48 protein-coding genes and 1 pseudogene are annotated in these 43,570 nt (G+C 67.8%); 19 read left to right on the top strand and 30 right to left on the bottom strand.

The window, feature by feature from the left end:
* The coding region (locus tag ACZ6YV_RS42640) for a hypothetical protein (RefSeq protein ID WP_465515093.1) at positions 1-634 on the top strand (634 nt) is incomplete at its 5' end.
* On the opposite strand, the gene ACZ6YV_RS42635 is transcribed toward ACZ6YV_RS42640, so the two are convergent.
* Positions 616-1,077, bottom strand: a complete 462-nt coding sequence (locus ACZ6YV_RS42635; protein WP_465515092.1) for a RapZ C-terminal domain-containing protein — start codon at positions 1,075-1,077, stop codon at positions 616-618. The two genes, ACZ6YV_RS42640 and ACZ6YV_RS42635, sit on opposite strands and share 19 nt — an antisense overlap.
* A 176-nt stretch (positions 1,078-1,253) precedes the next feature.
* On the opposite strand from ACZ6YV_RS42635, the gene ACZ6YV_RS42630 reads away from it, so the two are divergent.
* Complete coding sequence (locus tag ACZ6YV_RS42630; RefSeq protein WP_465515091.1) at positions 1,254-1,979, top strand: hypothetical protein; 726 nt, start codon at positions 1,254-1,256, stop codon at positions 1,977-1,979.
* A 9-nt stretch (positions 1,980-1,988) separates the two neighbouring features.
* Here ACZ6YV_RS42630 and mobF read toward each other — a convergent pair whose 3' ends face one another.
* The 3 genes from mobF to ACZ6YV_RS42615 form a co-directional block, all read right to left on the bottom strand.
* On the bottom strand, positions 1,989-6,947 hold the full coding sequence (mobF, locus tag ACZ6YV_RS42625) for a MobF family relaxase (protein WP_465515090.1): 4,959 nt from the start codon (positions 6,945-6,947) through the stop codon (positions 1,989-1,991).
* A gap of 554 nt (positions 6,948-7,501) precedes the next feature.
* Positions 7,502-7,999, bottom strand: coding sequence for a hypothetical protein (locus ACZ6YV_RS42620; RefSeq protein ID WP_465515089.1), 498 nt, complete (start codon positions 7,997-7,999; stop codon positions 7,502-7,504).
* 114 nt (positions 8,000-8,113) lie between these two features.
* Positions 8,114-10,042, bottom strand: coding sequence for a UvrD-helicase domain-containing protein (locus tag ACZ6YV_RS42615; RefSeq protein ID WP_465515088.1), 1,929 nt, complete (start codon positions 10,040-10,042; stop codon positions 8,114-8,116).
* Between the two features lie 217 nt (positions 10,043-10,259).
* Between ACZ6YV_RS42615 and ACZ6YV_RS42610 the strand changes: the two genes are divergently transcribed.
* Positions 10,260-10,844 carry a hypothetical protein gene (locus ACZ6YV_RS42610; RefSeq protein ID WP_465515087.1) on the top strand — a complete coding sequence of 195 codons (585 nt, stop codon included), beginning with the start codon at positions 10,260-10,262 and terminating at the stop codon, positions 10,842-10,844.
* 33 nt (positions 10,845-10,877) lie between these two features.
* Here ACZ6YV_RS42610 and ACZ6YV_RS42605 read toward each other — a convergent pair whose 3' ends face one another.
* The 3 genes from ACZ6YV_RS42605 to ACZ6YV_RS42595 all read right to left on the bottom strand — a co-directional run bounded on the left by ACZ6YV_RS42605 (position 10,878) and on the right by ACZ6YV_RS42595 (position 12,064).
* Positions 10,878-11,291, bottom strand: coding sequence for a hypothetical protein (locus ACZ6YV_RS42605; RefSeq protein ID WP_465515086.1), 414 nt, complete (start codon positions 11,289-11,291; stop codon positions 10,878-10,880).
* 73 nt (positions 11,292-11,364) lie between these two features.
* Complete coding sequence (locus ACZ6YV_RS42600) at positions 11,365-11,679, bottom strand: hypothetical protein (RefSeq protein WP_465515085.1); 315 nt, start codon at positions 11,677-11,679, stop codon at positions 11,365-11,367.
* 37 nt (positions 11,680-11,716) lie between these two features.
* The gene (locus ACZ6YV_RS42595) at positions 11,717-12,064 is read right to left on the bottom strand and encodes a permease (protein ID WP_465515084.1); all 348 of its coding nucleotides are present in this window, start codon (positions 12,062-12,064) and stop codon (positions 11,717-11,719) included.
* A 123-nt stretch (positions 12,065-12,187) separates the two neighbouring features.
* Between ACZ6YV_RS42595 and ACZ6YV_RS42590 the strand changes: the two genes are divergently transcribed.
* Positions 12,188-12,439 carry a hypothetical protein gene (locus ACZ6YV_RS42590; RefSeq protein ID WP_465515083.1) on the top strand — a complete coding sequence of 84 codons (252 nt, stop codon included), beginning with the start codon at positions 12,188-12,190 and terminating at the stop codon, positions 12,437-12,439.
* A 26-nt stretch (positions 12,440-12,465) separates the two neighbouring features.
* On the opposite strand, the gene ACZ6YV_RS42585 is transcribed toward ACZ6YV_RS42590, so the two are convergent.
* A complete protein-coding gene (locus ACZ6YV_RS42585; protein WP_465515082.1) occupies positions 12,466-13,248 on the bottom strand; it encodes a hypothetical protein in 783 nt (260 codons plus the stop codon).
* Positions 13,249-13,464: 216 nt separating this feature from the next.
* Here ACZ6YV_RS42585 and ACZ6YV_RS42580 point away from each other — a divergent pair, with 216 nt between their 5' ends.
* On the top strand, positions 13,465-14,412 hold the full coding sequence (locus ACZ6YV_RS42580) for a recombinase family protein (RefSeq protein ID WP_465515081.1): 948 nt from the start codon (positions 13,465-13,467) through the stop codon (positions 14,410-14,412).
* A 15-nt stretch (positions 14,413-14,427) separates the two neighbouring features.
* On the opposite strand, the gene ACZ6YV_RS42575 is transcribed toward ACZ6YV_RS42580, so the two are convergent.
* From ACZ6YV_RS42575 to ACZ6YV_RS42550, 6 genes are all read right to left on the bottom strand, one after another.
* The gene (locus ACZ6YV_RS42575) at positions 14,428-14,724 is read right to left on the bottom strand and encodes a hypothetical protein (RefSeq protein ID WP_465515080.1); all 297 of its coding nucleotides are present in this window, start codon (positions 14,722-14,724) and stop codon (positions 14,428-14,430) included.
* Between the two features lie 133 nt (positions 14,725-14,857).
* Positions 14,858-15,025 carry a hypothetical protein gene (locus tag ACZ6YV_RS42570; protein ID WP_465515079.1) on the bottom strand — a complete coding sequence of 56 codons (168 nt, stop codon included), beginning with the start codon at positions 15,023-15,025 and terminating at the stop codon, positions 14,858-14,860.
* A gap of 462 nt (positions 15,026-15,487) precedes the next feature.
* Positions 15,488-15,679 (bottom strand): hypothetical protein, encoded by a 192-nt coding sequence (locus tag ACZ6YV_RS42565; protein ID WP_465515078.1) that lies wholly within the window; start codon positions 15,677-15,679, stop codon positions 15,488-15,490.
* Positions 15,680-16,529: 850 nt separating this feature from the next.
* Positions 16,530-17,030 (bottom strand): hypothetical protein, encoded by a 501-nt coding sequence (locus ACZ6YV_RS42560; RefSeq protein WP_465515077.1) that lies wholly within the window; start codon positions 17,028-17,030, stop codon positions 16,530-16,532.
* Between the two features lie 78 nt (positions 17,031-17,108).
* On the bottom strand, positions 17,109-17,348 hold the full coding sequence (locus tag ACZ6YV_RS42555) for a DUF397 domain-containing protein (protein ID WP_465515076.1): 240 nt from the start codon (positions 17,346-17,348) through the stop codon (positions 17,109-17,111).
* Entirely contained in the window at positions 17,348-18,265 is a 918-nt protein-coding gene (locus ACZ6YV_RS42550) for a DUF5753 domain-containing protein (protein WP_465515075.1), read from the bottom strand. Before ACZ6YV_RS42550 ends, ACZ6YV_RS42555 begins: the two co-directional genes overlap by 1 nt.
* Positions 18,266-19,011: 746 nt before the next feature.
* On the opposite strand from ACZ6YV_RS42550, the gene ACZ6YV_RS42545 reads away from it, so the two are divergent.
* The 4 genes from ACZ6YV_RS42545 (at position 19,012) to ACZ6YV_RS42530 (ending at position 20,750) form a co-directional block, all read left to right on the top strand.
* Positions 19,012-19,188, top strand: a complete 177-nt coding sequence (locus ACZ6YV_RS42545) for a hypothetical protein (RefSeq protein WP_465515074.1) — start codon at positions 19,012-19,014, stop codon at positions 19,186-19,188.
* Positions 19,185-19,553, top strand: coding sequence for a hypothetical protein (locus tag ACZ6YV_RS42540; protein WP_465515073.1), 369 nt, complete (start codon positions 19,185-19,187; stop codon positions 19,551-19,553). The genes ACZ6YV_RS42545 and ACZ6YV_RS42540 overlap by 4 nt, the downstream gene beginning before the upstream one ends.
* On the top strand, positions 19,550-20,008 hold the full coding sequence (locus tag ACZ6YV_RS42535) for a helix-turn-helix domain-containing protein (protein ID WP_465515072.1): 459 nt from the start codon (positions 19,550-19,552) through the stop codon (positions 20,006-20,008). The genes ACZ6YV_RS42540 and ACZ6YV_RS42535 overlap by 4 nt, the downstream gene beginning before the upstream one ends.
* 124 nt (positions 20,009-20,132) lie before the next feature.
* Positions 20,133-20,750 carry a hypothetical protein gene (locus ACZ6YV_RS42530; protein WP_465515071.1) on the top strand — a complete coding sequence of 206 codons (618 nt, stop codon included), beginning with the start codon at positions 20,133-20,135 and terminating at the stop codon, positions 20,748-20,750.
* Positions 20,751-20,802: 52 nt separating this feature from the next.
* On the opposite strand, the gene ACZ6YV_RS42525 is transcribed toward ACZ6YV_RS42530, so the two are convergent.
* The 13 genes from ACZ6YV_RS42525 to ACZ6YV_RS42465 form a co-directional block, all read right to left on the bottom strand.
* Positions 20,803-21,309: a HEPN domain-containing protein gene (locus ACZ6YV_RS42525; RefSeq protein ID WP_465515070.1), complete on the bottom strand. Its 507-nt coding sequence runs from the start codon at positions 21,307-21,309 to the stop codon at positions 20,803-20,805.
* A 134-nt stretch (positions 21,310-21,443) separates the two neighbouring features.
* The gene (locus tag ACZ6YV_RS42520; protein WP_465515069.1) at positions 21,444-22,337 is read right to left on the bottom strand and encodes a hypothetical protein; all 894 of its coding nucleotides are present in this window, start codon (positions 22,335-22,337) and stop codon (positions 21,444-21,446) included.
* A gap of 97 nt (positions 22,338-22,434) precedes the next feature.
* Complete coding sequence (locus ACZ6YV_RS42515) at positions 22,435-23,544, bottom strand: hypothetical protein (RefSeq protein ID WP_465515068.1); 1,110 nt, start codon at positions 23,542-23,544, stop codon at positions 22,435-22,437.
* Positions 23,541-24,362, bottom strand: a complete 822-nt coding sequence (locus ACZ6YV_RS42510) for a hypothetical protein (RefSeq protein WP_465515067.1) — start codon at positions 24,360-24,362, stop codon at positions 23,541-23,543. The genes ACZ6YV_RS42515 and ACZ6YV_RS42510 overlap by 4 nt, the downstream gene beginning before the upstream one ends.
* Complete coding sequence (locus ACZ6YV_RS42505; protein WP_465515066.1) at positions 24,359-25,750, bottom strand: hypothetical protein; 1,392 nt, start codon at positions 25,748-25,750, stop codon at positions 24,359-24,361. Before ACZ6YV_RS42505 ends, ACZ6YV_RS42510 begins: the two co-directional genes overlap by 4 nt.
* A 336-nt stretch (positions 25,751-26,086) precedes the next feature.
* A complete protein-coding gene (locus ACZ6YV_RS42500) occupies positions 26,087-26,800 on the bottom strand; it encodes a hypothetical protein (protein WP_465515065.1) in 714 nt (237 codons plus the stop codon).
* 218 nt (positions 26,801-27,018) lie between these two features.
* On the bottom strand, positions 27,019-27,372 hold the full coding sequence (locus tag ACZ6YV_RS42495; RefSeq protein WP_465515064.1) for a hypothetical protein: 354 nt from the start codon (positions 27,370-27,372) through the stop codon (positions 27,019-27,021).
* Between the two features lie 58 nt (positions 27,373-27,430).
* Complete coding sequence (locus ACZ6YV_RS42490; protein WP_465515063.1) at positions 27,431-27,985, bottom strand: hypothetical protein; 555 nt, start codon at positions 27,983-27,985, stop codon at positions 27,431-27,433.
* 56 nt (positions 27,986-28,041) lie between these two features.
* Positions 28,042-28,287, bottom strand: coding sequence for a hypothetical protein (locus ACZ6YV_RS42485; protein WP_465515062.1), 246 nt, complete (start codon positions 28,285-28,287; stop codon positions 28,042-28,044).
* 111 nt (positions 28,288-28,398) lie between these two features.
* Positions 28,399-28,797, bottom strand: a complete 399-nt coding sequence (locus ACZ6YV_RS42480; protein ID WP_465515061.1) for a hypothetical protein — start codon at positions 28,795-28,797, stop codon at positions 28,399-28,401.
* A 712-nt stretch (positions 28,798-29,509) separates the two neighbouring features.
* Positions 29,510-29,785 carry a hypothetical protein gene (locus ACZ6YV_RS42475; protein ID WP_465515060.1) on the bottom strand — a complete coding sequence of 92 codons (276 nt, stop codon included), beginning with the start codon at positions 29,783-29,785 and terminating at the stop codon, positions 29,510-29,512.
* A 517-nt stretch (positions 29,786-30,302) separates the two neighbouring features.
* Positions 30,303-32,222 (bottom strand): helix-turn-helix domain-containing protein, encoded by a 1,920-nt coding sequence (locus tag ACZ6YV_RS42470; protein WP_465515059.1) that lies wholly within the window; start codon positions 32,220-32,222, stop codon positions 30,303-30,305.
* A gap of 1,005 nt (positions 32,223-33,227) precedes the next feature.
* On the bottom strand, positions 33,228-33,569 hold the full coding sequence (locus tag ACZ6YV_RS42465) for a hypothetical protein (RefSeq protein ID WP_465515058.1): 342 nt from the start codon (positions 33,567-33,569) through the stop codon (positions 33,228-33,230).
* Between the two features lie 194 nt (positions 33,570-33,763).
* On the opposite strand from ACZ6YV_RS42465, the gene ACZ6YV_RS42460 reads away from it, so the two are divergent.
* From ACZ6YV_RS42460 to ACZ6YV_RS42450, 3 genes are all read left to right on the top strand, one after another.
* Positions 33,764-34,597, top strand: coding sequence for a ParA family protein (locus ACZ6YV_RS42460; protein WP_465515057.1), 834 nt, complete (start codon positions 33,764-33,766; stop codon positions 34,595-34,597).
* A 284-nt stretch (positions 34,598-34,881) separates the two neighbouring features.
* Entirely contained in the window at positions 34,882-35,010 is a 129-nt protein-coding gene (locus tag ACZ6YV_RS42455) for a hypothetical protein (protein ID WP_465515056.1), read from the top strand.
* 307 nt (positions 35,011-35,317) lie between these two features.
* Entirely contained in the window at positions 35,318-36,409 is a 1,092-nt protein-coding gene (locus ACZ6YV_RS42450; protein WP_465515055.1) for a hypothetical protein, read from the top strand.
* A 61-nt stretch (positions 36,410-36,470) separates the two neighbouring features.
* On the opposite strand, the gene ACZ6YV_RS42445 is transcribed toward ACZ6YV_RS42450, so the two are convergent.
* Both ACZ6YV_RS42445 and ACZ6YV_RS42440 read right to left on the bottom strand, forming a co-directional pair.
* Complete coding sequence (locus tag ACZ6YV_RS42445; RefSeq protein WP_465515054.1) at positions 36,471-37,400, bottom strand: NAD(P)-dependent oxidoreductase; 930 nt, start codon at positions 37,398-37,400, stop codon at positions 36,471-36,473.
* A gap of 30 nt (positions 37,401-37,430) precedes the next feature.
* Complete coding sequence (locus ACZ6YV_RS42440) at positions 37,431-38,288, bottom strand: P-loop nucleotide/nucleoside kinase family protein (protein ID WP_465515053.1); 858 nt, start codon at positions 38,286-38,288, stop codon at positions 37,431-37,433.
* A 196-nt stretch (positions 38,289-38,484) separates the two neighbouring features.
* Between ACZ6YV_RS42440 and ACZ6YV_RS42435 the strand changes: the two genes are divergently transcribed.
* The 6 genes from ACZ6YV_RS42435 to ACZ6YV_RS42410 all read left to right on the top strand — a co-directional run bounded on the left by ACZ6YV_RS42435 (position 38,485) and on the right by ACZ6YV_RS42410 (position 42,489).
* Positions 38,485-38,676 carry a hypothetical protein gene (locus ACZ6YV_RS42435; protein WP_465515052.1) on the top strand — a complete coding sequence of 64 codons (192 nt, stop codon included), beginning with the start codon at positions 38,485-38,487 and terminating at the stop codon, positions 38,674-38,676.
* Positions 38,673-38,945: a hypothetical protein gene (locus tag ACZ6YV_RS42430; protein ID WP_465515051.1), complete on the top strand. Its 273-nt coding sequence runs from the start codon at positions 38,673-38,675 to the stop codon at positions 38,943-38,945. The genes ACZ6YV_RS42435 and ACZ6YV_RS42430 overlap by 4 nt, the downstream gene beginning before the upstream one ends.
* 68 nt (positions 38,946-39,013) lie before the next feature.
* Positions 39,014-40,708, top strand: coding sequence for a type IV secretory system conjugative DNA transfer family protein (locus ACZ6YV_RS42425; RefSeq protein WP_465515050.1), 1,695 nt, complete (start codon positions 39,014-39,016; stop codon positions 40,706-40,708).
* Complete coding sequence (locus ACZ6YV_RS42420; RefSeq protein WP_465515049.1) at positions 40,705-41,616, top strand: hypothetical protein; 912 nt, start codon at positions 40,705-40,707, stop codon at positions 41,614-41,616. The genes ACZ6YV_RS42425 and ACZ6YV_RS42420 overlap by 4 nt, the downstream gene beginning before the upstream one ends.
* A 166-nt stretch (positions 41,617-41,782) precedes the next feature.
* Entirely contained in the window at positions 41,783-42,088 is a 306-nt protein-coding gene (locus ACZ6YV_RS42415) for a hypothetical protein (protein WP_465515048.1), read from the top strand.
* 11 nt (positions 42,089-42,099) lie between these two features.
* A complete protein-coding gene (locus ACZ6YV_RS42410; protein ID WP_465515047.1) occupies positions 42,100-42,489 on the top strand; it encodes a hypothetical protein in 390 nt (129 codons plus the stop codon).
* 32 nt (positions 42,490-42,521) lie between these two features.
* Here ACZ6YV_RS42410 and ACZ6YV_RS42405 read toward each other — a convergent pair whose 3' ends face one another.
* Entirely contained in the window at positions 42,522-43,175 is a 654-nt protein-coding gene (locus tag ACZ6YV_RS42405; RefSeq protein WP_465515046.1) for a hypothetical protein, read from the bottom strand.
* A gap of 211 nt (positions 43,176-43,386) precedes the next feature.
* Here ACZ6YV_RS42405 and ACZ6YV_RS42400 point away from each other — a divergent pair.
* Positions 43,387-43,570, top strand: a pseudogene (locus ACZ6YV_RS42400) (hypothetical protein); the annotation flags it as partial.

Genomic DNA, 43,570 nt, shown 5'->3' with positions numbered 1-43,570 from the left:
GGCGGTGATCGCCGGCGGCGGGGGAGCGGCGGGCCTCGGCGCGTTCGGCGGCGCGGCGGGCGAAGCCGGTGCCAGTGCGGCGTCGGAAGCGCTCGCGGGCAACACCGGCGGCGTGGCGGACTCGCTGCCGGGCCGGAGCATGAAGACCCGACGCACGGAAAGCAGGGAGTCGGCGAAGCGTGGCCGGACCGATGAGGCGCTGAGCCGTCTTCGGCTCAAGAAGCTGTCGCGGAAGGTCGAGCGCGGCACGAACTGCGTCGCGGCGGCCTCGGACCGGGTGCGGGAGTTCCTGGTCCGGACGCCGTGCACGTCGATGGAGCGGATGCTGCTCGCCGTCGGCGACGGCCAGGGCAACGCCGCGGTCGTCTCCGTGGTGCGCGTCGGCTTCAAGACGGCGAAGGACGCGACCGCGTTCAAGAAGGTCGAGGACGTGCACGGCAGTGGCGACGTCCGGCCGCTCGACGTCGCCGCGGTCCTCGGCATCGCCGGAGTGAAGATGACCGGCCTGCACTACCACGCCCGGCCGGACCGCACCGCGATTGTCGTCGCCGAAGCCGACACCGCGCGCGGCCGCGTCGACCGGGAAACCCTCGACGCGCTCGCCGACATCGGCACCTACTTGCCAACCACCTGAGCAGAGTCGGCGGCGCGGGACGGACGGCGGCCAGTGAGCACCGGCTTGTCGACGTCCCGGTGGTGAACCTCGGCCGTCCACCCCGCCGAACGCGCGCGATAGAGCAGCTGGGAAGAGATCACTGCACTTCGGTGGCGGCCTCCGATGCAGCCTAAAGCTACGTTGACTGTGCCGATCCCGAGGTCGACCAGGGCGGCAATGGCGCCGAATATTCGGTCGAGGAAGCGGGCGACGCCCGGCGTGCTGAGGACGGCCGCGATCACCTGCGGGTCGCGGCCGGTCAGCTGGCGGAGCCCGGGGGAGACGTGCGGATCGCGGAACCACTCGCGCAGGTCCAGAACGAGGTCGGCTTCGGGCGCCGGGCCGTGCCCGAAGCCGAAGGACACGATCCGGAGCTGAGGCTCGTCGCCGCGGTGGTGAGTGCTGATCGAATCCGTCGCCATGACTCCACGATCGGGTCGGAAGTCGTTGCGGGACAGGCGTTTCCCGTTTCCTTCTCTATGGTCAACGGGAATCGGCAGCCGGTTGGTGTCACGCGGGAGACGCTGATCGGAGATGCGGGCCAGGAGATTGACCTTCGGCGGTGTCGGCGTGTGGCCGTACCATCGGTAACTGGCCCGTGACCCGCACGGGCCGTGCCAGGAGGTTCGTCCCGATGTTCGGCGACACTCGTGTGGATCCTGCGCCGTTGTTCGACCTGCAGACCGGCCGCCCGCCGGCTGACGCGTTCGACGTCTACTTCTCGGTGCCAACGAGCCTGTCGCTGTTCGGCGACGCCCTGGCACAGACGCCCTCGATGGAGCATCTGCTCCCGCAGCTGGCTGACGTGTATCACCAGGTCCTGGGGCAGGCGCTCACGACTCTGCAGCGGTTCGGCGGCTACGTCGAGCACCCGTTGAGCGGCTCGTCGACGCCGGCGCGCCTGGAGCTCACCGCGCGCAGCGAGAACCAGGTCCCGGGCGAGTCGATCATGCGGATTCACGGGCACGTCTACATCGGCCGGACCGCTGCGGCGCTCAGTGACGGCGCCCGTTACCCGGTGAACGTCCGGCGCCTGCGCCGCGCGGCCGACAACGCTTGGATGTCGTACCTGCAGCTTCTGCAGAGCACGACGTCGGACGAGTTCGGGTTGGTGTGGGAGGAACTGCCCGGACACCACCCGGCCGACAAGGAGATCGTCGAGCCGCCGTTCGCGCCGCACGTCCAGCAGCATCGTCCCCCTGACCAGGCGGTATGCCCTGGCATATACGGGCCGCTGGAACGGATCGCCGCGGACTACCAGTGGCGTTCGGGCATTGCGGCGTCCGACGAGCGGGTCGCCGCCGAACGTCGTCACGCGGGCTGACCCGCCGTGTCACCAGCCCCGGCCGGGCTGGTGACCAGGACCGTCGCGGCGGGCACGGTCGAGATACGAGCGCCCGGCGGCGGCGTCCCGATCCTTGATCTGGCGGTTGATCCGCTCAGCGGTCGCGCGCGGATCGCGCCGCGGCGTCCGCTCGATGACCGGCTCGTCCCGGTCCGGAACGGTCACCTTCTCCTGCTCGACGGCAGCGGACTTCTCCGGCTTCACCGGGTCGAGGCCCCGGTCGCGGCGCGTCCGCTCCGCGGTCTCCTTCTCGACGTCCTGCTCGGCGGCCGCCGTGCGCTCGGCACGAGCCAGGCGTGCAGCTTCGGCGGCTTCCCTGCGGATCCGCTGAGCCTCCGCCGCGCGAGCCTCGCGGCGTGCTTCGGCGAGCGTGACCCGCTCGTCGAAGTCCTTGGCAGGCTCGGCGGTGGCGGCCTCGACCTCGTGCTCGTCGACCGGCTCGGCGACCATGCCGCGCACGGGCTGCTGCTCCACACGGTGTTCGACGCGCGGTTCGAGATCGAACATCTGCAGCTGGTCCGGGTCGGGTTCGACCGGCAGTTCCCGCTCGTCCTCGATGACGTCGACGACAGGCTCGACCGTGGCCGCATCCCGCTCGGCCGACGGCTCGCGCTGCTGGTCAGCGGCGGGTTCCTCGGCTGTTTCACGCTCGATCGTCTCGGCGCGCTCGTCTTCGGCGACCCGCTCGACGTCGAACAACCTCAGCTGCGCCGGGTCCTCGACGTCGACCTGGTGCTCGTCGAGCTCGGCATCGGCGGTCGTCGGCAGGGTCTGCGGCGGTCCGGCGTCGAACAGCGGGATCTGGTTGCGGTCGACACCCTCGGGTAGCTCGGCGCCGGCGGCGGTGAGCTGGTCGGCCCAGCGCTGCCACCACAGCACGTGCTCGACCGGCTCGGCGGCGGCCGCGGGCTGGTTGGCCGGGTCGAGCTCCCAGGCGCGAGGTGCGGGCTCGACGTCCGGCTCCGGAGCGGCACCGACCTCCTGCTCGGTGACGATGTCGAACAGCGACGTCTGTTCCGGCTCCGGGGTCGGCTGCAGCCGGGCCGGGAGCCCGCGGCGCTCGAGTTCTTCGGCCGCGAGCTGGTCGGCCACCCTCGCCGGTTCGGTGCTGGCGTACCAGGCCTGGCGGGCGCGGTGGATCTCGTCGAGCTGGCGGGCTGCCTCGGCCCAGTCCTCGCTCATCCGCTCGGCGCGCTGGACTTCCAAGCGCGTCCGGTCGTATTCGGGCGTGCCCTCGGTCAGCGTGTGCAGGCGCGCGGCGAACAGCACCGCGTCCTGGTGGTAGTTCTGCGCGTGCTGGTTCGCCGCCTGCAGCTCGTCGGCGACGAACTGCGGTGCCCACAGCTGCTCACGCTGCCACCGGTCCCGGAGCTCGCGGAGTTCGCCTTCGGTGGCGCCCTCGTAGTCGAGGGTGTCGGCGGGGTTGCCGAGCGCCCGGTGCGCGGCTTTCCACAGCGCGCGGTGGAACTCGTTCTCCGGCGACGGAGCCGGGCCGATCGAAATCTGGTCGTCCCGAACGGCGTGCAGCTCTCGATACGCGGCAACGACGCCGGCGCGGTGCAGCCACTCCACCCGCTGCGCCGGATCCTCCGGCGGCGCGCCGAGATACTGCTGTGCCCATGCGGGCACGTCGGCCGCGGCCTCGGCGGCGAGAACGTTCTGCCGGTCGCTGGCCAGAACCGCCATCTCGTGCAGGAACTGCCCGACTGGGCCTTCGATCGGGGCCTGGAAGGTGGTCCAGTCCCGCGCGTCGACCCGCTGCTCGCGCGGGCGGCCGTCGATCTCCTTCAGCACCCGGTGACGCAGTACGGCGGACACGCTGTCGGCGCCGTCGAGGGCTCGCTTCGCCACGACCTCGGCGAGGACGGCGTCGACGTTGTGGCCGCCGAGTTCGGCGCTGCGGATGCTGCGCATGAGGGCCGGGAACGCCTCTTCCTTCTGGATCGCCGCGACCTTGTCCGCGCCGAGCAGCATGCCGAGGACCTGGGTGTAGCGGTCGGTGCTGTAGTCCTTGGCGACGAGGTCCCACTGCGTGCCGATCCAGGCGAGGCTGCGTCCCTCTTCCTGGCTCGCGCGGAACTGCAGTTCCGCGGCGGTGGCCGCGCCGGAGCGTTCGAGCACTCCGGCCATCAGCTCGGCCGGGGTGACGTCGAGTCCTTGTTCGTGGGAGTCGGCCGGTCGGCTGGTGGTCAGGTATGCGGTGTTGCGCAGCGCACCGCGCGTGAGCGCGACATAAGCGTCCTCGCGCTGGGACTCCTCGCTGAGCAGGGCGTGCGCGGTCTTCACCGTGCGGCCCTGGGCGGCGTGGACGGTCGAGGCGTAGGCGAGGGTGACATTCTCGCGCACGTAGGAATCGGGCAGGTGGGCCTCGACGCCGTTCTGGTCCTTGACGAGGAGGCGGCCCTGGTCGTCGCGGCCGACCACGGTGTAGGTGAGCCGGTTGGTGACAAGGCCCTCGCCGTCGACCTGGATCGTCCAGTCGTTCCGTCGAGCCTGGATGACGTCGCCGACGCTGACCCGGGTTCCGTCCTGCAGCGACGCAATCGTCTCTTCGTGCACGCGGCCGAGCTCGATCAGCTCGTCGCGAATCGCGCGGGACAGCTCCGCGGCCTGCTTGTTGTCACCGACGATCAGCAGCGACTCCATCCCGGCGATCGTGTCGGCGAGGTAGGCCCGCATGGCGGCTTCCTGCATCTCGTCGACCGTGCCGCCGGCCAAGCGGCCGCGCGTGTCGTACTCGCCGATGACCGACTGGTCACCGGCGCGCAGCCGCAGGCTCGCGGGACCCTCCCACGGAGACACGACGTTCTTGAAGCCGCTCGGCTCACGCCAGTCAGGCTCAAGAATCCGGAAGCGGTGGACCTCTTCGAGCTCGAATGCACCGTTGTCGGTGGCCAGAAGGTGCAGCATGCCGCCCGCGCCGATCGCCGACAGCTGGCCGTGGTCGCCGGTGTAGACGAGCTTCCCACCTCCGGCCTCGACGATGGAGCTGATCTTCGCCAGCTCGTCGCGGTTGGACATGCCCGCCTCGTCGACGACGAACATGTCGCCCTTGCGGACGAAGTCGTTCACGGTGCCGTGCTCGTCCGGGGTGAAGCGCGCGAGGAACTGGGTGGTGTTGATGGCCTCCAGGCCCTCGTCCGACAGCACCTGTGTGGCGCGCTGCGAGGTCGCCAGGCCCATGACACGACCGCCGAACCGCTCCTCCCACACCTTCGACACCACGCCGATGACGGTCGACTTCCCGGCCCCCGCCGGGCCGATCAAGGTGTCACCGGCACGCCCGGACGAGACGATTCCGAGGATCGCCTCGACCTGGTCGGCGCCGATCGGCTTGTCACCGATCTTGATCGCGGACACCTCGACGCGCAGCACCTCCAGGTCCGGCCCTTCGATCTTCGGCGCGGTCAGCTGCGCGGCACCGGCGACGATCCGGCGCTCGGTCGACAGGGCCGCTTCGGTCACATAGACCTCGTCGATGTGCGGCCGGTAGAGGCTGCGACCGTCCTCCTTGCGGCACAGCTCCTTGGGCACCTGCACCAGGTCCGGCGCGGTGAGGGTGAGCACCCCGAACTGGTTACCGGGCGCGAGGACTTCCCGCGCCATCGCCTCGACGACCTGCGGCCGGCTCTCGGCCGGTCCATCGACTCGCAGGAGCCGCTTGTCGATGGCCGCGGTGAGGTTCCCGATCGTCCAGGTCGGGTACTGTCGCTCGACATCGCGCAGCGCTGCGCGTTGGATTGCTGCCCGGTCGGTCTGGTCCGGAAGGAACTGCAGGTCGGGGTGCTGCCCGTTGCGGATCTGGAACGCGGCCTCGGCAACGCTCTCCAGCTGCGCCGCGAGTGCGTCGGCGTGGCGCTCGCCCCACGAGGCCACAGCGCCCGGTCCCTGTTCGCCGGACTTGTGATCGCGGGTCTCGAGTGTCGCGGCCTGGTAGATCTTCTTCTCGGCCGCGGCGGACGGGGCGTAGCCGTGGCGGTCGACGTAGGCCTCGATCAGTTCCTCTGCGCGCTCGACAACCTGTTCGCGGCGGCTGCCAGCCGTCTTCGCGAGGTCCACGTCGGCGCCGGCGATCTCGCGCGATTTGCCGTCCGGGCGAGTGACCCACTCGAAGCCCAGATACTCCCGCGAAAGGTCCTCGACCGCCCGCTCATACGTCGAAGCGACTGCCTCCTTGATGGGTCGAGACGCTTTGCTGTCGACGGTGCGGATCTTGCCGTCGGAGCTGGTAACCATGCGGTTCAGGACGGCGACGTGGGTGTGGACCTGCGGGTCGCCGTTGCGGTTCGTCGAGTGCGGCCACACGGTCATGATGAACCCATCGGCCTTCTCAAACTTGCCGACGCTGCGACCGTTGACGGTGCGGCCGTGGTACCCGGTGCGGGTGTAGGCGGCGTGCTTCTCGGCGTGGCTCATGGCCATCGCGACGGCTTCGCGCTGGACACGCAGCATCGTCTCCGCCTCCTGAAGGCGGCCAGCCGCGAGGTACGCGGCGTACTGCGTGCTGAAAGTCTTCGGCGGGCTGAACGTCCAGTCGTAGTAGGCGACCGCCTTCGTCTTCACCGCACGGACCTCGTCGGCGATCTCCTGCTGACGGTCCGGTGTCGCGTCTGGCTCCTTCTCCAGCGCAGCGGCCAGGCGCTCCTCGAACGTCTTGAAATTCATCGGCTTGCGACCCAGGAACTCGTCGCTCTCCGGATCCTTCAGCTCGCCGAAGATCTTGCGGACCATGTCCTCGTCGACCCGCTCACCCTCCTTGACCCCGAACAGGCTCAAGCCCTTGCCCATCCACCGGCCCGGCGCCTCACCGTGCGCCGAAGCGGACAGGTAGTAGTCGGTCGAATCGTGCTCGATCCCGGCCTCTGGAGAGTGCTCGTGCTCAGCACAACCGGACCCCTTGACGAGGTAGTCCACGGCGTTGGCGCCGACCGGCGTGATACGGAGCACGAGAACGATCTTACCCCAGAACCGACCATGATCATTAATAATGCCTAGGTGTGTGGGCTGAAGGGCAGTGGGCAGTGCAGTGGTGAGGTAGGAGCGGGTGAGCGGGCAGGAAGGAAAAGGGAGGTAGAGAAGGTGATGAGGCTGGGAGTGAAGAGGTGAGGAACGAGGGAAGGTGAGAGGTGATGGGTTGGTGACGACGTGGGATCTGTGAACCGTCAGGAAAGTGGGCGAGGTGTCGCACCGTCAGGTCACGAACTCGCGGCTGTGTCCCGGTGAGCTCGGCCATCCAACGGGACCAGCACGATAGAGGGGGTCTGGGGGAGATGGGCTCCCCCAGAAGGTTCCGGCGACCCAACCGCCAGGAGCCGAACAGCGGGGAGAGCGCGCACGCGCTGACCACATCTTCACGCACTATGAGGGACGTCAGACCGCGGCCCAACCACGGAAGACATCATCGATGCCTACGGCACCGGGCGAATTCCGGCCACCACAAGACAGCAAAACCCGGCGCCGCAAACCGACACCGGGTTTTTGCATCACACTGCCATCACACCTCACGTACTCGCGGACGGCTTGCCCTCCGCAGACGGCGACGAAACGACGTCACGCCCCGGCTTACTCGGACCTCGCTCCGCGCCCTGCGGCGTCGCTGACCCGTCAGCATCGCGCGCCGCTCGAACCATCGCCCGGACCTTCTTCACGGGAACCTCGGTCATCTGCGCGACCTGATCAGCGTTCCGGCCCAGCTCGGTCAGCTTCAGCAGCAGCGCGCCAGTCCGAGCGTCGATCTCGTCGAGCTTCGGCACCGCCTGCTCGGTGACCTCGGCCTTCCGCTTCTCCAGCTTGGCCAGCTGAGCATCACGATTTTTGATGACCGTCTCGCGTTCGAGCTTGACCCGCACGAAGTCCGCAAGCACCGCTTCCTCCTGCTCGCGCAGGCTGACCATTTCCGCATCGACTTTGTCGCGCGCCTCAAGCAGTTTGTTCAGCGCCGCTCGGTTCGTGGCCGCGTAGTGCTTGTGCACTGGCGCGGTCTTCTGTGCTTCTGCCATCCCCCGGGATCCCTTCTCGCTCTGTGCCTTCGTGCTGGTCAGGATAGCTGAGTAGCCGGGTACGACCTCGTGACCGGATTGCGTCACCGATCGTCGTGTGAAGCAACGGGTCGGTCAGGCCCAGAAGGCGGCAGCGTCGTCGGTCATACGCGTCGGTCGGCGATGGGACGACGGCGCCGGAACGCCGGCGAGGTGGTCGTCGATCCATGCCAGGCCCCCGCGGTCGAGGATGTGCTGGGCGCGGGTCACCGACACGTAGGCGAGCATCGCCTCGGATCGGGACAGCTTCCCGGGCTCGCCGTTCTCGTCGGCCTTCGGCTGACGGAAGTCGTCGGCCACCTGGACACGATGCCACTCGCGTCCTTTGGCCTTGTGTGCCGTCGAAATCGTCAGCTGAGCTGTGTCCTCGTTGACCAGGCGGTTCGTTGCACGGATCAGCTCCCCGGGGCCGTGCTCGTCGACCAGGCGGACGAAGACTCCCAGATCGGCCCCGGCTTCGTCGTGCTCGACGTAGTCCTGGACCTCGCCCCAAGTCGTGAAAGCGCACAGCTCGGGGTCGGACGTGGTTCGCCCGGCTTGCAGGTCCTGGGCAGCTTCGGCGAGGCTCTTGATCCGGCCGCCGCCACCGACGAGCGCGACCCTGCTGCCGTTGTCCATCGCCGCCATAGCTCGGCCCATCGCCGTGGCGTTGGTCCGGCACAGCACGGCGTCCGGCGAGGTCAGCAGGGCGAGGGACGAGGTCACGGACTCGGTGCCGCTGAGCCGGAGATCAGATTCGAGTGCAGTGAGCCACTTGTTCGCCTCGTCGGCGACTGCCGGGCCGAATCGCCAGGACTGAGACAGCCGGAGCCGCGCATCAGCGGGCCAGTGCTTCAGCGCGTCGATGGCACCGCGCCATCCGTAGATGGCCTGGTTGCTGTCGCCGACGGCGACGAGCTGGGCCTGCTGCGCCTGTACGACCTTGGCCATCGCGGGGTTGGCATCCTGCGCCTCGTCGAAGAACACGACGTCGGTCCCGAGATTCGGGTTCGTCAGGGCCCACATCTTGAGGTAGTGGTCGTGGGCGAACCTGAGCTTGCCGCTCTTCTGGTGCAGCTCCGCCCACATCTCCACGGCCTTGGGCACGATGTACTCGCGCAAGGTGAGCTCGGCGTAGCTGTCGACCCCGTTCACCGGCGGAACGTGGTGAGCGGCGATCTCGAGGTCGGCGGACTGGCAAAACCGGTCGACGGTGTTCGCGGCGATCCGCGCGAGCGCGGCCGGGTCGAGGATCCGGGCGCCGGCGCTGGTCCTCACTTCCAGCCCACGGGTGATCTTCATGATCTTCGCGGCCGTCTTGGCAGGGACCCGCGGACCGTTCAGTCGCGCCTTGTACGCGTAGCCCAGGGCCCGGTAGGCGAGCGAGTGGGCGGTGGTACAGACGACGCTGCTGGGGAACTTCGCCTTGGCCTCGCTGGCGACGGTCTTGTTGAACGCCACATAGATGCCTCGGCGGCCGCGGGGCAGCGAGAGCGCAGCCATCCGCAGCGTGGAGGTCTTGCCGGTTCCGGCCCCGGCTTCGATCACCAGGTTCCGGCCGGAGACGCAGGCCTCGATGATGTCGGCCTGCTCGGCGGTCGGACGGATGCCCCCGACAAGCGCGGCCGGAACCGGAGCGACGGTCTTGGGTGCTGCTGCCGTCACGGATGAGTTCGTGACGATTCCGGGCTCGTCGCTGTCCGCAGCCGACGGCGAATCGATGACCGTGGCTACCTTCTCGCGGTCACGAGAGGACGGCGCTACGGCCCGTGGCTCGGTCACAGGCACGACAGTCGAGGCAGCGGTTTCCAGCGCTGTGGCTTCGGGCAGGAGGTCGAGTAGAGCGCACACGTGACGGAAGATGGTGGACAGCTGTTCGGCGTCGATATCGCTCGCTCCAAGGGCACCGATCCGTGACCCGAGTGTGCGCATCGCGACGTCGGCTTTGCGCCGGAGCTCGTCGATCGGCTCGGCGTTTCGCTGGCGGTAGCTGGCCTGCTGGCAGGCACGGGAGCAGTACTTCATCGTCCGTCCAGGACCGGACGGACGCACATGGAAGTCTTTCCCGCACTGGCTGCACTGCCGCTTGATCGGGGCACCGGCGGCTACTGTCGCTCTTTCCGTCACATAGGCGAGTGTGACGAAAACTTTCGAGGGCGGCAAGGTTCATTCGAGTGACCTCGTGACCAACATCGCGGGAACGGACTGGTGACCGCAGTGCGGCCTGTGCGAACCGTCAGGAATGCTCACCTGGTCGGTGTCCGGGGTTACCGTGGTGGACATGACGGGAACTGCGATGGCGGCCTTGACGGTCGATCGGGAGTTGCACGCTCGCGAGATCGAGCGGTTCCTGCGAAGGGTCGTGCGACGGCCGGACACCTCAGTCGATGACCCGATCGCGATGACGTGCGCGATTTGGACGGGGGCAATCGCCGATGACGGGTACGGCCGATTTTCGGTCACGCGCGACGGCCGGGAGTACACGGTGAAGCCGCACCGGTTTGCCGTCGCCCTCGCGCTGGGCGTGCCGGTGCGGGCGGGCGAGGTGATCGAGCACAAAGTGTGCGACAACCCGGTCTGCGTTCACGCGCACCCGGATCCGATGATCGGTCACCTCTGGCCGTCTACGCAGGGCGATAACCTTCGCCGGATGCAGGCGAAAGGCCGCGGGCAACGCTGGTGGGTGCGGCGATGGTCCGGGCTCGCCCGCGCCGAGCGGGCCGAGCGCTCGCGACAGCTGGCGGCCGCCGTCCGGGGCGGCTGGAACGACGAGGCTGTGCGTCAGGTGCTGCTTCGAATCGACCCGGCGCAGATTCCGCTGTTCTAGCCGTTTACCTCACTCAGGGATCCGTGACGTTATTCATAGCCGCTGGAAGTCCGGGCGCTGACCGCTGACGAGGACCTGGCGTGTCCCCATCGCGCCGTAGATCGTGAATGTGGCCTCGATCTTGCCCCAGCCGATGGCCGTGACAACGCCCTTGCTGCCACGGGGTACGAGTTCGGTGAGCCCGCCACCGCCGAGATCGCGGAGTGTGACCACCGGGTGGCCGGGCTTGAGCGGGGGCAGCGCCGGCGGGCGGAGAGCGCGTCCGGCCGGGCCGGTTGAGGATCGTCGGCCACGAATTCCGGCGACGACGAACGCGGCCGCCAGGGCGCCGAGAAACAGCGAGAGGAAGAATCCCCACCCCAGGTCGATGCCGACGAGCAGGATCGCGAGGCCGCAGGCGCCGGCGAAGAGGACTTGCCAGGAGGGGAGCGCGCGGCGTCGTGACATGGGGAAATAGTGCCACGCGGACGTGGTTCGGTGTGGTCGAACTGCAGGAGGCGAGACTGTCGGAACGGCCCGGTTAAGGCACTGGCCGGATGGCACCGTGCTCGACGAGCTGTCGAACGCGCACGCTGGTCCGGCCGTTGGACGAGACCAGGGTGAGGTCGACCAGTCCCCACCAGTCGCCGGTGGAGGACATCACCCAGCCGAGCAGGGTGCCGCGGGCCGTGCGACCACCGACACCGTAGGCGCGGCACCAGATCGGGGTCTGCTTTCCCCAGCGGATCCGTTGAGCGGGAAGTACGCGGCTCATGTCGACCTCGACGTCGACGGGCGGCGTCTTCGGGCGCAACGCTGAGCGCTCGTCTTGCCCCCTCCGCCGATCGTCGAACATGGGTTCGATACTAGGCGGCCCGTTTCGGGGCGGCGAATCATCGGTCCTGGTCGTCGTCCTCGCCGAGGATCCGGGTGAGAAGCCCGACGATCTGTTCGTGCCCGCTCGCGGCCGCGTCGAGCTTGCCCCGAACCTCGGTGAATCCGGTGTTGACGGCTGTACGGAGCTGGGTCAGGTCCTCGCGCATGGCGTTGAGGACGCGGTTGTTCTGCTCGCGGAACTGTCGGATGTCGCGGCTGAACTGGGTGACGTCGCGGTCAGCGCCACCGGCGAGGACCCGCGCGGCGGCCGCGTCCTGCTCGCTGCCGCGCACGCGTTCGTCGAGCTCGCGGAGTCGGCCTTCGATCGCCGCCAGGCGGGCCTCAAGTCCGTCGGGCTGTGCCATGCCGAACAGCGTAGCCGTGCTGTGGGTGTCGTGGTCTCGACGGCGTGCGGGCAGGTTCGGAACCCACACTCGACCCACGACCCCGGCCTGGTGAGTGACACGCAAGCCGCACACACTGAGCCGATGACAGGCAAGGACGGCGACCAGCCGGGCGACACCCGAATCAGCGAGCTATGCGTGCTGGTGAGTGGCCTGCTCGCCGATTTCGAGAACGTTTTGGGTGAACCTCATGGCGACGCTGAGCGGATCGCTGAGGCGTTGCGGGACGTTGAGCGCTTGCCGGGGCAGTTGCGGCAGGAGGCGCGAGCGAAGGCGCGTCAAGCGGCTCGGGTCGGCTTTCACCGAGGTCAGGCGGCCGGGAGGCGGAGGTACTGACCCTCCCGGCCGCGAGGTAGTCCAGGTCAGCTCTGGTCCGGGCGATGCGTCCGGGTGTCGGCGTCGGCCGCCCGGCGTGCGGAGCGGGATGCTTCCTCGGCAGGCGTTCGCCCGGTCTGCTCCGCCAGCTTCGCGAAGTAGACGCTCTGCGGATCGCGGCGCGCTTCCCGGGCGCGTGAGATCTCGGCTTGCCGGGCCTGCCCGTGCGGGGTGCCTCGGATGATGTCGGCGATGCTGATCTCTTCGTCGCGCCCGTCGAAGTGGCGGACGACGTAAACGTCGCCCCGGTCGGCGTCGCGGTAGAAGTTCACGAACGTCGCGGTCTGCGGGGCTTCGTCGGGCATGGCGAAGGTGAGTTCGCTTCCGATGTCACCGGCGAGTTCGTCCGGGGTGCCGGGCGCCTTTGGCGACCAGGTCAGCGACTTGTCGGCAGTCTCGGGGTCGAAAATCAGGACGCGTCGGTATCGATCGTTCGCCGCACGCTCGCTGATCCCGGCCATCAGAGCCAGCTCGCGGACGGTGGCGCCGTCTTGCCGGGCGAGCTCGGCAGCGGCACGTTCAATAGCGGCCGCGTCGGCGGCCGCGCGCCGAGCTCCCACAAGGAGAGCGAGGGCGGTCAGCCTGGGAGTCAGTCCTGGATCCTCCACTCCCTCGGGCAACTCCGGCTCGTCGACGAACTGCCGGACTGCGGGGAAGACCTCCTCGATGTCGCCGCCGGCGGGCGCGAGCGTTCCCTTGCCGACCCCCCACAGAAGGCCCTGCTGACCGATCTCGGCGACGAGCCTGGTCAGGTGGTCAATGCGCGACATGCGGCTTCCCTTCACTGTCGACCCTGAAGCTAACTTCATGAAGCTTACTTCATGAAGTCTCTGGCCGCCAGATCCATTTCTGTCGTCAAATGGTCCTTTAACGACAGTGCGCCACACGCGGTGTCCGATCGTTCGGATCCTGGGAAAATCGGCTCTCCGATCCAATGCGAGCCAATCCCAATTGACGACAGGGTTTGACGACAGGTAGAACCGTCAATGGCCGCACCGGCGGCGGGAGAGGCGGGCAGGAACGTGGCGGAGCTGGTCTACACGCGGGTGTCGACCGACGAGCAGAGCACCCGGCGGCAGGCTTTCCTGCTCGCCGAGACGGGGCTCGTCGACGGCGCGGACGGCGTGAGGCTGTTCGCGGATCCGGCGACGTCGTCGAAGATCGCGGCGCTCGAGCGCGAAGGTTTCCGCGAGCTGGCGCACTACGCGCGGCCTGGTGACCGGCTGACGGTCTCGGAGCTGTACCGGCTGTGCCGCGACCTCTCCGACATCCTCGCCGTGCGGGAGTGGTGCCGCTCGCACGAGGTCAAGCTGCGCGTGCTGTCCGGCCCGCTCTCCGGCATCGTCGACCTGGCCGCGGCCGACGCGACCACCACCATGCTGGTCAACGTCCTGGTGTCGGTCGGGCAGTTCCAGCGCGACCTACAGAACGAAATGACCCGCGAGGGCCTCGCAGCAGCGTGGGCCGCCGGCGCCACGTCCGGACGACGGCCACGTCTCGGCGAGCTCGGCGTCGTCGAGCGGGTGCGGCAGGCCTTTCTCGATGGCGCGAGCATCTCCGCCCTTGCCCGCGAACACGACGTGAGCCGGGCCGCGGTCCGTACGGCGGTCGCCGATCTGCTGCCCGGCCGTCCCGAACCGCCGGCGGCCGTCGTCGACGTCGAGGCGCCGCAACCGGTCCGCGTCGAGATACCAGGAAAGATCGCCGGTCACCTGGCCGGGCATGAGGGCCTCGGAGAGGCCGAACAGGACGCGCTCGCGCGCGGTCGCGAGGTTCGCCGCGGCCAGGGCTACAGCCTGCAGGTCACCGCGCCGCACGATGTTCACCAGGCGCTGCTCTCTGCCGCGTCCACGCTCGGCGGAGACGACGGTGCTCCGGCGGAGCGAAAGGCGTATCGGATCTACGCGAAACGGCTCAGCGCCGCGACGGCGTGATGGTGTGGCGCAAGGTCAGGGCTGCGGCTGTTTGAGGAGCGTGATCACACGCGCGAGCCGGGTGTCGAGGAGCAGGACGACGTTGTCGGAAGTACCTGGCGGGCACGAGACGTGGACGAGGTCGAAAAGCGTGTCGACGTCGGCGTCGGTGATCGATCCGTGCTCTGGTGCGGTTCGTGAGCGACCCCAGCGATTCAGGCCTTCGCGGTAGCCAGCGAGAAGTCGTTCGAAGGCGCGCTCGTCGACCAGCTGGCGCAGGGCGGCGTCGATCGCCTCGATCTCGGGATCGTGCCGGGTTTCCTCAGGTGTCATGCCGACTATCGTGACACGAATTTGGTCACTCAATGTCGCGCTTATGTCGCGGGTTGTGGCGACCCGAAGAAGGGACGTCCGCGTGTTTTGACACGCGGAAAGCCCCCGGCCTGGGTGGCCGGGGGCGGATCCGCTACTGCTCGGAGGCGGCCTCGCAGATGGTGGCGAGGTGCTGAGGCGTCAGCTCGATGACTGCGGAGCACTCGCTCCGGGGGTCGAGGACGACGATCTCGACGGTTCCGTCCTTGCCGGGCCGGAGGCTGACTTCGTCGGTCGGGTCGAGCTGGAGTCGGTCGTGCATCTGAGTCCTCCTGGTGTGTGGTGGTGCCGGAAAAGCAGACCGTTCTGGGTGGGTCGGAGTGAAGGGTGTCCTGGTGGTCCTTCGCGGGTGGCCGTTTCGCTCTGTAGTTTTCAACCTGCTGGCCGCTCCCGATCAGATGGGTTCGGGGCTGTGGCGTCGTCCGTGCGGGTGGACCGGGCGCTTTTTCCGGTTCACCTGGACGGATCGTGCGCTACAGCCCCGAACCCATCTGATAGGCCGTTTTCGCAGGATGAGGACTGCGGAGCGAGACGGCTGCGAAGGACCACCAGGGCGCCCGGAACGCAGGCCCACCCAGAACGGTCTGCCCGGCGCCACCACACACCAGGAGGACGGGCCGCACCACCGATGCAAGCGGTCGCACTGGTCAACCGCCCAAGGTGACCAGTGCCGTCGGCACCCAAGGTGACCAGTGCCGACGTGCCCAAGGCGACCCGAGTGCACTCACCTGCAGGAACCGCGGCACCCCGGCTGGACGACATGGTGACCGCGCTCGGTGAGTGCACCCGGCAACTCGTGCACTGCCGGCGCCACCCCGGTGGCGACGGTGACGGCGAAGATGAGCACGACGGCGCGCGCCGTCCGGGCCGTGCTGGACAACGTGCTGTCGATGAGGGTCAAGATCTGCTTAGTCATGACCTCACGATGCGTGCCGCAGGTGTACAAACCACTGCACACCTGGCTGCACAACGAACTGACTTTCTGGCGGATTGGGTCGCGGCACGACAATTGCGTAGAATCCGTTACGGGACCGAGCAGATTTGAGCTGCTCGGTCCCCCAGTTTCTAGCGGTGTCCGTGCCGCGAGCGTCTTCGCCGCTTCCGCTTCCTGTGCCTGCCAGCACGGGCTTTCCGGTCACTCAGGACGATGGTCGCTTGAGTGATCGCGAAGACCTGCGCTACAGCCGCCAGGGCGGCCAGAGTATCCGGTGATCTCAACATTTATTTTTCACCTCCTTTCGCTTTCTCTTTCATATACTATATAATAGTAGAAATGACTTTAATTGTCCAGCGGAAAATCGATAAATATCATTAAATAAGTGATATTTAAACGGCGGATTAGCCATGAGAAAAAGTATTTCTTCCCCCTTTCCCGCAGCCGGTTGCCGGGGTCCGGGGCAGCGCTCCGGTGGGGTTCGGGCGACGCCCGACCGGCCCGTGGGCCGGTGTCTTTCCAGGGACCGCGGAGACCTGGGGATGTGGGGGGTCTTTCCGTTGCTCGGCGCAGCGGCCGAACCAGCGCGCCGGTGGGGCTGGGCTGGCTCGTCCAGGCGGGTGGATCGCGTCTTTTCAGTGATTCACCTGGGTGGATGGGCCTGAACAGCTCCACCGGTGTGCTCGGCTGTAGCTGGGCCGAGCAACGGAAAGACCCCGCGCCCCCAGGCCGCGGGCCCTGTCCGGGTGACGGGCGCACGCCCGGCGCACGGTCCCACAACGTCAGCCGAGCGGCTCGTCCACAAGCCGTTGTCGAGGCATGTTGGCGCTGGTCAGTACCAGGGATTGCGCTCGACTGCGTCGGGCCGGACATCCTTCTCGACGTAGCCGTTGCCGAACGCGACGGTCAGGCGCTCCTCGCCAAGGAAGCTCAGCTCGCGGCTGACGACGTGGCCGTCGGTGCCGGCGTGGACGCGCTTGAAGATGCCACCGCCGATCGCTTTGGTGCTGCGGACTCGTTCGCCGCCTTCGTAGCGACGGGAGTCTTCGCTCCACTGGAAGGGCTTTCGATCGGCAGGCTCGGGGGTCGGCGAGTGACCGCCGCGGCTTGGCGTCGAGTCAGGTCGGGCGCGGCCGTCCTGGTGAGCCTCGACCGACGGGCGGTAGAGACCTTCGCTGTGGAAGTCGCCGGTGGCGTAGCTCGGCGGCGCCTCACCGGCGGTCGACGGATCGCCAGGTCGCCAGGGCGTGAATTCTTTCCACGCGTCAGCGTTGTAGTCGTCCGGGCCGGGCTCGTTGTACCCGCCTGCGGTGCCCTCTGGCCGTTCTGGCACGCCGCTCCCCCTCGCTCGATCGCCTGATCATTTCGAGGGTATCGGACCAAACAGGCTGGTCAAGGAACGCTTGAGGCGCTACTGAATCCGCCCGTCGAACTGTCCGGCCCGCGCGCCGTTCAACATCGCGTTGAGTTCGCGTTCGTTGAAGACGAGCACGGGGCTGGCGTCGCCGAGCTTGGAGTCACGCACTCCTACCCAGCCGGACACGGAGAAGTTGAACTGGAAGCATCCGTTGTCGCCGCCGTTGCTGAACTCGGATTTCTCCCACATGGCAGTCGTGGCGCTCAGCTCTTTGTGCGCCTCGGCGTGGTCCATCACGTGTCCTTCTTCGCCCTACTGATCGATGTTTCGGTGTTCTCGGGCTTACTCGCCTGAACCTGGAGGCGCTCGAAAACGCGGCGGTAGTGCTGAACCTGCTCGGGCAGCTCGTAGTAGATGCCCTGCGGCAGCGTGTCGACGTACGCCGTGCCGGGGTCACCCTCGAAGTCCGGTGGATAGTCCAGGATCTTGAAACTCCCCTCGGCGCCGGCGTGCGCACCGGAGGAGAGCGGCAGGATCTGGATCTCGACGTTGGTCCGCTCGTTCACCTTGCTCAGGTAGTCGAGCTGGGCACGCATCACGGAGCTGCCCCCGACCTGCCTCCGAAGCGCGGTCTCGTCGAGGACGCACCAGATTTGTGGTGCGTCCTCGCGGGTGATGATCGCTTGCCGTGCCATCCGGAGGTCGACCGCTTCGGCGACCTGCTCATCGGTCATGCGCTGCTCGCTCGCCCGATACAACGCCTCGGCGTACTCGCGAGTCTGGAACAGACCTGGGATCCACAGTGCATCGAAACTGCTGATCCGGGCCGCTGCGGACTCCAGACCGAGGAAGAGGTTGAACCAGTTCGGAACCGCGGTCGGAAACCGGATCCACCAGTCGACGCCCTTTCGGGCCGCCCTGAGTAGCTCGTGGAAGAACGGCACTCTCTCCGGGCGTCCGTACCAGTTCAGCAGGACCTCAAGGTCGCTCGCCGACGGCAGACGTTCGCCAGTCTCGTAATGCCGGTACGCGTTGCTTTGCTTGCCGATCCGAGCGCCTACCTCGGCGGGCTCGCGATCGCCCCGCATCCGCCTCAGCTCGATCGCGAGCCATCGACGGGCAGCAGTTTTCGATGGTGCGGGCACTGCTGAGTCACCTCCGACGACCAGGGGTAGCGGTTGAGCGGACAACGGATCACCCGGATAGGCCATACCGAAACCGTAGCGCGCTACAGCTGTAGCGAGCTACAGTTCACTCTGGCTACCAAACTTCCTAGCTACAACGGTAGTCCCTGGCGGTCGCCGAGCTTGAACGGCTGCCCCTCCTACGACAAGAACGGGTTGTTCCGGGTCCGGGGCTTACCCACTCGCCGAAGGCGACCGCCAGGTCCAGCACTTTCTCGGTGACGACGGCGCGTCCCCAGGGCGCAAGGAGACCCATCGCCCGAGAAGTTGAGCGGCGGCGGCCCGTCTGGGACTCCCCCTCCCCCTCCCGGGCGGGTCGCTGCCTTCCACCGGAGGCGCCGATGTGGCACGCAATTCAAGGCCTCGCCCCGCTCGGTCTGGTCGCGCTGGGCGTCTTCTCCTTGGCCTGCTGGAGCACTGTTCGTGAGATCCGCTCGTCGCTGAAGGGCTCTGGCTCCGGAGATGATCACCGTGGCTGAACGGGTCTACACCTTCCCGATGACCAGTGCGGATGATGGCCTGGCGCACGAAATCACCGATGAAGCCTTCAAAGCTGGTGCTGGTAGATACCCAGCGTTGTGCGGCGCGGACGTGCGTCCCACCCCGACCGTGGCGCCGATCGGGCACACGTGCGGGGCCTGTATCCGCGAGTTGTTCCGCGCACGCGGTCTCGAATCCCGCCCCTGGACGGTGACCGTGCCCGAGCAGAGCCGCGGGCAAGCCCGGCATCGCCGGGCTGGGCGCCTCCGTACCTTGTTCGCCCGGAGTTCCCGGTGAACAGCGGTCGCGATGAACTGCAGGAATCGATCCGGCGGCTGCGGGTTCGCGCGCAGGAGCTGCGGAAAACCGGGTCGCCGGCGGCGCTCGCGGCCGCCGAGGTCGCGGAGCGAGTCGCGAAGAACGCGGATCCGGCCGCTGACGCTCCGACCGGGAGCGAGTGCCGATCATGAGCGGAACTGAAGAGATCGACGGATTGATCGTGACCGCGAGAAGACTGGGCTGGATGATCGTGCCGCAACTTCTGCACGAGGGTCGTGTCAACGCCTTGATGCGCACCACAGGCACCACGACGGATGTCGTCACGATCCCCCGTGAAGGCTGGTCGAAGGTTGCCCGGATGCGCGGGGGGCCCGGTCCCGGTGACTGGCAGAACACGGGGATCGAGATCTGGCGATACGCGGTGCCGCTTCGCCTGGCTCTGTTGTGGGCGACCAGCGAGATCGCTGACGAGGCCGCACTGTCCGAGTGGAACAGCTACACCTGGTTCAAGGCGGCCATGCCGCCTCGCGACGATGACGACGGGCTCCGACGGTGATCGACGTCGAGCGGTACCTGAGAATCCTGGGTGACGAGCTGCGCGACGCCCGGCACGCGCTGGGCTTGACCCGTAAGCAGCTACAGGCCTTGCTTCCTATCGACATCTCACTGCAGACGATCGCGACCTATGAACTCGGGACGAGGCAGTGCTCGGTCGTGCGCCTGGCGGTGCTGTGCGGGGCACTGGATGTCGAGCCCGCGGTGCTGATCGCGAGAGTCGAGCATCGCGTGAAAAGCCTTCCTGCCAAGGAGGGCGACCTGGTCGTTTCCTTGGGTCGAATCATCGACGAGGCACCTGCTGAACTCGAACCACTTCGACGCTGGGCCGCGCTGGCGAAAGCCGAGACACCTGCGCTCGACGTGGTTTTCCGCAACGACATGCTCGACCGCATGGCCGCGCTCTGCGACCTCTCCCCGACCATCCTGCTCGGACACCTTCGCGCGCTCAGCTGATCAGCGGCGGTTTCCACTGACTCCAGCATTCACTGGCAACAGGAAACCGCTCGCCACCGCAATTTCAGCTGGAATCGTGGACCTGAGACCCGCAGAAAAGCCTTACAGGAGAAGGGAAACGTTAATGCCCACAGTGGAAGTCATCCCCGGCCTCGTCGTCGACGGCCCGATGTTCGAGCTCGTGGCCGCCGGCGTCGCCAAGCACGCTCCGGACATCGGGCCGCTGACGTGGGAGACGATCATCGACCCGGCCCGCTGGTGCAACGTCCCGGACCCGGACGGCGAGATCAGCAAAAGCGAGCTCACGTTGCTCAACGGTGTCGAGCGGACAATCAAACTGAACCGGTGGCTTCGCCCGGATATCCGCGGTGGCGCCGAAGAACAGGTTCCCCACAACCACCGCTGGAAGGCATTTCACGGGCACCTCTTGGGCGACCACAGCGCCTACAGCGAGCTCCGGTACCGCCGAACCAACGTCGATCCGGAGACCGGCCGCGCCGACGTGCTGTTCGAACCGAGCAGGATGCACACCAGCCCGACCGCGAACCTCGTCGAGAAGGGCGACTTCCACGAGGTCGACTGGTGCGAGCCCGGCACGCTGAGCCTGATGGTGTGCGGCTACGGGGAATTCGGCGACTGGTGTCACCTCGACGTCCACACTGGCCGCCTCCGGCGGGACCAGCCTGTCACGGGCTTCGAGGCGATGTTCGACAAGCTCAATCCCCAGCGCCGGCGCTCTTGATCCTTGCCGCTTGAAGTCCCCGGTCGCGCTTGTGACCGGGGACTTCGTCATTTCACACCGGCGCCGCGGCGAGTGCGGTCAGTCTGCGGTGGATGTAGCCGTGCAGGCGGTCGACGTGCTCGCGCAGCAGGGTGGGATCCGCGCAGCACATGGAGGCCAGCGACGGTTCGCCGCTGCGGGTGGTCGGGTACCGACCTTCGTCGCCGAGGGGGTCGTAGTGGTGGAGGTCGCGGACGAATGCGACGACCAGGTCCTGTTCGGCGCCGCCGTCGAGCAGCTCGTCGCCGCGCTGCCGGAGGCTGTCCAGCAGCTTGGCCAAGTTGTGTCCGGGCGGGAAATCCGGTTTGTGCAACGCTTTCAGGCCGAGCTCGGCGAGCTGGCGGGCGAGGAAGAACGCTGGCTGCGCCGCGCCGCTGGTGATGGTGGCGATCGCGGCCTGGTGGAACTCGGCGAGCGTGTCCTCGACGGCGTCCGCGCAGTGCGTGCGGGACAGGCACAAGGCGTCTTCGTCGTTGTGGTCGCTGGTGTCGATCTCACCAAAGGGGCTGCGGTACGTCATGGCCGATCATTCTCCTCCTGGCCATCTTGGACACACGAGTGAATATCGGACCCGGCCGGATCCATCAGATCCGACACCGCCACGGTGTATAGATCGTTATACACACGAGTGTTCGAGCTGGTCAGCCGCCTCATCTACCGATCGCAGGGCTGGTAGTCGGTGAGCAGCCAGCCGTTGCCGAATTGCTGGACGAAGGTCAACCTCCCGATCTGGGGACCGGCGTCGGGTTCCTGCCCTGCGAGCACGTTGCCGAATTCCAGGATGCAAGCGTCGAGCTGGTGCGGCTGCCCTTTCGGGGGCGGGTTCTTCTCCTGCTCCTGGGTGGGGATCCAGAGCTGGTTGACGTAGACGCTCCAGTTGCGGATCTGGGCCCGGAGCTTGGCGAGGGCGCCGGCGCAGTCGGCGGCCTGGTGCGCGACGGCGAACTGGGCGGCCGCGACGGGGCTGAAAACGGTGCAGACGCGTTCGGCCTTCTCGGTGGCCGCCACACCCTCGACGAGCGCGAAGACGGCGTCCCTGGGGCTGGTGGGCAGCAATTTCGAGACGTTGTACTGCCGGGACTGCTCGGCCTGGCGTGCCGCCTCGGCGTTGCGTGCGTTCGCTCCGATGATCCAGACGATTCCGCCGGTCAGGACCAGGATTCCGGCGAGCGAGAGCGCGGCGATCGGTACCCACTTACGCCACCCGAAACCGCCTTTGACCAGGATGAGACCGGCGACGGCGGCGATGGCCAGTCCCCAGGCGATGGCGATGAGGGCGCCCGGTACGTCTTCGGTGAGCGAGAGCGCGCAGAGAATCAGGCCGACGACGAGACCCCAGGACTCGTCGACGAGCCGACGTATGCCGGGGAGCGCGACGACGATCATCGGCACGACGAGCCAGATCACCGCGGGGAACCAGTTCCAGCCGCTCCACCACAGCAGCAGGAACGTTAGGACGGCGGCGCCGACGAGCGTCCGGCGCAGGATCGCGAGCCCGGTCTGCCCCGGTGAGAAGACGCTGAGGACCTGCTTGCTGCCGCCGTTCATACCTCCATCGTCCACGCTGGACTGATCTTGGCCAGCGGGTTTCTACTCATCTGCCCTCGCCGATAAAGCATCACAGCAGTTCGGTGACGAAAACCGGTCAGGCGATGGGGAAGACGGCTCCTTCGGCGCGGATGACGTCGGTGGCGACGCTGCGGAACACGGCGCGGGCGCGGTCCCTCAGGTCGGGGCTCGGGTCGTCGAGCAGAATTCCGGCGTAGGTGTCCAGGTTCCAGGACACCAGAACTCCATGTCGGGCGAGGTAGAGCCCGACGGCGCGGATGTGGTGCAGATCGGCGGTGTCGAGCCACGCGTAGAGCAGGATTTGCCAGCACCAGCGGGCTATCCGCTGAGGGTCGGCGAAGGAGATGACGGTCTTGACGTCGATGAGCGTCGTCGCCTCGGGGGTGCCGACGAGGAGATCGCCGTCCGCCCAGCCGGGCACGAACGTCGGCGCGGCGACGCCGAGCGGTTCACCGGGTCCGGGATGGCCGGCGCGGCGGCGGAATTCGTCGAGCGCGCCACCGGTCTGCAGACGTCCGGAGAGCTCGACGAGCTCGGCGACGACCTGGTCAGAGGCGATGGCGCGCAGGGCTCCGGCGTTTGCGCTCGGGTCGTTGAGGACTGCGGACAGGGCGGGACTGATCCGGCCGGAGCGGTGGATGCCCTCGCACGCGGCGATCACCCAGGCCGAGCGGGCGAGCCCGGCTTCGGCACCGGGATGGCTCAGCTGCCCGACGGGGGCGTGCGCGGCCTGGTAGGCGCGGGTTCGCTGCAGGAGCTCGCAGAGCGCGGCCGCGGCGGCCGGATCGGGCTGCAGGTGGTCACGGGTCGGTCCGAGGTCCATCCACCCGTCCGGAGTGCGGCGCAGCGAGAGCGCGCGGGCGCAGTGCTCAGCGTCCAGGCCGCGGTGACTGGGATAGGACGCTGCCTGGTCATGGGCCTGTTCCCAGGTCATCCACCCGGCGCGGATCATGCCGAGCAGCGCGCCGTAGGGCGGGGCGGGGTCGACGAGATCGGCCAGGCGCTGGCCCCACGCGCCGCCGATGTCGGCCCAGTGCTCGCCCTCGACCTGCCCGGCCGGGCGGACCGGACGACCGGCGGCGCGTGCGGCGGTGACGACCTGGTCGACGATGGCCGGGGTGCCGGGGAAGACGTCGGTGCACCACTGTGCGAGTTCCCGGCCGTCGAGCTGGCTCGTCAGGCTCATCGGTACACCGATCGCGGGACGTCGTTGCCTGGTCCGCGCAGCTCGACCGGGACGACTCCGCCGACCAGGAGTCCGGCGCGGACGGCGGCCTTGACGCCGGCGCGGCCGCGGCGTTCCCAGTCGAGCAGGTAGCGGCTGCCCTGGATCAGGACGGAGTACCCGCTGCGGACGACGGCGGGTCGCCAGTAGCGACCTGGGGTGACCTCGGCGACGGTGTCGACCTGCCCGGCCGGGTTGATGACCTCGAGGATGCCGGGCGAGGCGGCGGCGGGCTGTTCGTGGGTGAAGCGGATCCGGTAGCCGGGCGGTCCGGCCGGGGGTGGCTCGACGAGGGTGGTCAGCGGGTGCCACCCTTGCATGACCAGGGCGGACACGACCAGATCGACGCGGTCCGGTCCGGGTGAGTCGGCGATCAGCTCGGTCTGGTAGCTCAGCATCGCGGCGGGGTAGGCGCTGTCGCGGCCGGTGTCGAGCACGGTCGCGACGACCTGGACGTCCGTGCCGTCGCCGTCCTGGTCGCCGTCGTCGCCGAGTTCGGCACGCCGCTCGCGGACCTGCTCGTTGGTCATCACGAGGATCCTCGACGGTGAGCAGCCCGGATGGCTGTGCAGGGTGAACGACACCGACGCGCCGGTGGCGGGGTCGACGAGGTCGCTCACTCGCAGCAGCAGCACCGCGGCGTCTTCGTCTTCGCCGATCCAGCCTTCGCACTCCCAGCACTGCACCCGCTGGTCCCATTCGGGTCCGGTGAGCCGGGCGACCTGCTCGGGCCCGAGTGCGGCGGCGACGTCGTCGGCGATCGACACGGCCCGGCTCATCGCTTCCCGCCCTCTTTCTTTGCGGCCGCGTTCTTCTCCGCTTCGGCGGCTGCGGCGTTCTTCGCACTGGTCAGAGCGCTGTCGAGAGCCTGGATCTGGGCGGTGAGAGCGTCGATCTCGGCGCGGTGGGCCTGCTTGACCGTCGCCTGGGCCGCATCCCACTGCTCGCGGTCCTGGGTCCGCTGCCGCTGGTGTTCCTCGCTGACCCGCTGGCGTTCCTGTTCGTGCCGTTCAATCGCTTTATCCAGACGAGCCTGGATCGCGTCGATCTGGCCACGGGCCTTCTCGACGTCGGCGCGCGCATCGGTGATCTCGCGGTCGTGACGCTGCTGGGCCTCGTCCATGCGGGAGTTGAGCCTGGTCAGCTCGCCACGCAGCCGCTCGGCCTCGCCGAGCGCGGCTTCGGCCGCCGCGGCGTCCTTGATGGCGGCCGCCCGGACGAGCTCCAGCTCCTTGCCCGCTTCCTCGGCCTTGTTCTCTGCCTCGTCGGCGCGGCCGCGGGCGTCCGACGCGTCGGCCTGGGCGTTCGCGACCCGAATGCCGGCGGCTTCCTCGGCGTCGGTGATCTTCTGGGCGGTCTCCTCGCGGATCTTCTTGACCAGGTCCTCGTGCAGCTTCTTCTGCTTCTCCAACTCGGTGTCGCGGTCCCTCTCGACCTGCCGCTTGAAGTCCTCGGCGGCGTCCTCCGCCGCCTTGACCAGCCGCTTCGCCTCCGCCTTCTCATCCTCGACCTGCTGCCGGGCATCCGCGAGCTTCCGCTCGGTCTCTGCCTCGACGGCCTCGATCTCGGCGACGGCTTCGTCCCGGACCGCGGTGGCGACGGCGAGCTCGTCCCGCGCGGCCCGCTCGGCCCTCTTCGCCTTGTCGGCCTGGGTGGTGGCGGTGCTGATATCGGCGTTCGCCTGCGCGCGGATGTGCTTGATCTCCGTGCTCGCCTTGTCCGGATCGTCCATCACCTCGGCGAGCTCGGCGGCGTGGTCGAGGATCTCGGCCAGCGTGGAGTTGCTGCGCTCCAGCAAGGCCTGGCGCTCGTCGAGCGCCTGGTTCCACCTGGTCCGGACCACGGACATCGCCGTGACGCTGTCGGTCACCTCGCGATTCGGGTCCAGCGTCAGGACCTCGGGCGCGATCACCGCCACCCCTCCGCCCTCGCGAAGCTCCTTCGCCTTCTTCCTCCTCCGGTGCGCCTTCAACCCGGTGTGCGCCGGGTCCTCGCAGTACACCGCAGCGGGCCCCGGCTTCCCCGGATCCTTCGGCGCGATCGGCCGACTGCACAACGTCAGGTCGGGATCGTCGGCCGGGCCGGTCGGAAACGTGCACGTCCGAGACTCGGGGGACTGCTCCGAACCGTCGTCTTCGGGGCCGCCACTCACGGGCTGTTCGCTCATGTGACCAAGTGTACCACAACTCATTTCATTGCATCACATTGCATTTCATTGCGGCAATGCAATGAAACAAATTATTTACCGTTTAAACGAGGATTTTTGGCACGAAAGAGGCCCTCCCGCCACGATGTCGTGGGCGAGAGGGCCTCTGTGAAAAGGTCCTGGTGCGAAGCGCGCCTCGTGGAGGTGCTAAAACCGCTGCGGAAACGGCGGGGCTTCGCGTTGTGAAGTTTGTTGGCTGCGTCCGCTCCGGGTGCTGCTCGGTGAGCTGGTCCGAGAACGTCGCCGCCGCGGTGACCGACCCTACCGCACCTGCTTGGACCAGGGCAAACGTGTCGCTCAGTCGGCCAGGGTGAACGGCTGACGGCACAGATCGCAGGTGATGCCGCCCAGCTCGAACGTCGCTCGCGGGATCCGGAACCGCCTCGGCTTCGCGCATCCGCAGACCGCAGCCAGCATCCGGCCCTCGGGTGTGGCCCCGGCTGGTCGGCTCGGCGGGGGCACCCGGTAGGTGGTGAGCACGCCCCGGAGTTGTTCGACCTGGTCACGGTAGGTCTCGGTGGTCGACGCGGGCACTGAGGTGGCGGCCCAGCCGATCCGGCCGGCGTCGGTGACCTGCAGCCCCAGTTCCTCGGCGAGCTTCGCGAACCGCTTGTTGTGGTAGCGGCCTTCGTCGCTGGTGTCGGCGATGCCGAGAGCTTCGGCCCGTGCGTGTGCGGCTTCGTGCAGCAGGGTCCCCAGGACTTCGACGGGTCCGCGGGCCAGGCCCTCGCCGCTGATCAGCAGTTCATGGACGAACTCGTCCTCGGCACGGGTGTCGTCGTCGCCGCTCCCGGCGGGAGCCGGGCGTACCCACTGCCGGCGGGCGAAGTGCCCGAGCTTGCTGCTGGTCCTGCGGCGCGGGTCCACACCGGAACCGATCGTGAGCACCACGTCCGGGACGTCGGAATGCCGTGCCTGGATCGCCCGCCAGGTCGCGGACAACGCGCTGACCAGGTGTTCGGCGATACTCGGCTCGCCGCCTACCATGGTCGTGCTCTCGGTGGTGCTCACGATCGTGCTCCTCGTCCGGTTACTGAAACACCACGGGGATCGGTGAACCGCAGGGGCATGTGCCGTACGTCGAGGGGCATCCGCCCACCGCGGCCTGCATGGTCGCCGTCCGGTTCGTGCCGCACCTGCCGGACAGGGTCACCGCCCGGTAGACCGTCGTCGGCGGGCTCGGCTTCGGTTTGGTGTTCGTCCTCTTCCAGCTGAACATCACCACGGGCCTACTTCCTGACCAGCTCGGCCTTCGGGTCGTATTCGGCCGCGAGACGGGTCCAGGTGGCCAGTGCGGCGTTCATCCGTTCTCGGTGGCGGGGGCTGCCTTCGTGGCGCTTCTGCCGGAGCCAGGCGCACAACGAGAGCGCGCCCGCGTGCGCACGGTTCCACTCCTCCAGCTCGACGAGCCGGGACACCCGGCGTTGCACGAGCCGATAGGTGCGCCGGTCGACGACCGGCCCGGCCGGGCGGTGAGGGTCGCGGAAGGGCTCGCGGATCTTGTCGACGAGCCAGGGGCCGCCGTAGCCGACACCGTAGGCGGCGGGGCCGGCGGCGAAAGCCATGATCTGCCAGGACTGCACGGGAATGATCCTTCCTCGATGGTGAGCCGGTCCTCGACCGGGCACCTCGCTGTCGTCGTTACGGCTGGTCAACGTCTGTGTGAGTGGACGATTCGAGCTCGGTGCGGAAGACCGGCAGGCGGCTGTCCAGCCAGTCGACGGCCTGGGCGAACCCGAGACGTGAATGCAGAAGCGCCAGGAGATCGGCGTACTCGTCGTGGCCGAAGGACATGAAGGCACTGCTCCGCACGACCTTGGCCGCGTGCTCGACAGTCTCGATCTCGTTCTCGAAGAACGGCATTCCCGCGGCCGGGAACACCCCGCGCTGGCGACCGTTCTCGAAGAACAGTGTGGTCGGGGTGGGGTGCCCGGCGCGCTCGCCTGCGGCCAACGCCGCGCCGATGCGCATGTTCCAGGCCTTCACCATGTCGAGCACCGGATTCTGATCGGGCGAGAGAGGCACCGGGCGCCGGTAGTTCTCGCTGGTCCAGCCTCTATCCAGCAGCCTCTCGATCTGATCGAGCTCCTCGCGGGTGACCATGATCGCCCGCATGTTCGCGGTTGGCGTGGTCGTCCACGTTCCGGTGTCCTCGACCGGAAGCGGGCGCGGCGGCTTGCGGTTCCACAGTGCCATGACGTGCGCTGCCTTCCTTGTGATGTAAAGACTTTTGTCGCTTCAGACAGGTTTGGCTACCAACGCAACTCACGCTGCGGACCGTCCTGGGCCTCCAGATCGGCCAGGATGCGAGCGTCTCGCGTCGTGACCTGGGCTTCGGCACAATCCGCCTCGCGCCGCGCGCTGGCGCGCTGCTCCGGCCCCATCGCGAAGTAACCGCCCGTGGTCGCCTCGGCGCTCCGGATCGCGGCGGCGTTCTGTTCCTGCTGCACCTCGGGGCTCTGCCGCTGCAGCCACTGCATGTACTCGATCGCATCCATCACGTTCTCCCTGGTCAAAGTCGGTGACGGGCGTTGCCCGCCTGCCGGGTCCTGGTCGTAGGCTGTCCGGCAGGACGGGCCAGCTAAGCCCTGGCCCGTCCGCCACATCGATTACGCGCTGATGGGTTCGGGCAAGTCGCGCACTTTGGCCGCGAGGAATGCGGCCGGGTCGTCCGCCCGGTTCGCGAAGTCCTTGTCCTCCAGGGAAATCGCCGCCAGGACCTCGAACGGCGTCAGGTCGTGCTCGCGGGCGTGCTCGCGCACCCGGTAGACGAACGGACCGAACGCGTCGGCCTCCTCGACCTCGCTCGCCAGCTCGGCCGGGAACTGGCCGCGCAGGGCGTCCTTCACTCCGCATCGCCAGGCCAGTTCCGTGTCCTGCTCGACCATGCGCACCTCGTTCCAGCCCTCGCTCTCCGCCTGCTCGACGACCACCTCGGCGGACCGCCGGCTCCCGCAACTCACCGCCAGGATTTCGCCCTCGCCTCGCGTGCCGGTGACGTCGTACATGTCCTGCTCCTCTCGCTTCGATGTATCTCCAGTTTACCGCTTTTACCGTTTAAACGGTAGTAGATTGAGCCTGGTCAGAGTGTGCATACGGGTGATGCTGGGGGATCTTCAGGCCATCTCTGAAGTGGTGCCGGGTCCGTGGCAGAGCCCGGCGGCGTTCGGGGCCGGCCCCGTCCGGCCGCCTCGCGGCCGGTGCTTGTCAACGAAGGCGATCGCGGCGGTGGGCTGTGGGCTGGGGGTCATCTCCTCGCGGCGCGCCCGTCAGGGCTGTCGGGCGAGGGGTCCGGAGTGCAACCCCACGCTTTTCGGGGTTGCACTCCGTGGCTCGTCGTCTGGCAGGCTCGTCCGCGCTGTGAGGAGATGACCCCCAGCCCGCTCTGTCGACGCGATGCCGTACTCACCCGCTTCACTCTCGCCGAGCTGGCCAGGCCCTTCGACGCCTTTCTCGCTGACTGCGACGTTCACCCCGTTGACCAGCAGGAACCCCTCGCTCCTGGCTGCGCCCGCCGTCTTTCCCAAACATGAGATGGCCGCGACCAGTCGTCCACACCTCGGTAGTGCGATTTCGCCTTACGGAGATCGACCACGCTGGAACGACCGGGCGAAATCGTGCTGCCGACCCGCCGGGGTCCAGGGGCAGCGTGCCCCTGGTACCGGGCGGCCGGACCCTCCAGCGTGCTGTCGCGACGTTGGTCGAGACGCCCCCACCTGGTCAGGTCAGGTCGAGTCCGCACTCGGGGCAGAGGACCAGGTCGTGCACCAACCTGCCGAACATTCCGACGAACGGGCAGGTTTCGGGCTCGTGCAGCCACTTGTGGCCTGGACCGAGGTGCAGCACCGCGCGGCCGGGGTAGAGGTAGCCGCCGTTGTGGTGGCTGGGTTCGTGTCCCCAGAACGCGCTGGCGGGGATTTCGGGCTTCTCGTAGGGCCTGGTGTAGAGGTCGTCACCTGCGTCGAAGTTGGGCGGAACAGGGTGGGTGGCGGACATGGGTGAACCTCCTGGGGTTGGCGGGTCGGAGTGAAGGGTGTCCTGGACGGTGTTCGCGGGGGGCCGTCTCGCTCTGTAGTTGTCAACCAGCTGGCCGCCCCCGATCAGGAGGTGCCGGGACCGTGGTGTCGTCCGTGCGGGTGGACCGGGTGCTTTTTCCGGTTCACCTGGACGGATCGGGCGCGGCGGTCCCGGCACCTCCTGATAGGCCGTTTCTCGCTGGATGAGGACTACAGAGCGAGACGGCCCGCGAACACCGTCCAGAGCGCCCGGAACGCAGGCCCGCCAACCCCAGGAGGTTCGCCTGCCGCCCACCCTGCTCCGCTCGTACGAGCGGTGACGACCTCTACACCAGGCCCTGGCGGAACCGCCCTGACCAGGGTGACCACGGCGAACACGAGCGCGGCGGCCGCCGGCGGCGCTGGCACGTCTCGACGGCGGCCGCCGGCGGCGCTGGCACGTCTCGACGGCGGCCGCCGGCGGCGCTGGCACGTCTCGACGGCGGCCGCCCGGGGCCTCAGCGTGACCAGCGGCGGCGAACGCGTGCGCTCTGATACGGACGGGCCCCGGTCCGCCGGTACCCGGTGGCCTGGGCGCGGGCCTGCTCGTACCGCTCCTGCGGAGTGAGCGCGTCGCGCTCGGCGAGCAGCTGCGGGTCGAAGGCCGACGTTGACGGCGAGCCGGTCGCGGCCGCGAGCTCGGCGCGGGCTTCCTCGAGGTGGTCGCTGTGGCTGGCGAGGATCTGCTCGTGCCGTTGCGCGGCGGCACGGGCACGGCGTTCCGCCTCGTCGGCCTCGAACTGCTTGCGTGCCTGGTCACGGGCCTGCTCGGTCGCGGCCGCGGTCGCCGTTTGGGGCGCGGCGGGCTTGTTGAGGAGCTGGTCGCGGCGCAGCTGGGCGGCGACCTTGCGGCCGAACTCGGCGACGGTGTCGGCGGTGAGCTGGGCGTCGCCGGTGAGCCCGCCGTGCTGCAGGAGCTGGACTCCGGCGCGGCCGTGGCGCTGGGCGACGGCTTTGCGGATGGCGGCCTGGCGGCCGCGGTCCTGGTAGTAGCCACGCAGGATCCGGCCGTCGGCGTCCCGCCAGGCGTTCAACCGGCTGGTGATCCAGTTTGTCGCCGCGGCGTAGAACCGCCACGTCTGGTGCTGACCAGGTACGACGTCGCCGAGGACGAGTTCGGGACCGCGGCCGATCGGCTTTTCGCTGCGCGCACCGAACGCGCCGGGCAGGTGGTCCATCGCGTGGACGATGTCGAGGTTCGACCACCCAGCGCCGTATAACGGCCTACACAGCGAGCGGACGGCAAATCGCGTCAACCGGGCGAAAACCGGCAGCCTCTGCTGCAGCCAGTCCACCGCACACAGCATCTGAAACTCCGTGGTCGGGACCGTAGAAGCCCAGCTCAGGCCCTGCTTCTGGTCTGAGCGCGCCCGGAGGGCGCTCTGTTGATCGTTTCCCCCCCAGCGATCGCCGAGCGGATTTCCGCAGTCATCCACAGCGAGACCCTCGCGCGCGAAACCACCCTCTATCGCAACTTTCCCTTCGGGAAAGTTGCAAGTAGGCCACCCCTTTTCTTCCCCAAGCGAAACAGGTTCTGCCTGGTCAGCGCCGGATTCCGGGTCGTTGAGCCGGTCGTGGAAGGTTTGGGCGAGCTGCTGGATGTCCTGACGCTGCGCGAAGGCATCGAACTGCGATTTCTCGATGTGGGCCAGGGCGTCGTCGCGGCGCTGCTGGGCGGCTTTGACCTCTGGGTCGGCGAGCTCGGTCTCGTCGAGCCCGTACTGCTCGATCAAGGCCTGCAGCTTGTCCTCGATGAGGCGGCGCTCGCCGTCGAAGGCAGTGCTGAGGGCCTTGAGCCGCAGACCACGGGCTTTTTCTACGGCTCGCGCTCGTCGACGCGCGACGTCGGCTTGAGCGGCATGAGCGGCTGCCTCAGCGGCTTCGGCCGCGAGGGTCTGCGCGGCCCAGGCGATCGCCTCGTCCGGCGACAGCGGGATTCGCAGCGCGTAGACCGCGCGGCGGTTGCCTTCGGCGAAGGACTCGGTTCCGTCCGGGAGCACGACGCTGCGCAGGGCCATCGGCCTGGTCAGGGGCGTGGAGCCGGTCTCGACGACGACGATCCAGCCGCGGACCTTCAACTCCTGCAGCCACCGCCCGATCGTCGTCTCCGACAGCCCGGTCCGGCGGCACAGGGTGTCCCAGCCCGGCCACGTCTCCAAGGTGTCCCAGTCCGCCGCGAGCGCGAGCACGCGCGCGATCGCGAGCAGGTGGTTCCGGCCGTCGACACGGATGTCCTCGACCCACTCAGCGCGCTTGAGCGCGGCGAGATACCCGCGCTGGCCCTTCGGATAGCGCAACGGCGCCGTGAACGCGGGCTCGGCCGCGATCTCCCCCGCCGACGGCTTGCCACCGTGCGCGGCCCAGCACGGTCCGCACACGATCGCGAAGCGCCTGGTCAGACGGCGTCGACCGGGTGAAACATGACAGGTAACACAAGGTCCGTCGAACAACACACCAGGCTGCTGCTGGTGCGTTCGGGACCCAGGACTTATCCTGGGCAAGCGAAAGGCCTCCTTTCGTGAGTGGGCATGCGAAAGCCCCCTGTGTGTCCTGGTGAGGGACGCGAACACCCGGTGGTGAACCGGGCTGCTGATCAGCTAGTCGGGGTGGTGCCCGACACCGGCTGACCAGTGCAAACGGCGATCTGTGGCGGATCGCCCATAACGTTCGATGAGGCGGTTCCGTTGGTAGCGGAACCGCCTCGTTCTTTTAGACCCCCATCAGCGCTCCCTGCCTCGGCGTGTTGTCCGCGAGGTGCCCTTCGGCGGCACGGAGAGCTTGCAGACCGAGTTCGATCACACGGTCAGCCATCGGCCCGCAGGCCAAGCCACGTGCGGCTCCTTCGGCGTCGACCTCATCGAGCAACCTTTTTGCGACGTCGACACGGCCAGCTTCGGTACCGCGAGCGCGGTGCTTCCGTCCTCTGCGTGCTGCCATGCCGCAGATTTTGGCCCTAAAAGCACTATGAGCGTGGAGGCGCGCCGTCTTGATCCCCAGGTATTTGGTGAGAGGCCGGGCGGTTGCCCGGCCTCTCACCAGTCCCAGCTGCTCAGGTCATTTGCCGAAGATCGTCTTCACGTCGTTCCAGCCAACGGCTTCGTCATCGTCGGCGGCCGCGGTGATGAGGTTGATCGCTAGCATGGTGTTGCTCCTTCGGAGTGATGCCTGACCAGGTGGAGTCTTTGACGGGATTCGCCTGGTCAGGCGCTTTTATGACTAGGACTTCGCAGTGATGTCCAGCTCGGCGAGGAGGTCGAGCTGGCCCGGAACTGGATCGCGCGGAACGCTGCTTCGGCTGGTTGCCCGCTGGACAGGTATGGCGGCGTTCTCGGTTGCGGACGTCTCCGGCTGTCGGCAGGACTTCTTGGGACTTCTCTGGCCGCTCACGGGCGCGGTTCGGTGACAGTGCCGTCGACGACCATCGGCATGTGAGCTGAGTTGGTGTCCTCCAGCTCGGCTACTGCGGCGGCTTGGCGCCGGCGCCAAGCCGCTTCGGCGATCAGCCAGCAGTTCATCGCCCACAGCCGCTCATTGCGAAGCGTGCGATGCACATGCCGACCACCGAACGACGCGGGTACGAGCGCGAGCAGGTACACCCACCACTGCCCAGAGATGACGCCGATGGAGCTGAGCGTGGCGATGCCCAACGCGGCCGGGGCGGTCTCGATGCAGAGGTTTCGGGTCGTTCGTGTACGAAGATCCTGGTCAGAGTGGATACTGGACATAGGGCGTCCTCGATTCGGATTCGGTGGACGTTCTTGGCTCCGGCTGGTGCTTCCTCACCACCGGAGCCCCTTCACTATAGACGCTAGCATTTTTGCTAGCAGATCTGCTAGCAAAAATGCTAGCACAGTAAATTGCTGAGTCGCTAGCTGTTGCGCACGTGCAAGAGCACGCCAGGCTGCTAGCCTCATCGCTTGTGACGGAGCTACTGGTGCCGAATCCCCTGGTCAAGCCGTGGGTCATCGCTGTGGCGAACCAAAAGGGTGGGGTCGGAAAGACCATCACGACGGTGAACCTGGGTGCCGAGCTTTCAGCGCTGGGGCTCCCTGTAGTAGTGGTCGACATCGACTCCCAGGCGAACGCGACCGATGGACTGAATGTGAAGGTGACTGCGAAGTCGCTGACGCTCTACGAGGTCCTTCATCCGGACCGTTCGAAGCGCAAACCGCTCGTTGAGGCGCTGGTCAGAAGCGAGTACGGCCCGGTGGTGTTGCCAGGAGCGACAGCGATGGCCGCGATTGAGGTCGAAGGCAATGGTCGCGGAGGGGACTTGTCACTCGCGGAGGCGATCGCTGGCGCGCCTGGGCCCGCCGTGTACCTGCTCGACACTCCGCCCAACCTCGGTCGTCTGACGAAGATGGCGCTCATAGCTTCGGGCGCTGAAGAGGGGGGCGGCGAGGTCCTCGTCCCGGTCTCGGCGGGAGCGAACCAGCTCAAGGGCTTGTTCCGGCTGATGACGACGGTGGCCGAGGTGAAGAAGTCGGGCAAGGCCCCGCACTTGCACGTCGGCACCGTAATCGCGACGAACTTCAATGCCGGGAACAAGGTCAACTGGGATGCACGGAGTTACCTGAGCAAGACCTTCGAGCCGGAGTATCTCGGTCATGTGTCATCGACGATCAGGGCCGAGGAGTCGATCGTTCACAACATGCCGCTGCGGAACTTCAGTCCTGGCTGCACCGCGGCCGTCGACTATCGAAAGCTGGCGAGGGAGTACGCGCTGAAGAAGGGACTGGTGAGGGCAGCGTGAGCGGGCCGGGGCTCGGAGACATGGGAAGTTGGCTTCCCGATCGTGAGGAAGCCGTGAAACGGCTCTATGGATCGGGCGACGACGAGTCTGAAGAACCGCCAGTGACCAGCGAAAACGGCAATGCTAGCGAAAATGCTAGCAACTCTGCTAGCAACCCTGATAGCGTTGGTGGTGATGAGAAACGAGGGGAGTCCACAGTGGGCACTGCGGCTTCGTTGGACGCACCAGCACCACCGCCACCGCCGCGCGACCGTCCGGGTCGCGTGCAGTTCAATCATCGGATTTTGGCTAGTCGAGATCGCGCACTGCAGAAGTACAAGAACAAGCACAGCACGACCATGCAGAAGATCGTGGACCAGATGGTCGACGAGTATCTCGAGCGACGTGGGCTGTTGCCGGAAGACCAGGACTGACAGGTAAAAGCCCTGGCCGGTGTTGAGGCCACCGACCAGGGCATGAGCTGGACACACGAAAGGGTTCGGAATGTCCGTAGTCAATGATAGGCCCTTGGAGACCAGGGCAAACGCAGCCGAGGGTGGTCGGTGGCGTCGGCGCCTGCAGCGAGCTCCTCAGCAGCCTGAACAGGGTGTGGTGGCGCTGGCGGAGCGTGTTGCTGCGGCTGAGCAGCGTGTCCGGGATCAGCGATCGGAGGCCCTGTTCGAGGCGCTGTCGGACGCTGAAATCGACGCGAAGGTCGCGGCTCGCCGGCATCTTCGTGAGTTGGAGTTGTCGCAGGAGGTTCGCGAAGGCGAAGCTGCGATTCGGGCCCGGGATGTTGAGGCCGCGCGGTTGCGGTCGCTGGCCGAGAAGAACGCGAGCGAAGAGGATCGGCGGCGGAACGAGGAAGCCAAGATCCTTCGCTGGAAGCAGCGTGCGGGGAACAAGGCCCAGCAGTTGACCAGCAACGCGGCACAGCTGGCGGAGACGGCGAAACTCCTGGTCACGGGGAAGCGTGCGATCATCGCCGGGATCGTCATCTTGCTGATCTGGAACGGGATCAATGTCCAGCAGCAGCTCGTTCCGGCGAACGATGTCACGGATCCGCTGTTCTGGATCTCGTACGGGCTGGACGTCGCGCTGGGCGGGACGCTGGTCCTGCTGATGTTGACCTCGGCGACGACCGCCAGGGCGGGGATGCACCAGCGGGCGGAGCTCGTCAAGGGCTGGAAAGCGTCGCGGTATTTGCAGGAGGCGGCGATTCTGCTGGGGTCGCTGGCCCTGAACTCGGGGACGCATCTCGTGAACGGCGAGGAGATGGCGGCCGCGAAGGCGGCGATCCCGTCGGTGATGATCGGGATGCTGGTGTGGGCGTACAACCACATCACCAACCACTTGTCGGCGACGCTGCTGAAGCTCACTGATGACTTGCAGACGCACGAACAGCTGGTCAGGGACTTCGAGGCCGCGAAGGCGGAGATCGAGGCCCAGCGGGAGCATGAGCTGGCGCTGGCTCAGCAGATCGACGAGCAGGCCGCGACGGTCCAGGCCCTCGCGGCGGAAGCCGAGCGGCTGCGTGAGGAGCGGGATACGCGCAAGACGGTGGTGCTGGATGAGAAGACGTTGCCTCTTCTGCCGCACGCGATGCGGGGCTTCGAGGGCCTGGCGGCCGGGACGTTGACGGCGTCGATCATGGCCGACGGTGGCGGTGTCCCGGCGGGTTCGCAGCTGGCGGCGCGGCTCGGGCTGCCGAAGCCGGTCGCGAACGAGGTCCGTGACCTGATGAAGGTGCTGGCGACAGGTGACGCGAAGCTCGTGATCGGCGAGCTGGGCGAGGTCGAGGAGTTCGTTCCGACGTTGAGCCGGGCGCAGTAAGCCGAAACTGACGAAAGAGGCCCCCACACAGTGGGGGCCTCTTTTGCGTTCGCGTTCCTGGTCAGCGGCGTTCGGTGACGATGTTGGACGGGGTGCGGCCGTCGAGGTGCTGGCGGATCTGCTCGGCCGCGACGGCGTAGCAGAGCGCGTTGGTTCCGGGCACGGTCCGGGACATGTGCGGGCTGATGATCACGCCTGGGCTGGTCCACAGCGGGTGGTCCTGGGGGAGCGGTTCGGGGTCGGTGACGTCGAGCGCGGCGCGGATCCGCTCGGTCTGCAGCTCGCTGACCAGGGCGTCGGTGTCGACGATGCCGCCGCGGCTGGCGTTGACCAGGACGGCGTTGTCGCGCATCGCGGCGAGGAAGGTCTTGTCGACGAGCCCGGCCGTGGCCGGGGTGAGCGGCAGCGTGAGGACGACGATGTCGTGCTGGCCGATCAGGCCGGGCAGTTCGTCGGGACCGTGAACGCCGGCGCGGGCGCTGCTGGCGACCAGGGTCGCCTCGACGTCGAAGGCGGGCATCCTGCGGGCGAGGGCCCAGCCGATCGCCCCGGCCCCGATGATCAGGACGCGCTTTCCGGCCAGGGTGTCGGCGGCGACGCGCCGGTGTGCCCAGGTTCCGGTGTCCTGGAAGCGGACGAGCGCCGGCCACTGCCGGTAGAGGGCGAGGATGCCGGAGACGATCCACTCGGAGACCGGTCCGGCGACGGCTCCACGGGCGTTGACCAGGAGTGTTTCGGCGGGGACGTCGCCGGACCACTCGTCGGCGCCGGCGGTGAGCAGCTGCACGTAGCTCAGCTGGGGGAGCTGCGCGAGCAGGGGGATCGGGCGATGGCTGCCGCGGTAGGGCGGGATCAGCACGTCCGCACTGCGCTGCTCGTCGTCGAGTTCGGCCGTGGTGGGGTCGTAGCGGACGACGTCGACGCCGGGCACCTGGCTGAGCAGGTCGGCGCCGACCTCGTCGTCCGGCTCGTTGCTGACGAGGATGCGCACGGTGGGGATCTCCTTCGACGGGGGCCGCCGTCAGTGGCGGACGTTCATCCCCCACCGTTCCAGGAGGTCTTCGACCTGGCGCTGCAGGGGCGGGTCCTGGACGCTGTTGTCGAGGATCGCGTGCGGCATCGCCGGGGTGTACTGGAGATCGACTCCGTCGAGGTACTGCTCCCAGTTCTCCAGCTTGTTGACGTCGCGTGCAGCGCCGCGGCGCTGCAGGTAGATCTTCATGCTCTCGACGTCGGTGCGAACCCAGATGATCCGCAGGCGCGCGTCGTGCGCTTCGGCGTCGGCCTGCGCACGGTGACACCAGACCGGATCGGCGAATTCGCGGATGAACGGCGCGGTCATGACGACGGAGTTGCCGCAGGAGATGTTCTCGATCGCGAGCTCGCGCAGTGCCTCGTACTCGGCGGGCCGGACCTGCTTGAGGTAGGTCTCGGACTCGCGGTCGTGGGGTGACCGGCCCAGGGCGCGCAGCATCGCCTCGACGACGGGCCTGGTGCTGGTGTCCTTGTCCTCCATCGCCGCGCCGGTCAGCCGGGCGATGATCCGGCCGACCTCGGTTTTGCCGGATCCGGCGTATCCGCCGACGCCGATCCAGGTCGGCCGGACACGCTTTCGGCCGCGGGACTCGTCCGCGCGCTCAGGCCCGGGGTTGTTCACGAACACGCCGACGCGCGGCCGCGCGATGACCAGGCTCTCTTCGGCGAGCGCGTCAAGCGCGCGGCTGATGGTGGCGCTCGAGGTGCCGAACTGCTCCGCCAGCATGCGCTGGGTCGGGAGCTTCTCCTGGTGCCGCCACCGGCCGGCCTCGATGTCGGTGCGGATGGTCCGGGCGACCTCCAGGACGCCGGTTCCGCGCTGCAGTTCACCGGGTTCGGTCACGGCGCCCTCCTCATCGTCGCAAGTCTGTATCAGAGCGTATCAGGCTGAATCAGCCTGCGACAGTCGACCGTGAGGCGACATGACATAAACGCACCTCAGTTGACAAAAATTGGACAGAAGGGGTTGTGAATCACTGATTCATCTTGCTACGTTGTGATACAGCAAGACGGCAAGGACACGAGGGCGGGAGACGAAGATGACGATCATGTACTGGCTGGCAGGGGCCTTCGCACTGGCGGCGTTTGTGACGGCGCGGTCCCGCGCAGCGGGTCCGGCGGCGCTGTTCACGTTGATCGCACTGGTTCTCATGGCTCTCACACCCCTCGGCCAGGAGCTGCTCGGCTTCATCGGCGAGGTCGGCACGAAGGTCGCGGAGGCGAGCAAGTGATCGCCCGGCTGCAGCGCGTCATCGATGCCGCTGACCAGCGTCTTTTCGGTGACGACGATGCTCGGGCGGAAGCACGCGGCTGGACGGTTCGCCAGTCAGGCCGGTTCGGTCTGACCCGGGTCTACACCGATTCGCGCTGGCAGGAGGCTCGTAGCGTCGAAAGTTTGTCAGACCAGCGGCCTACTGTGGACAGTGCCGAACTGATCTTCACGGCAGAAAACGGACGCGGTCGGGCGGCGAACGCCATCGCCACCCGACCACTTGACTAAGGAGGGCTTGCTCCATGTCCAGCGATAAGGATGTCAGGTGGCGAGACCGAAGGATCGGGGCCACCGGGGTGGTCTTGGGCGGAGGCCTCGGAACGCTCAGCGCGATCGGTGATCCGGCCGCCCCACTGGCCCCGCTCTACGACACCGCGGCGACGGTCGGTGTCCCGCTCGGCGCTGTGCTCCTCGGCGGGGCGATCGCGCACCACAAGTGGTATTTCTCCGAGCTGCAGAGCCTGCGGCGCGAACTCGGCGACGACGGGTGGATCACGCGGAAAGATCTCGGCGACTACGCGGGAGCGAAGGCGCTGTACAAAAGCGCCGACTTCCTTCGCCCGGACCTTCAGTACCGGTCCGGAGCGACCCGCCGGCGGCACGAGCCGACGGAATACGGCTTCAACCTCGGCAAGCTGATCAGCGGGGACCGCAACGTCCGGGGAAAGAAGATCTACAGCCCATACGGCCGGAGCATGATGCTGCTGGGCCCGCAGGGCTCCGGTAAGAGCCAGGAACTGATCAACCAGATCCTGGACTTTCCCGGCGCACAGTATGTGGCCAGCACGAAGCTCGAACTGTTCGACGCGACCGCGCAGCTGCGGGCTCAGCGCGGCAAGGTGTGGCTGTTCAACCCGGCCGGGCTGGGCGGAGTCGCCTCGACGTTCTCCTGGGATCCGGTGTCCGGGTGCCGTGACCAGGCCGTCGCCGACGCTCGTGCCTGGGCCTTGGTCCGCGGTGGCGGCGGCGCCGAAGGCATCGACCGCAGCGACTTCTGGGCGCGCAAAGCCCAGGAGATCATTCGCTGCTACCTGATGGCGGCCGCCCTGATGAACTGGGACATGGGCGCGGTGCACTACTGGGCCACCAACCCCGATGACCAGACACCGGTCGGCATCCTGCAGGCGAACCCGTCGCTGGTCCCTGCCGGATGGGTCAACACGCTCGAATCGAGCCTGAACGCCTCGCACAACACCCGCACCGGCTACTTCGCGACAGTGGTGAGTTGCGTGGGGTTCATGGACAACCCCACGGTGGCGGCGGCGTGCCGTCCGAGGGCCGAGAACAACTTCAACATGGCCGAGTTCCTCGCGTCGGGCACGCTGTACGCGGTCGGCAGCGACACCGACAAGCGGCTCGCGCCGCTGATGACCGCGCTGACCGAGCACCTGTTCACCAGCGCGAAGCAGGCGGCCGCGTCGGTCGGAGGCAGGCTCCCGCTCGGGATGGCGATGATGCTGGACGAGCTTGCCCAGCAGACCCCGGTCCCGCTCGACAAGTGGGCCGCCGACTCGCGGGGCGCCAACATCACCCTCGTCGGCGTCTTCCAGGCTCTCGCACAGCTGCGCATGACCTGGGGCGACGACGGCGCGAAGATCATTTACGAGAACCTTCCCACCAAGGTCGTCCTCGGAGGCATCAGCGACAGTGAGGACGTGAAGAAGCTCGCCTTCACCGCCCGGAAGCACTGGGGTGCGGACGAGACGGATACCAAGACGACGCAAAGCCACGGCGGGAGCAGCACCGGCAGCAGCAAGAGGCGGATCCTCAAGGAGACGCTGCGCCCGGAGGTTCTCGCGGGCCTGCCAGTCGGCTACGCGTACGTGACCAGCGGGAACTGGATGCGTTCCGGGGTTGTGAAGTACGAGCCCGGCCGGGACCGCGTCGCGCGGGAGCTCAAAGCTCTCGGCGGCGACGCGAAGCCCGTGCATGCACCACAGGCGCAGTGGCAGCAGGAACCGGCACCGGCGGACACGAGGGTGAGGCTGTGACCAGCGGCAAGGACACCGGCGGCGGGCCCTCGGCGGGCCCGCCGTCGCGGGACCGGCTCCTGATCGATCTCGGTCAGGAGCTTCGCGCTATGCGGGTCGAGCTCGGCGAGGCGACCGGCAAGTTCAACTCGGTCGTGCGGGATGTCTCCGAGGTCATCGGCCCGGACGTCGCAACCCTCCGGGCCGACGTCGCGGAGCTGCGCGGCGTCGTCGACGCCCTCGTCGACGACGAGGACACGGAGGTCGAGGAGGAAGAAAGCCGTCTGCACTGGCCGGACCTCTCCGCTGGTGTCGCGAAGGAAGAGTGGGATGAGCTCGGGAAGTGGGTGCACACCACGCTCGGGTACTGGTACCAGGTGACGCGGGGGCAGCTGCCGGACTGCTGGCCGCTGCACCGCCCGGCGCTGCTGCAGGTGTGGTGGCTCCGGCTGACCTACGACGATGCCCACACCGGTAGCCGGGCGTCGTCGGTGAACATGGCCGAGTGGAACACGCGGTGGCTCGATGCGGCGCTCGGCCGGATCGCTGAGGCGATTCCAGCGAACATGTGCCGGGCGGTCCCTGGAGGACCAGGGCAGCATCTGGTGCCCGCGCACGAGGCCCATCAGCAGGCGGCCACCGCCCCGGCCGTACCTCAGCCGGGCGTCGGAACTCAGCGACCGCAGGGCCAGTACTCGCTGCCGCAGTACATGCAGGCGACACAACAGGCCCAAGCGGTGATCAATCCCGGTTCGGCGCCAGCGTCGGCAGAGCCGGAGCCGGTCGGCGTCGACAAGACGAAAGCGGCGTCGTCGGAAGTGACCGATCCGAAGTACTGGGGCAACTTCTTCACGCAGGCGCGGGAGGAAGACCTCCGATGGCGACGTGAGCGTGATGCCGCCGCGGCTGCTGAGGAGCAACCCAAGTAAAGGCAGTGACCAGGTGAAAGTGGCCCCGACCCGACAGGTCGGGGCCACTTTTTGTCATGTATTTGTCCTATGTCGATCGGGGGCGTCAACATTCTGTGCACCTTTGGTCCACTCCTCACTGGGACGTTCGTGGCGATTGCCAGGCCGGGACGATGAGGAGACCTCGATGAAGATCTATGCCGTGGTGACGACGAGCACGGACGCGCCGGACCGGCCGGCGCTCGCCGACGCGTGGGATGAGGCGATGGTCGAGTTCCAGCCGGCGGGCTGGCGGCGCGCGATCGCCGAGGAGGCGCTCAGCGAAGACGTCCTCGCGGTCGCCGGGATCGTGCTCGACGTCCCCGACGCCGAGATCCTGCGGTTGCTGCGGACGCCCGTTCCGGTCATCACGGCCGTGGTGACCGATCCCGATCAGGTCTCGGATCCGACGCGCCGCGCGGACGCGCCGTCCGGGCGCGACCACCAGGTGTAGAACCTCGTTTCATGGTGAAGAGCAAGGGTCGGCGCGGTCTGCGCGGTCTTGTGGGAACGTCGATGGGCGGTCCGGGCGGCCGTCGCCGGCGGGGTGGGCCTCAGCCCGCCGAACAGAGTGATCACGCCTGTCCGGACTGCCTCGCGGTGCCGGGCAAGCCGTGCCGCAGCATCACCTCCGCGCCCGGTGCGCCGCTGCTCAAGCTCGGCAAGGTCCGGCCGACGATGCACGCTCGTCGTCCGCGCGGTCCGGTGGAGATCAGCACGATCGACCCGTCGCGCAGCGGGTTCGTGCCGCGCAACCAGCGCCCCGGATACGAACGCGGGCGCACTGACCGGCTCGGGCAGGACTCGATCCCGCGCGGCCAGCGCACCACCGCGCAACCGCGCGACTTCTTCTGACGGCGCCGGCCCGCCCGGCGTATCCGGGCTCGCTACGCCGTCGCGGCGCGCAGCTGCGTGAGCATGGTGTCGACCTCGGCGTCGCTGGGGAAAGTAACCCCGGTGCGGCTGATCGCCAGCTCGGTGCGCAGGTCGCGCCACCATTCCCGCGGTGACCAGAAACTCGGCGACGTCCGGCGGGCGAGCGGGGCCAGGTCGGTGGTGTCGTCGGCCAACGGCGCGAAGGTGGTGAAGTCGTGGCAGACCTGCGGGCTGCGCGATTCCAGCCAGAACCGCTCACCCACCACGGTGGCATCGGCCCGGCCGTCTCGCCTTGCCTCGGCCAGCTCGTCGCGGTCGATCCGCACGACACCGTGGCGGCTGACCAGCGGCAGGAACACCACGTTGTCCTCGCGCGCGATGACCATGCTGTCGTTCGTCGTCGCGAGCATGTCCCGGAACGCCTGGTACTGGACGATCCGGCCGTCGGTCAGGCGCCGTTCGGTGCGGAGCCTGATCACCAGGATCGAGACCGCGAGCACGGCGGCCGGAGGGATCACCAGCACCAGAAGCAGCATGGACCACTCGAACCCGCGCATCATCGTCGTGAACACGCTCCACGCCACCACGTAGAACACTGCCACGCTGGGGAGCGCCGCGCGGTACAGCCGCCGACGACGTTCTTTCCGGGCCACCTTGCCGGTCATCCGATCACCTCACGAACCCTTGGTCTACGACACGTCGCAACCGCCGGACCTGCCGTTACCGACCTTCGGGGCCTTCCGCCCACCTCGTGACCCGATCGATGGTTCGCCCGTTCGGCGGGCAACCATCCGAAGGGGTCTGTGCGTGAATGATCGGCTACACGACGTCGCGGTGACGACGTGGTTTCGGTCCGACAGCGAGGGGATTCGCAGGGTGGCGGAACGATGGGTAACGCTCGGCGACGGGCGGAAGGTCCTGATCAAGAGCAAGGCGGGACCCGCGGTCGCGGCGATCGCCGCCGTGGCGGTGATCGCCGGCGGCGGGGGAGCGGCGGGCCTCGGCGCGTTCGGCGGCGCGGCGGGCGAAGCCGGTGCCAGTGCGGCGTCGGAAGCGCTCG

This window comes from Amycolatopsis sp. NPDC102522, assembly GCF_055584485.1.
This window is presented reverse-complemented; position numbering and strand designations above follow the sequence as displayed.

Bases quoted from the DNA above. Each gene is read 5' to 3' on its own strand.
- ACZ6YV_RS42520 (WP_465515069.1), bottom strand. From the start codon at position 22,337: ATGAACGGCGGCAGCAAGCAGGTCCTCAGCGTCTTCTCACCGGGGCAG.
- ACZ6YV_RS42550 (WP_465515075.1), bottom strand. From the start codon at position 18,265: ATGGCCTATCCGGGTGATCCGTTGTCCGCTCAACCGCTACCCCTGGTC.
- ACZ6YV_RS42635 (WP_465515092.1), bottom strand. From the start codon at position 1,077: ATGGCGACGGATTCGATCAGCACTCACCACCGCGGCGACGAGCCTCAG.
- ACZ6YV_RS42465 (WP_465515058.1), bottom strand. From the start codon at position 33,569: ATGTCCAGTATCCACTCTGACCAGGATCTTCGTACACGAACGACCCGA.
- ACZ6YV_RS42600 (WP_465515085.1), bottom strand. From the start codon at position 11,679: ATGTTCGACGATCGGCGGAGGGGGCAAGACGAGCGCTCAGCGTTGCGC.
- ACZ6YV_RS42435 (WP_465515052.1), top strand. From the start codon at position 38,485: ATGACGATCATGTACTGGCTGGCAGGGGCCTTCGCACTGGCGGCGTTT.
- ACZ6YV_RS42515 (WP_465515068.1), bottom strand. From the start codon at position 23,544: ATGAGCCTGACGAGCCAGCTCGACGGCCGGGAACTCGCACAGTGGTGC.
- ACZ6YV_RS42410 (WP_465515047.1), top strand. From the start codon at position 42,100: ATGGTGAAGAGCAAGGGTCGGCGCGGTCTGCGCGGTCTTGTGGGAACG.
- ACZ6YV_RS42480 (WP_465515061.1), bottom strand. From the start codon at position 28,797: ATGTACGACGTCACCGGCACGCGAGGCGAGGGCGAAATCCTGGCGGTG.
- ACZ6YV_RS42405 (WP_465515046.1), bottom strand. From the start codon at position 43,175: ATGACCGGCAAGGTGGCCCGGAAAGAACGTCGTCGGCGGCTGTACCGC.
- ACZ6YV_RS42555 (WP_465515076.1), bottom strand. From the start codon at position 17,348: ATGGACCACGCCGAGGCGCACAAAGAGCTGAGCGCCACGACTGCCATG.
- ACZ6YV_RS42585 (WP_465515082.1), bottom strand. From the start codon at position 13,248: ATGTCGCGCATTGACCACCTGACCAGGCTCGTCGCCGAGATCGGTCAG.
- ACZ6YV_RS42595 (WP_465515084.1), bottom strand. From the start codon at position 12,064: ATGGCACAGCCCGACGGACTTGAGGCCCGCCTGGCGGCGATCGAAGGC.
- ACZ6YV_RS42565 (WP_465515078.1), bottom strand. From the start codon at position 15,679: ATGACTAAGCAGATCTTGACCCTCATCGACAGCACGTTGTCCAGCACG.
- ACZ6YV_RS42485 (WP_465515062.1), bottom strand. From the start codon at position 28,287: ATGGATGCGATCGAGTACATGCAGTGGCTGCAGCGGCAGAGCCCCGAG.
- ACZ6YV_RS42510 (WP_465515067.1), bottom strand. From the start codon at position 24,362: ATGAGCCGGGCCGTGTCGATCGCCGACGACGTCGCCGCCGCACTCGGG.
- ACZ6YV_RS42590 (WP_465515083.1), top strand. From the start codon at position 12,188: ATGACAGGCAAGGACGGCGACCAGCCGGGCGACACCCGAATCAGCGAG.
- ACZ6YV_RS42620 (WP_465515089.1), bottom strand. From the start codon at position 7,999: ATGGCAGAAGCACAGAAGACCGCGCCAGTGCACAAGCACTACGCGGCC.
- ACZ6YV_RS42540 (WP_465515073.1), top strand. From the start codon at position 19,185: ATGAGCGGAACTGAAGAGATCGACGGATTGATCGTGACCGCGAGAAGA.
- ACZ6YV_RS42415 (WP_465515048.1), top strand. From the start codon at position 41,783: ATGAAGATCTATGCCGTGGTGACGACGAGCACGGACGCGCCGGACCGG.
- ACZ6YV_RS42525 (WP_465515070.1), bottom strand. From the start codon at position 21,309: ATGACGTACCGCAGCCCCTTTGGTGAGATCGACACCAGCGACCACAAC.
- ACZ6YV_RS42575 (WP_465515080.1), bottom strand. From the start codon at position 14,724: ATGACACCTGAGGAAACCCGGCACGATCCCGAGATCGAGGCGATCGAC.
- ACZ6YV_RS42505 (WP_465515066.1), bottom strand. From the start codon at position 25,750: ATGAGCGAACAGCCCGTGAGTGGCGGCCCCGAAGACGACGGTTCGGAG.
- ACZ6YV_RS42530 (WP_465515071.1), top strand. From the start codon at position 20,133: ATGCCCACAGTGGAAGTCATCCCCGGCCTCGTCGTCGACGGCCCGATG.
- ACZ6YV_RS42580 (WP_465515081.1), top strand. From the start codon at position 13,465: ATGGCCGCACCGGCGGCGGGAGAGGCGGGCAGGAACGTGGCGGAGCTG.
- ACZ6YV_RS42475 (WP_465515060.1), bottom strand. From the start codon at position 29,785: ATGTCCGCCACCCACCCTGTTCCGCCCAACTTCGACGCAGGTGACGAC.
- ACZ6YV_RS42605 (WP_465515086.1), bottom strand. From the start codon at position 11,291: ATGTCACGACGCCGCGCGCTCCCCTCCTGGCAAGTCCTCTTCGCCGGC.
- ACZ6YV_RS42570 (WP_465515079.1), bottom strand. From the start codon at position 15,025: ATGCACGACCGACTCCAGCTCGACCCGACCGACGAAGTCAGCCTCCGG.
- ACZ6YV_RS42615 (WP_465515088.1), bottom strand. From the start codon at position 10,042: ATGAAGTACTGCTCCCGTGCCTGCCAGCAGGCCAGCTACCGCCAGCGA.
- ACZ6YV_RS42610 (WP_465515087.1), top strand. From the start codon at position 10,260: ATGCTCACCTGGTCGGTGTCCGGGGTTACCGTGGTGGACATGACGGGA.
- ACZ6YV_RS42490 (WP_465515063.1), bottom strand. From the start codon at position 27,985: ATGGCACTGTGGAACCGCAAGCCGCCGCGCCCGCTTCCGGTCGAGGAC.